Raw genomic sequence first — 57,671 nt, 5'->3', positions numbered from 1 at the left:
ATGGGCCGATCGCGTCCGGCGTTGGCGCAAGGGCGAAGACGCAGCCGATCTGCCGCATCTGGCTGCGCCATCTGCAGCCGCAGCACCGCGCGAGGTCTTCCTGTACTTCATCAGCGCCGCCAAGCACCGCAACCCGGCAGCGGCACGCGAACTGCAGCGGTTGATCGACGCAAACTGAAGCCCGCGGCGCGGCGCAAGCGTCCCGCATCGGCGACAATACCGCGATGCCTACCAACGACACCCGCAAAGCCCTGCTGCAGATCCACTTCTGCGTCCTGCTATGGGGCGTCACCGCCATCCTCGGCAAGCTGATCACCCTGCCTGCGTTGCCGTTGGTGTGGTGGCGGATGTTGCTGGTGGTGGCGATGCTGGCACTGCTGCCGCGCGTCTGGCGCGGGCTGTCGGGCTTGAACCCGCGGCTGGTGCTGGGCTATGCCGGCATCGGCGCACTGGTGGCGCTGCACTGGCTTACCTTCTATGGCGCGGTGAAGCTGGCCAATGCCTCGGTTGCGGCCACCTGCATCGCGCTGGCGCCGGTGTTCACCGCCATCATCGAGCCGTGGATTGCGCGGCGTCCGTTCCAGATGCGCGAATTGGCGCTGGGCGTGGTGGTGCTGCCCGGTGTCGCATTGGTGGTTGGCGGCGTGCCCGATGGCATGCGCCTGGGCGTGGCGGTCGGTGCCGCGTCCGCATTGCTGGTGGCGCTGTTCGGCTCGCTCAACAAGCGCATGGTCGGCCACGCCGATCCGCTGACGGTCACTGCGGTGGAGCTGGGTGCGGGCACCTTGACCCTGACCCTGCTGGCGCCCGTCATGCCGCTGTTGCTGCCGGCGCTGGCCAGTGACCTGTGGGTGCTGCCCAACCTGCACGACGGCCTGTTGCTGCTGGCCCTGTCCGGCCTGTGCACGCTGCTGCCGTTTGCCTTGGCACTGGTCGCACTAAGGCATTTGAGTGCCTACACCACGCAGTTGGTCACCAACCTGGAGCCGGTCTACGCGATCGTGCTGGCAATGCTGTTCCTTGGCGAGCAGCATGAGTTGACGCCACAGTTTTATCTGGGCGTGGCGATCATTCTCGGCGGTGTGTTCCTGCATCCGCTGTTGAACCGCCTGCGGCCGGCTACGGCAAGCACCGGCCAGGCCTGATCGCTAGTCGTCATGTAGCCCGGGTAAGCGCAGCGCACCCGGGGCTCGCCTCAGACACCTACCGAGCGCTTGGGCCAACGACGTCGTATCGACGGAATATGTTGGCCGCGCGGCCATTTGATTCCCGGGTGCGCTGCGCTTACCCGGGCTACGGCAACTCGGCTCAGCCCGCCACAACCACCCGATCGCGGCCCTCGGCCTTGGCCTGATAGAGCGCGGCATCGGCACGGCGCAGGGTTTCGCCTGGGGCGTCACCTGCGCGGTGCACGGCAAGGCCGATACTCACCGAGATCGGCGGGCCAATCGGCAGCATGCCCACCGACTCACGCAGGTATTCGCATTGCAGCTCGGCTTGTTGCAGCGGTGTATCCGGCATCAGGATGACGAACTCCTCGCCACCATAACGCGCGGCCATGCCGCGCGCGGCAAACTGTGACTTCAGCACGCTGGACAGCTCGACCAGCACCCGATCACCTTCGGTATGGCCATGGATGTCATTGACCAGCTTGAAGTGGTCGATATCAACGATGGCCACCACCGGCGCAACCTCACCTGCACGTCCGATCGCTTCCGTCAGCGCAGCGGACAGCGCGCGGCGATTGGGCAGCCCCGTCAGCGGGTCCGTACGGGTCTGCTCGGACAGCTCCACATTGAGCTGCTCCAGCTGCTGGTAGTACTCAAGCAGGTGCGCCTCGTACCAATCGTGCTCGGCCTGGTGATGATCGATCTCGATCCGCAGCAGGCGCATTTCCATCATCCGGCTGACCTGCCGCGACAGCGCGCGCAATGCCTCGGCCTGTGGGGTGCCCAGCTGCGCCGGCACCGAATCGAACACGCACAGCGAGCCCAGTGCATAGCCATCGCTACTGAGCAGCGGTGCGCCTGCGTAGAAGCGGATATGTGGATCACCCAACACCGAGGGGTTGCCACTGAAACGCTGATCCTGGCGCGCATCGGCCACCACGGTCAGTTCCTGCGGCCTGAGGATGGTGTGGGCGCAGAATGCCTCATCGCGCGGGGTCTGTTCACCGTCCAGGCCCTGCAGGGCCTTGAACCATTGCCGGTCGCGATCAATCAGGGTCACCGCGCCCATCGGCGTACCGCAGATGGTGCGGGCGATGGTCACCAGGTCATCGAACTCCTGCTCCCGTGCGGTGTCCAGCACCCGGTAACGCTGCAGCGCGGCAATACGTTCGGCTTCATGGGCAGGCAATGCGGGCTTGATCATGCACGGGTCCAAAGCGGCAGGATGGAGGCGCAGCAGAGTCTAGCGGCTCACCGCGCAAGGCGCGGTGAGCGTGTCACATTTCACCACTGCTGCTGTTGCGGCAGCAGGCCGCGCAGCTCCTGCTCGCTCAGGTTGCGCCATTGACCGGGCTTGAGCGCACCGATCTTCACGTTGTCGATGCGCACGCGGCGCAGTTGGGTGACGCGATAACCGAACTCGGCCGCCATCAGACGGATCTGCCGGTTCAAGCCCTGCTCCAGGATGATGCGGAAACCGTACTTGGCAATGCGGCTGGTGCGGCACGGCAAGGTCATCTCGTTGTGGATGCGCACACCGCGCGCCATACCGCGCAGGAACTCGTCGGTGACCGGCTTGTTGACGGCTACCAGATACTCCTTCTGGTGGCCGTTCTCGGCACGCAGGATCTGGTTGACGATGTCGCCGTTGCTGGTCATCAGGATCAGCCCTTCCGAATCCTTGTCCAGGCGACCGATCGGGAAGATGCGCTGCTCGTGGCCGACGAACTCGACGATATTGTCCTTGACTGCGCTCTCGGTGGTGCAGGTGATGCCTACCGGCTTGTTCAGCACGATATAGACATGGCGGCGGCCGGTGCTCTTCCGCACCGCACGGGCGCGCAGCGGCTGGCCGTCCACCTTGACCTCGTCGCCCTCGCCCACGACCGCGCCGGTGCCGGCGACGATGCCATTGACGGTGACGCGACGGGCGGACAGCAGGCGATCGGCCTCACGGCGCGAACAGAAGCCGGTTTCGGCAATGTGCTTGTTGATTCGGATTGTCATCGGCGAATTATCCGCCATCACCCGCGGCCGGAACAGCGCGGCCGGATTGCCTGTTCAGGGCACTTCCCGGATATCGCGCGCATCCACCACCTGGTCCCGGCCGCTGCGCTTGGCCTGGTACATGGCATTGTCGGCCCGCCGCAGCAGCCCGGCCACGTCATTGTCGCGGTACTGCAGCTCGGCAAGACCAATACTGGCAGTGACCACCAGGCCTTCATGCTTGAGCCCGCGCGCCTGTACGGTGAGTTTTTCGCGCAGCTGCTCCAGCCGCGGACGCGCCGCGTCAGCGCCGATTCCCGGCAGCAGGATCAGGAATTCCTCGCCGCCCATGCGGATCACGTCGCTGCGGCTGCGCACACCGGTCAACAAGGTATTGGCCACAGATATCAGCACCTGGTCGCCGCCATCGTGGCCATAGTTGTCGTTGATCTGCTTGAACAGATCGATGTCCAGGAAGCCAATCGACAGCGGCAGCCCGCCAGCCTTGGCCTCGCGCAGATAGTGGTCGAGCTGGCGCAGGCCAGCGCGGCGATTCGGCAGGCCGGTCAAGGTGTCGGTATCGGCAAGCTCGCGCATCTCATCGCGTTGCTGGCGCAGCTGGCTGAGGCTGCGATTGAGGGAGTAAGCCGCCATCATCAGGAACCAGGTAACCGAGACCTGGATCGCCTCGACCCGGAATTCCACCAGCAGGCGGTTGTCCATCAGGTCGGCCAGCGCCATCACCAACAGCGGGATCGCCGCCACCAGCCCATCCAGCGCCTGGAAGTTACGCCGCCGCAACGCAACGATGGCAATGCCTACCGAGGTCATGCAGATCAACGTGAAAAAATCGTCCAGCGCCACCGCGATCCACGCCAACAACGGCCAAGGCATGAACGGCGCAGCCAGCGCGACCAGCGCCAGCACGACCATCAGCCCCAGCATCCACGGCCGCGAGCCGCGCAGCACACGACGGCCACCGCACATCCGCCACAGCACCCAGCCCATCACCGCATAGCTGAGTGCGGATACCGAAACCATCCATACCGGCGCGTGACCATCCACCGGCAGCCATGGCTCGGGATAGCCACTGAGCCCACTCAACACCGCCTGCCACACCACCAACAGCCCGCAGACCAGGGTATAGATCAGGAAATCACGCCCGCGTGTGGTGGCAAACCCCATCAATGCGGACAGGGCCAAGGCCAGCGCAATCGCCACGCAGGCGGTGCGCACCACCAGCCGCAAGGTGTCCTGCTGCTGCAGCGGGCTGGGCGCGGCCAGGTGCACGGTGGGAATCCAGCGCGGCTTCAGCGGCGACTCCCAGGCCACCCGGATCGGCTCTACCGTGCCCTGCTTGGGCACCACAACAAGGCCGACGCCAGCACGGAAACGTGAGTCACGGGTGCGGGCATCCTGCATATCGCCGCAGACCTGGCGGTCGCCATGGAAAATCATCACCTCGCCGGCAAACACATTGAATACGCCAACGCCTTGCGGCGCACCCGACCAACCGCCTTCGGGCGCGGCAATTTCAATGGCAGGGCGCATCCGCGCCAAGGCTTCGGCACTGCAGGCACGCAAAGGCGCCTGCTCAGCCGTTGCGGCACCGGCAATCAGGAAGTCACGGTCCACCTGCAGCGGCTGGGCCGCGCCCAGCAACGGCCACAATGCAAAGAACGTCGACAGCAGCAGAAGCACGGCCCATCTACATCCGACCCTGCCAGCACCTGCCCCTCCCCCTACTGCCATGAGCTTCCCTCTCGCGTTCCCCGACGCGGATAAGCAGCATTATCGCAATAACCCGCCGCGAGCAGTACGTGAAGACGGTCGCGGCTTGAACTTGTCGTCCCATCCGGTCCTGGCAGGCCGACAAACGGTCAGAAACAGACAACCCCGGCATTGCCGGGGTTGTCTGGTCACGCGCGTTGGACGGGCCGGATCAGTAGTTGCGCGGGCCGCGCGGCTTGAAGCCACCCGGACGCGAACCACCAGGACCGCCCGGACGCGGGCCGCGCGGACCCGACGGACGACCGCCCGGCTTGCCGTCACCCTTGTCGAAGCGCGGCTTGAACGACGGCGCAGCGGCGCCGTGATCCTCACCCGCCTCGACCTTGCGCATCTGCAACTGCTGGCCCGACACCCACACCTTCTTCAGGTGCTGCAGCACGTCGGTCGGCATGTCAGCCGGCAGGTCCAACACCGAGTGACCGTCGTGGATATCGATGCGGCCGATGAAACGGCTTTCCAGGCCGGCTTCGTTGGCGATCGCGCCAACGATATTGGCCGGCTTCACACCATGGGTGTGACCGACTTCAATGCGGTAGGTCTCCATGCCGAACTCCGGCGCGCTGCGCGGCGGCATTTCGCGACGCGGACGCGATTCGAAATCACCTTCGCCACGCGGCGGGCGCGGTGCGCGTTCGCCATCATCATGACGCGGCGCACGCTCGAAACGCGGCTCGAAGCGGGCCGGGCGATCACCACGATCACCGCGCTCGTCACGGCGATGGAAGCCGCCGTCACGCGCCGGACGCTCGCTGCGCTCGAACGACTGCTCGCGGCGCTCACGCACCGGCGGGGTCAGCAGGAACGGCGAATCACCCTGCAACAGCTTGGCCAGCGCAGCGGCAATATCGATGGCCGGCACGTTGTGCTCGCCTTCGTAGCGCTGCAGCAGGTCGCGGTAGAAATCCATGTCGCCGGCAGCCAGGGCCTGGCTGATGCGGTCCATGAACTTGGTCACGCGGTGATCGTTGACTGCGTCCACGCTCGGCAGCTGCATTTCTTCGATCGGCTGGCGGGTAGCACGCTCGATCTGGCGCAGCATGCCCTTCTCGCGCGGGGTGACGAACAGGATCGCCTCACCGCTGCGGCCGGCACGGCCGGTACGACCGATACGGTGCACGTAGCTTTCGGTGTCGTATGGGATGTCGTAGTTCAGTACGTGACTGATGCGCTCCACGTCCAGACCACGGGCGGCCACGTCGGTGGCAACCAGGATGTCGAGCTTGCCGTCCTTCAGCATGGCGATGGTGCGCTCACGCTGGGCCTGCTGCATGTCGCCATTGATGGCGGCAGCGGCCAGGCCACGCGCCTGCAACTTGGTGGCAAGCTCCTCGGTACCCGCCTTGGTACGCGCGAAGATGATCATCGCGTCGAAGGGTTCGACTTCCAGGATGCGGGTCAACGCATCCAGCTTGTGCATGCCAGCCACCCACCAGTAACGCTGGCGGATGTTGGCCGAGGTGGTGGTCTTGGAAGCGATGGTCACTTCCACCGGCTCACGCAGGTAGGTCTGCGCGATGCGGCGGATCTGCTGCGGCATGGTGGCCGAGAACAGTGCGACCTGACGGGTTTCCGGCAGCTTCTTGAGCACGGCTTCAACGTCGTCGATGAAGCCCATGCGCAGCATTTCGTCGGCTTCGTCGAGCACCAGCGTCTTCAGCTCGGACAGGTCCAGGGTGCCGCGATCGAGGTGGTCGATCACGCGGCCCGGGGTGCCGACCACGACGTGCACGCCGCGGCGCAGGGCCGACAGCTGCTGACCGTAGGGCTGGCCGCCGTACACCGGCAGCACGCGGAAGCCCGGCATCGACGCCGAATAGGTCTGGAACGCCTCGGCGACCTGGATGGCCAGTTCGCGGGTCGGAGCCAGCACAAGCACCTGCGGCTTGGTGGCGGAAAGATTGATGTTGGACAGCACCGGCAGCGCGAAGGCGCCGGTCTTGCCGGTGCCGGTCTGCGCCTGGCCGAGCACGTCGCGGCCTTCCAGCATTGCCGGAATGGTGGCAGCCTGGATCGGCGACGGGGTCTCGTAACCGACTTCGGCCACTGCCTTCATCACAGGCTCGGATAGGCCGAGATCTGCAAACAGCAGCGGCGCGGGGGTATCTTGGGACATGGTAACTCCGGGGGCACCGCCGCGAACGGGCGGGCGAAAAGACGCATATTGTGCGCTCTAAACAGCTCAGCTGTCGCGCATGGCTAGATTTGCGTTCAGCTTACGAACACAACCGGCCGCCGCGTGGCCCCTGTTGGAGCACCCGCACGGGTCGCCGATGGCGCACAATAGCACTCGTTTTTATCCGTGAACACCATGCAGACCATCGAATTTGAACTTGACCGCGATTACGTGGAACTGAAGCAGCTGCTGAAACTGGCCGATCTGGTCACCAGCGGCGGCGAGGCAAAAATGATCATTGCCGACGGCCAGGTCACCGTGGATGGCGTGGTGGAGCTGCGCAAAGCCTGCAAAATCCGCGGCGGCCAGCAGGTGGCGCTGGGCGATGTCCTGATCAACGTCCTCGCCGATCCGGACCCGAACCGCGCCGAAGAAGACGACGAAGACGACGAAGACGAGTGATGTAGTGCCGAGCCATGCTCGGCAGGGGCCGTCCCAGCGCCACATCAGCGGCGCAGGAGCTGCTGTAGTGCCGAGCCATGCTCGGCAGGAGCCTTCCCGAGGCTCCGTCAGCACTGCCGAGCTTGTGGGCGCGGCGTAAGCCCCGCAGCAGGCGGCCTGCCAGCCCCCGGAATGCACCACCCCTGGCGTAGCGGCCGTCGGCGGGGCCCCAAGCCAGCCCCGCCGCCAAAGGCTCGCTACGCGCGCGCCTGGGTCAGATGCCCGGCAATCAACTTCCTGAACGGGACCACCCCCTGCGCGGCCCGCAATGCCGCGCCGCGCAGCAGGCGTGCCGGCAGCCGGCTGTCGTTATAGAGCCCGGCAATGGCATTGGTGGCTTCGTACAGCGGCCGCGTCGCCAGCCGGTGGCCGCGCTGGTAACTGGCCAGCAGCCCGTCCGCACCGATATCGCCACCGCCACGCACCGCCTCCAGCAACAGCTGCGCCAGTCGTTGCTGGCTGTGCAGGCCAAAATTGAAGCCGTGCGCGGTGACCGGATGCATACCGACCGCCGCATCGCCGATCAGGGCGTAGCGCTTGTCGACGAAACGGTGCGCATACACCCCCACCAGCGGATAGGCATGGCGCGTCCCCACCGGAGTCATCGCCCCCAGGCGATGTTCGAAGAAGCCGCTGACGGTGCGGCCGAAATCAGCCTCATCCAGTGCCAGCAACTGCTGCAGCTGCTGTGGCGGCATGGTGATCACCGCCGAGGCCTGGTTGCCCGGCAAGGGCAGCATCGCCAAGGTCCGCTCGTAGCCGAACCACTCCCAGGCGGCGTGCTCATGCGGTCGCTCGCACTGCATCCGGCAGACCAGCATGGACTTGCCGAAGTCACGCATCTGAGCGCCGATACCCATCATCCGCCGGGTCGCCGAGAAGCGGCTGTCAGCGGCGACCACCAGTCGAGCGCGCAGCTGACTGCCGTCACTCAAGCTGACCGTGCTGTACGCCTCGCCGGCATCGATTGCAGCGACCGAGCGCCCATCCAGCAGCTCCAGCCCCGCCTGGCCCTGCACCGCCTCCCAGGCCGCACGCCGGATCAGGTGATTGGGAATCAGCCAGCCCAGCTCATCCACGCCCTCGCCCTGCGCGGCGAAACCCAGCGCGAACGGCGAGCTGCCATTCATCACCTTGGCACTGCGCAACGGCGAGATCTCGGCAGGATCGATGCGCTGCCACAGGCCCATGCTGCGCATGATCTGCCGCGAGGCGTGGGTCAGCGCGATTTCACGGCCGTCGAAGCTCGGCTCGGCCAGCGCAGCCTGCGCTTGTTGCTCGACCAGCGCCAACGACAGGCCGCTGCCTGCCAGGCTGCGGGCCAGACTCAAGCCGGCCGGGCCGGCTCCCACCACCACCACATCCACCTTGCGCATGTGCCACTCCGTTATGCCTACCGCAGGCAGGGTAAGCAGGCCGGTGTAAGGATTCATTGATCCAGATCAGGCATGCGGCAATCAGCACGCAAACACATCGGGCGCGCTGCGGCGCCCGTGTGCTTTGCCTTGCCGGTAGTGGCGCTTAGTTGGCCGAGGCCGCGCGCACGCTATAGCCGGAGGTGCGCCACACCTTGTCCTCATCCAGGCGGAACGAGACCAGCTCGCGCACCGGCTGGGCATTGTTGGCAAAGCGGGTCGGGAAGCTGACGTTCAAGTAGATCCCTTCCGGCACCGAGGCGCCGGCCGGGTATTGCACGCGGGTGATCGATGGCTTGCCACGCGATACCAGCGCGCCCAGCTTGGCGCGGTCGGCATTGACGTTGTTGGCGAACACATCGCGGGTCACCGCCTTGCGCGCCACCGCCGAGGCACCGTCCCATACGGTGGCCGCCTGCTGGCCATCCACCAGTTGCGCCACCCGCTGCGCGGCGGCGGTCATCTCCGCATCCTGCTTGGCCACCTGCGCCTGCTGCGCAGCACTGAGCGCTGGCGCCGGCCGTGCGGCGGCTGATACCGGTGCGGGCGCGGGGGCGGCAGGGGCAGCAGCCCGCGCCGGCGCTGGGGCCGCAGCGGGTGTCTGCGCGAAAACGCCTGCAGCCGGTACGGCCAGGGACAGCACCATCAACAAACAACTGGGTCGCATAGCTCTCTCCATGACGCTTTCAGTTGAACGGAATGCCAATCCAATCACGGTTTACGAGCTTCCGCATCCTTTCATTTGTTCACTTTCGTGTACCGGGCGCACTCACCTGCGCACTGACGGCAGTCGCAGCTGCCGCAGCCGGCGTCACCACCGACTCCGCGGCACCGGTCGGGATGGCGGTCGGCATCGGCTCGAGCATGGCGGTATCGATTTCCGACAGCGGACTTTCCTCCGGGCAGACCTCATCCGGGAAGCCGAACTGCTCCTTCAAGGCCTGCCCGCAACGGTTGACCGCCTCCAGATCGGCACCTTCCACCTTGCACTCGCGGTCGAAGGCGATCAGGAAGGAATCCTTGCGGCGCACGAAGTCATCGCCGCACTTGCGCATCTGCTTGATGCGCTCCAGGTCATCCTGCACCGCATTGGTGCCGTCCAGCCCGTACTGCTTGAGCTCTTCGTTGGTCAGCACCCGCAGGCTGCGGTTGGGCACGGTCATCATCAGGTCGGCCACGCCCACCGCCACGCCGTTGCGCTGCAGGTAGTCCTTCACGTTGTCGTAGACCTCGTGCAGCTCCTTGTTCAACTCCGCGCGCGAACTGGCGCTGGAGCTGATCCGCATCATGCGGTGGATGCCAACCTTGCCGGAGATCAAGCGGTTGTCGCCCGCCGCCAGCACGAACACGCAGGCACTGTGACAGACCGAACCTTCGCGCACCCAGATGGTCCAGCCAGACTCTCCGATGCTGTCACCGGCAACGATGGCTGCTTCCACCTGGCCGCCGCTGGAATCCAGATCCAGGATGCGCCGGCTGATCTTCATCGCGTCGGCCACTACCGCCAGCCGCGTCATCATCGCCGCGAACGAAGGATTGATCTTGCCGGCGTAGCGCACCCGCACCAGGCCGCGCTCCTTGCAGGGCTCAAGCGCCGTATCCATGCTGGCGCGGTCAAATGCAGCCAGTTCGGTGCCATCGCCATTCTCGCCCGCATAGTCGGTGCCACAGCTGACCCAGGCCTTGCCGTTTTCCAGCAGCAGCTCGGGCCAGGGTTTGTCCTTGGCGGGCAACACCGGTGCCGGCGGGGCCGGCGCATCGGCGGCATTGATCGAAACCATGTGGTCGCCATCGGCAGCCAGCGTGGCAGCAGGATCAGCCACGGGCTTTTTCTCGCCGGTCTGCGGATTGCAGGCCAACAGCCCGACGCACAACAACGGCGACCACCAGAACTTGGGCAACATGGAGGGCAATCAGGTCCGCGCGACGGCGCAGCCGCGCCAGGAAGGTGGACAGTCTAGTGCGCAACACCCACCCTGCCGCAACGTCCGATGAATCAACACAGCGTCACACGCATTGATGTCCGAAAATGGCCAGTACCGACCGCCGGCCGCGCCTAGACTGGGGCCATGCAAAACCTCCTGATGCCCGCCCATGTGCAATGCGAACAAGCCCGCCTGGCGCGTGATGCGCGCTTTGACGGCCTGTTCTTCACCGCTGTGCGCAGCACCGGCATCTATTGCCGGCCGGTGTGCCCGGCTCCACCGCCCAAGCCCGAGAACGTCAGCTACTACCCCAGCGCCGCAGCCGCCAGCGCCGCCGGCTACCGGCCCTGCCTGCGCTGCCGCCCCGAACTGTCACCGGATGACGCCAATCTGCTGCAGGACCAGACCCTGCATCAGGCATTGGCCCTACTCAACGAAGGCATCCTGCAGGAGCAGCCAGCGACCGCGCTGGCCGAAGCGATGGGGATCAGCGCGCGCCAACTGCAACGGCTGTTCGTGGCCAAGCTTGGAGCTACGCCGGCGCAGTTGCACACCACCCGTCGTCTATTGCTGGCCAAACAGCTGCTGACCGAAACCGCGCTGCCGGTAACCCAGGTCGCCCTGGCCGCCGGCTTCAACAGTCTGCGACGCTTCAACAGCGCCTTCCTCGAAGGCTGCGGCATGCCGCCGAGCGCGCTGCGCAAGCAGCATGGCGCGGTGGCCGGTGGCGAGCCCGTATTGCGCCTGGCCTACCGGCCGCCGTTGGACTTCCCGTTGATGCTGGCGTTCCTGCGCCGCCGCTCGCTGCCGGGTATCGAATGCATCGACGAAAGCAGCTACCAACGCGTGGTCGTCGCCAACGGCGTTGCCAGCCTGATCCGGGTCACCGCCGACCCCAAGCGCCCGGAGCTGCGCCTGCAACTGGGCACCACCGATCCACGCGCCATCCCCGCCATCGTCGCCAAGGTGCGCCGCGTCTTTGACCTGGATGCCGACCTGCGCACCGTCCATGCCGCCCTGGGCCAGGAACCCCTGCTCGCGCGCGGCCTGGCCGAGCGGCCGGGGCTGCGCATTCCCGGCGGCTGGGACGGCTTTGAAGTCGCCGCACGCGCCGTCCTCGGCCAGCAGGTCAGCGTCGCCGCCGCCACCACGCTGGCGCGCCGCCTGGTCGATCGCTTCGGCGAGCACCTGCCCGGCATGCCCGAGGGCCTGGACCGGCAGTTCCCGGCACCGGCAACGCTGGTCGACGCGGCGCTGGAGAGCATCGGCCTGCCGCGCACCCGCGCCGCCACCCTGCGCGCAATCGCCCGCGCCTGCGCCGAACAACGGCTGGATTTCAGCCGTGCACAAACGCTGGAAAGCTTCGTGCAGAAGGCCACGGCCCTGTCAGGTATCGGCCCGTGGACCGCCCATTACATGGCACTGCGGGCGATGGGACTTCCCGATGCCTTCCCTGCCGGTGATCTGGTGCTGCAGCAGGTACTGGGCGAAGGCCAACGCCTGAGCGAGCGCGAAACCGAACGTCGCTCCCAGCTGTGGCGGCCATGGCGCGCCTATGCGGTGCTGCATCTGTGGCATCTGGCAGTGCCAACCGAACGAAAGAATTCCAAGGCAGCTACGGAGGCCAGCGCATGAACACCCTCTACTACGATCGTTTCGACAGCCCCATCGGCGCACTGACGGTCGCCGTCGACCAGGTCGGCGTACGCCACATCCTGTTCGCCGAAAACCGCCACGACGCCAAAGGCCGCGAACACTGGCAGCGTGCCCCCGATGCGGTCGCCGAGCCACGCCGGCAATTGCTGCAATACCTGCGCGGTGAACGCCAGGAATTCCAGCTGGAATTGGCGCCGGTGGGCACCGAATTCCAGTTGCAGGTCTGGCACACCCTGGCGCAGATTCCTTTTGGCGCAACCTGGAGCTACCGGCAGCTGGCCGAGCGCATTGGCCGGCCCACCGCGACGCGTGCAGTCGGCGCTGCCAATGGCCGCAATCCATTGCCGATCGTGCTGCCCTGCCATCGGGTAATCGGCAACAACGGCGCACTGACCGGTTTCGGTGGCGGGCTGCCGACCAAGGCAGCCTTGTTGAAGCTGGAGGGCGTGCCCAGCGAAGGTGAGCGTGTGGCGGACCTGTTTGCCTGAGCGCCCCCCGGATGCGCTTTGCCAACCCGGGCCGCTAGCGCCCCTCCACGGGCAACATGGCTAAGGTTGTATTTGTACGGTCACCCGCCCGGCCTATCATTGCGGCATGACTTTTCCACGCATTCCGGCCACTGCAGTGGCCTGCGCACTGCTTGCAGCCTGCGCCACCACGCCTTCCTCGCCCACCATCGCTCCGGAAGCACCGCCCACCGTATTGATGATTTCCATCGACGGCCTGCGCGCGGACAAGCTCAGCGAAGCAGACAGTCCCAACCTGATGCGTCTGGCCCGTGAAGGCGTACGCAGCGTCGGCATGCGCCCGTCCTATCCGGCCCTCACCTTCCCCAACCACTACACCCTGGTCACCGGCCTGCGCCCCGACCACCACGGCCTGGTGCACAACGCGATGAGCGCCGATGCGCTTGGCGAATTCAAGGTCAGTGACCGCACCGCCGTACAGAACGCGGCCTGGTGGGATGGCGGCGAACCGATCTGGGTCAGCGTGCGCAAGGCCGGGTTCAAGAGTGCCACCTGGTCGTGGCCAGGCAGTGAAGCACCGGTGCGCGGCCTGCATGCCAATCAATGGCGCATATACGACGAGAGCGTGCCGCTGCCCGAGCGCATGAACCAGGTCCTGGCCTGGCTGCATGGCGCGCCGGACGCGATCAAACCGCGTTTTGTTGCCACCTACATGGAGCACGTGGACAAGGCCGGGCATGCGCACGGCCCGGATTCGCCCGAGTACAAAGCAGCGTTGCAGCAGGTTGATGCCGCCGTCGGCCAGCTGGTCGACGGCATGCGCCGCGACGGCCTGCTCGACCACACCAACGTGATTGTCGTGTCCGATCACGGCATGGCAACGGTCAAGTTCGGCAATGCGGTGGCGATTGAGGACATGGTGCCGGCCGATGTCGCCAAGGTGGTGTCGGTAGGCCAGTCGGTAGGCTTCGCCCCGCTGCCGGGCAAGCAGGCCGAAGCGGAAAAGGCATTGCTCGGCGAACACGCGCATTACCAGTGCTGGAACAAGGCGCAGCTGCCGACGCGCTGGCATTACGGCAGCAACCCACGCGTGCCGGCCATCGTCTGCCAGATGCAGGAGGGCTGGGATGCAGTGACGCGTGACACCATCGCCAAGCGCCCGCCGGGCGATCGCGGTTCGCATGGCTACGACCCTGCACTGCCTTCGATGCAGGCGGTATTCGTCGCGCGGGGCCCGGCCTTCGCGCAGGGCAAACAGCTCACCGCCTTCGACAACGTCGACGTCTATCCGCTGCTTACCCGCCTGATAGGCATCCCGGCCCAGCCCAACGATGGCGACCCGCACGCACTGGACCAGGCGCTGCGCCAATCGAAGTGAGGTAGCCCGGGTAAGCGCAGCGCACCCGGGAACTATCACGAACACAAAAAAAGCGGCGCAATGCGCCGCTTTTCTGTAACCACTGCCTGGCTGGATCAGCCGGCCTTGGCGACGGTCTTCTTGGCAACAGCCTTCTTGGCGGCAGCCTTGGTGACGGTCTTCTTGGCGACCGGCGCAGCAGCGCCCACGGCCACCTTGCTCACGTGCGAGCGCGAATTGCCATAGCTGGCGTTGTAGCGCTTGCCCTTGGCGGTCTTACGGTCACCCTTACCCATGTCGTCAACTCCTTGGTTTGTAATCAGTTACCCCGTGCATGCACGGGTTTGGCGAGGCCACAACAAGCGCCCTCGCGCATGGACAGGAAGCCTACCATGCGCCCCTCAATGTGCGCAGCTGGCGTCGTGTACATGCACGTGGTTCAAGCGCAGGTTGACCACATGTGCCAAGCCCACCAGTACGCCACCCAGGGTCATCACCACCGCATGCGGAACCTGCGAATGATGCAGTTCCGAATGCAACAGGCCCGCCCACAACAACAGCAGCCCGGGCACCAGTAGCAACAAGGCCATCAGCGCGCGGTGGCGCAGATAACCCCAGATCAGGCTGAACAGACCCAGCACGGTAACGAAGACGACGATGGTGAACTCGACGCCGTCACTGAGCCAGAACGACAGCCCCAGCGCCGGCGCCACCGCCAGCAATGCCGGCAACAACGCGCAATGAACTGCACAGATCAGGGATCCGGTCGCGCCAAAGCGATCGAGGAATTTGCGTAGTCCGTTGGGTTGGGTGGGCATGACTTCCAGCAGGGGCGGCAGAACGTTATGGAATAATATAACATTATTGTCCTCCCCGCCCTAGCCGCCTGCGCCAGCCCCCTGCCGCCTCCGGTTCAGATTGCCACCCCAGTGATACACAGTAACAAAGGAACTCTCATGCCCTTCCCCCGTCACACCCGGCACCACCTGCTGTTCGTCGCCCTTGCCGCCGCCCTGCCCGCCGTCGCCAGTGCCGCCGATGATGACGCCGGGCAGAGCCATCACCTGACCGAACTGACCGCAGTAAAGGTAACCGCCTCACCACTGCAGGGCTCTGCCGAGTCGCTGGCGCGCCCGGTCGAGGTGTTGGCCGGTACCGATCTGGACGAGCACAAGTCCGGCACCTTGGGTGACACCGTGGCCAAACTGCCTGGCGTACAGAGCACCTTCTTCGGCCCCGGCGTCGGCCGCCCGATCATCCGTGGTCAGGAAGGCCCGCGCGTGGCTGTGGTGTCCAATGGCGTCGGCAACATGGACGCCTCCACCGTCAGCGCCGACCACGCCTCCGCCATCGAACCCTTCCTGGCTGACCAGATCGAGGTATTGAAAGGCCCGGCCACCCTGCTGTTCGGCAGCGGTGCCATTGGCGGCGCCGTGAACGTGGTCGATGGTCGCATCGCCAGCGAGGTTCCGGACCGCCCGCTCAGCGGTCGCGCCGAAGTCCGCGGCAACTCGGTCAACAATGAGCGTAGCGGCATGTTCCGCCTGGACGGCGTCAGTGGCGACAACCTGGTCCTGCATGTCGACGGCCTGATCCGCAATGGCGATGACTACCGCATCCCCGGCTATGCGATCGACCCGCACGCGCTGGATGCCGATGGCCATGATGATCATGACGCCCACGACGAAGACGCCGGCACCCGCGGCCGCCTCGACAACAGCTCCACGCGCACCCGCGCCGGCGGTGTCGGCGCCACCTGGTTCGGCGAAGGCGGCTTCCTGGGCGCCTCGCTGGGCACCTATCGCAGCAACTACGGCATTCCAAACGGTGCCCACGTGCACGCCGACGATGACCACGATCATGACCACGACGACCATGACCATGATCACGAAGAGGAAGGCGACGAGCATGATGTGCGCATCGACATGGTGCAGAACCGCTTCGACCTGAAGGGCGGCCTGTACAACCCGACCGCGTTCCTGAAGAGCCTGACCGTACGCGGCGGCTATACCGATTACGAGCACACCGAGCTGGAAGCCGGTACACCGTCCACCCGCTTCACCAACAAGGGCTTTGAAGGCCGCGTGGAAGCGGTACAGCAGCCGCTGGCCGGCTGGGATGGCGCCTTCGGCGTGCAGTTCGGCAGCAGCGATTTCGGCGCCACCGGCGAGGAAGCCTTCGTACCGGGCACCACCACCGACACCATTGGTGCTTTCGTGCTGCAGGAAAAGCAGTTCGGCCCGTTCAAGCTGGAACTGGGTGCACGCCATGACCGGGTCAAGCTCGACCCGAACGATGCCCAGCGCAACCGCAGCTTTGGCGCGACCAACCTGTCGGCGTCCGGCATCTGGGCCTTGAACGACACCTTCGACCTGCGCTTCGGCGTGGACGCCTCCGAGCGTGCACCGACCAACGAAGAGCTGTACGCCGCCGGCGCCCACATCGCCACCCGCTCGCTGGAAATCGGCAACGCCAACATGGATACCGAGCGCGGTCGTCGCGTCGAGCTGGGCCTGCACGCGCATAACGAACGCTTCGACCTGCAGGCAGCGATCTACCAGACCAAGTTCAAGGACTTCATCTACCTGGCCGACACCGGCGTGGTCGAAGGCGGCCTGCCGGTGCGCACCTGGACCCAGAACGACGCCACCTTCAAGGGCGCCGAGGCAGAGGCCACCTGGCACATGCTGGAGAACGTGGCCGGCGACTGGGACCTGCGCGTGTTCGGCGACTACGTGAAGGCCGAACTTGATGGCAGCGGCACCCGCAATGTCGCCATCGCCGTGCCGCACGGTGACCACGCACACAACTACAATGTCGAGTTGGCCAATGGCGGCTACCTGCCGCGCATCGCCCCGGCCCGTGTTGGTGCCGACCTGCATTGGTCGCTGGGTGGCTGGCGCGCGTCGTTGGGTGCGGTGCGCTACGGCAGCCAGAAGGATGTTGCAGTGAACGAGGAAACCAGCGCGGGCTACACGCTGGTGGATGCACACGTGGCGTACCGCTGGGATCGCAATGGCAGCAACAGCTACGAAGTGTTCCTCGATGGCAGCAACCTGACTGATCGTGAGGCACGCCCGCATACCTCGTTGCTGCGGGATTACTCGCCGCTGCCGGGTCGTGGCGTGGCGTTTGGCATCCGCGCATGGTTCTAAGGGTTTGATGCTGGCTTTGGCTTTGGTTTTGAGCTTTGGCTCTGAGCTTTGGCTTTGGCGTTGGCTTTGAGCTTTGGCTTTGAGCCTTGGCCCCTGCTCCTGTCTTTCACCTCTCCCGCTTGCTGGAGAGGGGTAGGGGTGAGGGCAAGCTTCTGCTCCTGCATTTAGTTCTGCTTCTGCTTTTTGCTCTCCTGCTTAGCAACCTAGGCAAGCCTGAAAACCACCGCAAGGTGGTTTTTATGTTTGTGCAGAACCCCCGCTTTGGTAACCCACTCAGATAGAGCCAAATCAAGAGCCCCCCCATCCGCCCTCCGGGCACCTTCCCCCGCAAGCGGGAGAAGGGAAAGCCACAGCAACCGCAACAGCAACAGCAACAGCAGCCAAGCCAAAGCCAACGCCAACGCCAACGCCAACGCCACAGCCAACGCCACCGCCACGACCACGACCACGACCACGACCACGACCAAAGCTAAGCGCACAAGGCACCAGAGTCACCAGGAGCCATCCTCGCAATTACGTGCATATGCACATAAACTCCCATCCATCGCCCTACCCGAAACGCCGATGGACGCCCCCAGCCCCTGCACCTGCTTCCAGCTGCGCCGCGCCACGCGCCGCGTTTCCCAGCTCTATGACCGCCACCTGGCCTCCGCTGATCTAAGCCTCAACGCCTATTCCATCCTGCGCCGCTCCAGCCAGCCGCGGCCACTGGGCGAGCTCGCCGATGCACTGGGCATGGACCGCACCACCCTCACCCGCAACCTCAAGCCGCTGCTCGAAGCGGGCCTGCTCAGTTCCGCCCCCGGCGCGGACTCCCGCCAGCGCCAGCTGCACATCACCGCCGCCGGCAAGCGCCGCCTGCAGAAGGCCTTTCCTCTCTGGCAGCAAGCCCAGCGGGAGATCGAAATGCTGTTCGGCGGCAAACGCATCGAAGACCTCAACCACCAGCTGGAAGCACTTACCCAGGCACTGGAACAGGAGCAAGCAGCATGACCACGCAAGCTCCTGCCCGCACTCCCTGGCTGCTGTTGCTCGCCGCCTCCAGCATCCTGATGGTGACCATGGGCGTGCGCCAGACCAGCGGTCTGTTGATCGACCCCATCCATGTTTCGACCGGACTTGGCATCGCCCAGATCAGTTTCTCGCTGGCGATCGGCCAATTCGTATGGGGTGCGGTGCAGCCATTCTTCGGTGCCATGGCCGACCAGCGCGGACCGCTGCCGGTACTGGTCGGCGGCGGCGTGCTGCTGGCGGTCGGCCTGATCGCGGCAACCTTGCTTCCCGACGCCTGGGGACTGAACCTCAGCTTCGGCCTGCTGCTGGCAGCCGGTGCCGGTGCCGGCAGTTTCTCGGTGCTGATCGGCGCAACCGCCTGGCGTATTCCCGCGCAGAAGCGCTCGATGGCCGCCGGCGTCATCAATGCCGGCGGCTCACTTGGCCAGTTCCTGTTCGCACCACTGGTGCAGCTGCTGCTCAGTGCTTTCGGCTGGATCAAGGCCTTGTATGCGTTGGCCTTCATCGTGCTGCTGTCATTGCCATTGGCCTGGCCGTTGCGCAAGCGTGCGCCACGCAACGAGGCCAGTGACGACGGCGAAGCGCTGCGTCCGCAGCTGCAGCGCGCCCTGCGTGATCGCAGTTACTGGTGCCTGCATCTGGGCTTCTTCACCTGTGGCGTGCATATCGCCTTCCTGGTCACCCACCTGCCCGGCGAAATCGCGCTTTGCGGGTTGTCGCCGAACGTGGCCTCGGTATCGATTGCCCTGATCGGCCTGTTCAATGTTGCCGGCAGCCTGATCATAGGTGCGCTTGGCGAACGCTTCCGCATGAAGTGGCTGCTGTTCTGGATGTACCTCAGCCGCGCGGTGTTGATCGCGGTCTATCTGGCATCACCGCCGACACCGATGACGTTCTATGTGTTCGCCGCCGCACTGGGCTTCACCTGGCTGGCGACGGTGCCGCCCACCGCGGGACTGGTCGGCAAGCTGTTCGGTCCGCGTCACATGGGCACCTTGTTCGGCCTGACCCTGTTTTCGCACCAGATCGGCGCGTTCTTCGGTGCCTGGCTGGGTGGCGTGGCACTGGAATATGGCGGCGACTACAGCTGGATGTGGTACGCGGACATGGCATTGGCCGCTGCTGCAGCACTGATCAACCTGCCGATCCGCGAAGCACCACTGCGCCGCCAGCTCGCCGCGAGCTGAACGAAACGGGCCGCTGCAACGGCCCGTTCCATGCCGCCCATTGAAACCGGACATTTTTGTCCGGATCATATGCGGCATGACTTCCATTCGCTCCGATGCCGCCGTGCGTCGTGCCTTGCTGTTGGATGCGGCCGACGCCGTGTTCGGCGAGCACGGCATCACCGCTCCACTTGATCTGGTGGTGGCTCGCGCCGGTGTGGGCCGGGCAACGCTGTACCGCAACTTCCCCGACCGCACCGCGCTGATCGAAGCCCTGCTGCAGCGGACCGTGGAAAAGATCGAAGCGCACCTGCAGGAACTGGGCGAGCGCGACGATGCCCTGTTCGAGCTGATCATCGGCATGGCCAGGCGAATCGTGCATTCGCCTGCGTTGGCCGATTACTGGCGCGCGGTGGACCCGGACGAGCCCACGATCAAGGCCGCACGCGAGCGCATTCTCGGCCTGTCCGAACCGGCACTGCTGCGGGCCAAGGCCGCAGGGCTGTGCCGGCTTGACCTGCAGCTGTCGGATATCTCGTTGATCTCCGGCATGCTCGGCGCCGCCCTGCGCGGCCGCACCGTCGAAGATCGCGCCACCCTCGCACGGCGTGCGATTGAATTGCTGCGTCCCGGCCTGTCCGTGCAGGCTGCAACGGAACGCACATGAAACCCCTCAAGCCCATTCCGGACTGGGAAGAGCACGAGAAGCCCAGCCTGCCCGGCTCGGCCTCGATGCCCTGGCACCCCCCGCACCGGCGTGCGGCCTACGCCGCCGTGGCGGTGCTGGTGGCGATCACCGGCGGCCTGGGCAATGCCCTGATCAGCGCCAACCTGCCGTTGATCACCGGGCAGATGGGGCTGCAGGCCAGTGAGGCCAACTGGCTGGTCGCCGCCTACCTGATGGTCAATGTCAGCGCCAACCTGCTGGTGTTCAAGTTCCGCCAGGAGTATGGCATCCGACTGTTCGCCGAGATCGGCCTGGGCACCTATGCCGCATTGGCGGTGCTGCATCTGTTTGTCGGCAACAACACGACCACCTTGCTGGTACGCGCCGGCAGCGGTTTTGCCGGTGCCGCCTGCACCACGCTGGGCACGCTGTACATGCTGCAGGCCTTGCCGCGCAAATACGTGGGCAACCTGCTGGTGATAGGCGTCGGCCTGTCGCAGCTCGCCGTGCCATTGGCGTGGCTGCTGTCACCCAGCCTGCTCGACCACGGCGAATGGCAGAACCTGTATCTGTTCGAGGCCGGGCTGGCACTGTGTTCGTTTGCTGCGGTGGTGGTGCTGAAGCTTCCGCCCGGCATCCAGATCAAGGTCTTCGAACGCACCGACTTCCTCACCTTCGCCCTGCTCGCGCCGGGTCTGGCGCTGCTGGTGGTGGTGCTGAGCCAGGGCTATCTTCATTGGTGGTTCGACTCCCCATGGCTGGGCTGGGCATTGGCTGCGGCGGTGGTGCTGATCACCACTGGCCTGTGCATCGAGCACCAGCGTCGCAATCCGCTGCTGCAGGTGCGCTGGCTGATGGGGCCGGTGATGCTGCGCTTCATCGTCGGCGCGTTCCTGATCCGCTTCCTCACCAACGAGCAGTCCTACGGGATGATCTCGATGATGCGCACACTGGGCATGGGCCCGGACCAGATGGCGCCCTTGTTCGGAGTCATCCTGATCGGCGTCCTGGTCGGCATCGCTGCCGGTGCGTTGACCTTCGGGCCGAAGGCGCTGATCCCGCAGTTGCTGGTGTCGATCATCCTGCTCGGCAGTGCCGCCTTCCTCGACCAGCACCGCACCAGCATGGACCGGCCGATGGATTTCGCCCTCAGCCAGTTCCTGGCGGCGGTGGGCAGCGGCATGTTCATGGGTCCGTTGATGCTGATCGGCATACGCCAGGCAATGGCGCGTGGACTGGACCACATCGTGTCCTTCATCGTGATCCTGTCGCTGACCCAGAGCTTCGGCAGTCTTGCCGGCTCAGCCTTCCTGAGCAGTTACCAGCTGCAGCGCGAACACCTCTATTCGACCGCACTGGTCAGCCAGCTCAATCCCGCTGATCCACAGGTGGCGCACCGCCTGCAGCTGCAGCAGCAAGCCTACGCCCGCGTCATCACCGACCCGGTACAACTCAAGGCACAGGCCAGTGCCGCCTTGGCAGCAGCGGCCAAACGCGAAGCCAATGTACGCGCCTTCAACGATGTATTCGCCTTCAGTGGCTGGGTCGCAATCTGCTTCCTGAGCTGGCTGCTGCTGGAAGTGACGCTGCGCAATCCCCGCGTGAAACAGGTGATTCGGCGTGACCGCGCCGTGGCCCAGGACAACCGAGCAGAATCATGAGCAACAAGACCGAAAAGAACACTCCCTCCCCGGCGCCCACGCCGGTATCCAAGTACAACCGCCCGAGTCGCCGTGCGGTGGTGCTGATGATCATCGTCGCCCTGGTCGGATTGACCTTGATCCTGCGCGCCTGGCAGCTGTGGCCGTTCAACAGCACGCTCATGCACACCGACGATGCCTATGTGCGCGGCCAGGTGACCGTGCTGGCACCGCAGGTCAACGGCTATGTCACCGAGGTGCTGGTCAGCGACTTCGACCATGTCAAACAGGGCCAGCCACTGCTGCGCATCGATGAGCGCATCTACCGGCAGAAGGTGGATCAAGCGCAGGCCTCCCTCGAAGATGCACGCGCGCAGCTGGCCAACTCCGATCAGAGCCAGGCGCAGAACCGCGCCCAGATCAGCTCCGCACGCGCCAACCATTCGGCGCAACAGGCCGAGCAGCAACGCAGCCGCACCGAGTTGCAGCGCTATGAAACCCTGGCCGCACAGCGACTGGTTTCCAACAGCGACCGCGACAAGCTGCGCGCCTCGGCGCAGGCGGCGACTGCTGGCGTTGCGCAATCGCAGGCGGCCATCCATATCGCAGAGGAAACCCTCACTTCCACCGAAGTGGCACGCAAGGGTCTGGAGGCGAAGGTCGCCATGGCTGAAGCCGCTCTCGAACTGGCGAAGATCGACCTCGACAACACCGTCATCAAGGCGCCGCGTGATGGCCAGGTATCAGAAGCGACCGTTCGGCTTGGGCAGTACGTTACCGCCGGCAGCCAGTTGCTGTTCCTGGTCCCGGACACGCTGTGGGTGGTAGCCAACTACAAGGAAGGCCAGACCTGGAACATGGCGATCGGCCAGCCCGCGACGTTCAGCGTCGATGCCTTCCAGGGCAAGAAGCTACGCGGCCACATCGAGCAGATCGCCCCGGCCACCGGCTCGGAGTTCTCGGTGCTCAAGCCCGACAACGCCAGCGGCAACTTCACCAAGGTGGTGCAGCGGCTGCCGATCCGCATCGCCATCGACCCCGACCAGCCACTGGCCGCGCGCCTGCGCCCCGGCATGTCGGTGGTGGTGGAAGTGGACACCGCGGCGGCGCCTGCGCAAAACCCAACCCCTCCCCAACCCTCCCCTGCTGCGCAAGGGAGGGAGCAACAGCGGTAGGGCCGAGCCATGCTCGGCAAGGGCTTACCGACCATCTTGTGGGAGCGGCGTAAGCCGCGAAGCTGACATTGCGAGAACGGCCCAGAGCCACCCCCTCCCCAACCCTCCCCTGCTGCGCAAGGGGAGGGAGCAAGGCCTTCACCCGATTGCGCTAGGCTGTAGCCCTGCCCACAGCCGGGAGAACCCTCGGTGAAACTGATTCTGGCGCTCTCCGTCCTGGCCGCACTCACGGCCACCTCCGCCAACGCAGCAGACACGCTGTATTCCGGTGGGCCCATCGTCACCGTGGACGACCACCACCCCGAAGCGGAAGCCATCGTCGTGCGCGATGGTCGCATCGCCTTTGTCGGCCCCCGCAAGGCGGCACGCCGCTTCAGCCCGCAGGCGCAGCAGATCGACTTGCAGGGCCATACGCTGACGCCGGGCTTCATCGACGCCCACGGTCACGTTTCAGGCGTCGGCCTGCAGGCGCTGTCGGCCAACCTGCTGCCCGCACCTGATGGTGAAGGCAACTCGATCCCCGCCTTGCAGAAGATCATGCGCGAGTTCCGCGCGCATCCGACCACGCCCGAGGGCTACAAGGTGCTGATCGGCTTCGGCTACGACGATTCGCAGCTGGTCGAACAGCGGCATCCGACCCGGCAGGACCTGGATGCGATCGCCACTGACATACCGATCATCCTGATGCACCAGTCCGGCCATCTCGGCGCCTACAACAGCAAGGCACTTGAACTGGCCGGCATCACCGCCGACACACCCAACCCGCCCGGCGGCGTGATCCGCCGCGAGCCAGGCAGCAATGTGCCCGATGGTGTGCTGGAGGAAAGCGCGCACAACATCGCCCTGGCCAAGCTGATGCCGGCGATGACTGTCGAGCAATCCCTGGCCATGCTCGAAGCCGGCCAGGCGCTGTATATGAAATACGGCTACACCACCGCCCAGGACGCCAAGACCGACGCAGGCACCTTGCAACTGCTGCCGATCGCGGCCAAGGCCGGCAAGCTCAAGATCGACGTGGTGTCCTATCCGGATATCGAAGTGGCCTTGCAGAACCCGGCCATGCAAGGTCCCTTCTATGGGCTGAACTACACCGACCACTTCCGCATCGCCGGCGTGAAGATCAGCCTGGATGGTTCGCCACAGGGCAAAACCGCGTGGCTGACCAAGCCTTATTACAAGGTCCCCGAGGGCGAGAAGCCGGACTATGCCGGCTATCCCGCCTTCCCCACCGCCAAGGTCGATGACCTCATCACCCAGGCGTGGGGCCATGGCTGGCAAGTACAGGCACATGCCAATGGTGATGCCGCGATTGATCAGCTGATCCACGCCGTCGCCGTCGCAGAAGCCAAGTACCCGGACAAACACCTGCTGCCGGTACTGATCCACGGCCAGACCCTGCGCAAGGACCAGGTCGGTGAGCTGCGCCGTCTTGGCATCTTCCCCTCGCTGTTCCCGATGCATACCTATTACTGGGGTGATTGGCACCGCGACTCGGTGCTGGGTCCGGAGCGCGCCGAGAACATCTCGCCCACGCAATGGGTGCTGGACGCGGGCATGGTGTTCACCTCCCACCACGATGCGCCGGTGGTGTTTCCGGATTCGATGCGGGTATTGGATGCGACGGTCAACCGCGTGACCCGTAGTGGTCGCGTGCTCGGACCGGAGCAGCGTGTATCACCGGCGATCGCGCTGAAGGCGATCACCTTGTGGGCCGCGCGCCAGTACGGCGAGGAGAGCAGCAAGGGTTCGATCGAAGTCGGCAAGCGCGCAGACCTGGTGCTGCTGTCGGACAACCCAATGACCATCGAACGCAGCCAGCTGCACACCATCAAGGTGCTGCAGACCATCAAGGATGGCGAAGTGGTCTACGAAGCAAAACCGAAGCCGTAGGAGCGATATGTGGTTGTTGTGGGAGCGGCGTAAGCCGCGAAGCTGATAGGCCCGGACCTTCCCGGCTGCTTCGGTCTGGGCAATGCGCTATCGGCTTCGGGTGTTCCAATGGCTTCGCGGCTTACGCCGCTCCCACAATGATCGGTTCCACGCGACGCCTTACCCTCACCCCTCTCCTGAGGGGGGAGGGGCTAAAGCTTCAGCCTGCGCAGTTCGCGCACAGGCCGTGTACTTCCAGCGTCTGTGCCTGCGGCTTGAAGCCCAGTTCCTTGGCGCGGGCTTCCAGCTGGCGGACGATGTCGCGGTCTTCCAGCTCCACAGCGCTATGGCAGCGGTCGCAGATCAGGAACGGCACCGAATGCTGGTTGCTGCTCGGGTGGTGGCAGGCGACGAACGAGTTGACCGACGACAGCTTGTGCACGAAACCATTGGCCATCAGGAAGTCCAGCGCGCGGTAGACCGTGGGTGGGGCATCGGCGCCTACACCCTTGCCTTCACGCACCCATTCCAGCAGTTCATAAGCCTTGACCGGCTTGCCGGCCTCGGCGATCAGCCGCAGCACGTTGGCGCGGATCGGGGTCAACCGCAATCCGCGCTCGCGGCACACCCGTTCGACCACCGCGACAAAACCGGCCGCGTCTTCGACGTGGTGGTGCGGGGCGGTGCAGGAGTGTGCGTCGGTCATGTCTACCTCGGGGTCAGGCCGTTGGGATCTTGATGAGTGCGGCGTCGATGCGTTTCAAGGCCTCGTCGCGCCCAGCCAGATACACGGTATGGGAAATGTCAGGGCTCACCTGGGTGCCGGTGATGGCCACGCGCAGCGGCTGGGCGACCTTGCCCATGCCAATTTCCAGCTGGGCGGCCACCTCGTGCAGGGCCACGGACACGCCCTCGGCGGTCCATTCAGCTGCTGCCAGCAACTCGCGGGCCTTGGCCAGCGGGACCTCGGCGCCGGCCTTGAAATGCTTGGCCACGGCTGCTTCGTCGTATTCGTTCAGCGGGGTGTACCAGACCACGGCCTTCTCGGCCATTTCCTTCAGGGTCTGCACGCGTTCACGCAGGGCGATGACCACATCGACCGGGGCCGGGCCCTTGCTGATGTCCAGACCGAGCTTTTCCAACTGGTAGACCAGGTGCGGAACGATGGACTCCGGCGTCTCGGTCTTCAGGAAGTGCTGGTTGACCCAGCCCAGCTTGGCCATGTCCAGGCGCGCGGCCTTGGAATTGCAGTTGGTGACGTCGAACAGGTCGATCAGTTCCTGGCGGGTGAAGATCTCCTGGTCACCGTGCGACCAGCCCAGACGGGCCAGGTAGCTCAACAGCGCCTCGGGCAGGTAGCCGGCGTCCTTGTACTGCATCACGTCGGCCGCGCCGGTGCGCTTGGACAGCTTGGCGCCCTGCTCGTCCAGGATCATCGGCATGTGGCCGAACTTCGGCACCGGCGCGCCGATGGCCTCGTACAGATTGATCTGGCGCGGGGTGTTGTTGATGTGGTCATCACCGCGGATGACCTCGTTGATGTTCATGTCCCAATCGTCGACCACTACCGCGAAGTTGTAGGTGGGGTAGCCGTCCGGGCGGAAGATGACCATGTCATCCAGCTCGCTGTTGGCGATTTCGATATTGCCCTTGATCAGGTCATCGAACAGCACCGTGCCTTCAAGCGGGTTCTTGAAGCGGATGACGCGGTTCGGGTCGTCCTTGTACGGCAGGTTGAGCTCGCGGGCGGCGCCGTTGTAGCGCGGCTTTTCCTGCTTGGCCATGGCGGCTTCACGCATGGCGTCCAGCTCTTCCTTGGTCTCGTAGGCGTAATAAGCCTTGCCCGACGCGATCAGCTGCTCGGCCACTTCCTGGTAGCGGGCAACGCGCGCGGTCTGGTAGATCGGGCCTTCGTCATAGCCCAGGCCCAGCCAGTCCATCGCCTCGAGGATGGCGTCGATGGCAGCCTGGGTGGAGCGCTCGCGGTCGGTATCTTCAATGCGCAGCACGAACTCACCGCCACGGTGGCGCGCCTCCAGCCAGCAATACAGCGCGGTGCGGGCGCCACCAATATGCAGGTAGCCGGTGGGACTGGGGGCAAAGCGGGTACGGACGGTCATGACGGGCGCAGAAGTGGGAATCGGGGCATTTTACCTTTTCCCCCCTGCCGGTGCTTCGAACCCGCTCCAGCCCTTCTCGCGCCCAAGCTGCGCCCCTGCTTTAGCCCCTCTCCCGCCTGCGGGAGAGGGGTTGGGGTGAGGGCAGCTCTGGCTCTGGCTTCGGCTTCTGCCGTTGCTCCAGCCTTTGATCTACCGGGCCCCTTCCGCAGCGACGGAGCTGGCAGACAAGACCCCGCATGGGGAGACGCACATGGATGTGCGTCGTTTTTCGACGAGACAGGGATGTCTCGTCGAAAAATCCTGCCGGCGGAGTGGACCCACGCCGCACAGCGGCGTGGGCGCGGAGGTAGGGTGTGCTTTCTTTGCGCCAGGTTTCTTTGCACAAGCAAAGAAAGGTGGCTCGCTCCCCGAAGGGGAGTGAAAGCTCTTGATCTTGATCTTGCTTAGAGCAACAACCGAAACCAAAGCTCCCCCCCTTCCGCCCCCCGCCTTCGCCGGGGCAGGCTCTTCGGGCACCTTCCCCCGCAAGCGGAAGAAGGGACGCACCAAGCATCTGTTCGTTCTGCGCGAAAAGCAGAAGGGCCGCAATGCGGCCCTTCCTTCAAGCAAATCCGGCTAACTCACTTCTCCAACAACGGCTTACGCGGGAACCGCTCCTCACGCATCGCAGCGTTATAGACGAACGATGCAACGATCGCCGCCGCCTGCTTCAGATCCTCCGCCTCGGCGTGATCCCAGGTATCCAGATGGCTGTGGTGCACATTGCTGAAGTAATCCAGACGGTCCTGGATGAACTGGAAGCCCGGCAGGCCCACCCGGTCATAGCTGATGTGGTCCGTGCTGCCGGTGTTGCGCGTAGCCACCGTCGTCGCACCCACATCGTTGAACGGCTTCAACCACGCCTCGAAGATCGGCATAGCCGCCATGTTCTCCTGCGCATAGATGCCACGGAACCGACCCGAACCGTTGTCCATGTTGAAGTAGACCTGGAACTTGTCGTAATCACGCAGCTTCTGCAGCGGACCGGTCGGCTCACGCAACGACGCCGGCAGCGCCTTCTGCGCCGCATCGGTCGGCTCCGGATAACGCGCGAAGTGCTGCGCCACATAGGCCTGCGAACCAATCAGGCCCTGCTCCTCACCACTCCACAGACCCACGCGGATGGTGCGCTTGGGCTTGGCGCCCACCGCCTTGAGGATGCGCATCGCCTCCATCATCACCGCCACGCCGGCGGCGTTGTCGGCCGCACCAGTGCCGGTGTGCCAGGAGTCCATGTGCGCACCCAGCATCACGATTTCGTCAGCCTTGCTGCTGCCACGGATCTCGGCCAGCGTGTTGTGGCCCGGCTGGTTGGTCTCGTCGGTGAAGCGCGCATCCACGTTGACCCGCAGCGTCACCGTCTGCTTGTCCTTGAGTGCGCGCACCAGCGGATTGAAGTGCTCGGCAATCATCGCCAGCTCGGGGATGCCCACCGACTCACCGGCCTTGCGCGAACCACCACCGGCGACACGGATGATGCCGTTGTCCCAGCCGCTGATGCTGATCGCGGCCAGCGCGCCTTCCTCGACGAAGAAAGCATTGACCGCCTTGCCCAGCTCCTGGCGCTCGTTGTATTCCTTCACCCGCTTTGCGCGGTCTTCTTCCGCGGTCTTGGGGATGGTGAAGGCCTGCAGGCCTTCCAGCGAGGTCGCGTCGTGGCGGTGCGAATCGGACTCGGTGCCGCGCTTGTACTCGCGCGCATCACCCAGCAGCAGGATCTTGCCGCGCAGCTTGCCCTTGTACTTCTCAAGGTCGGCCAGCTTCTTGATATCGACCTGGATCAGCTCACCTTCCACCGCACCATTGGTGCCCGGCGTCCAGGCCTTGGGCAGGGCGTGCAGCGGCTGTACGCGCTGGCCCAGCATCTCGACACTGGCCGAGCTGAACTCCCAGCCACGACCGAAGTCCTCGAAGGCCTCGTCGTGCACGTTGACCAGGCCCCACTCGTTGAACTTGCTGCGGCTCCAGGCGTTGGCCTGGGTCATCGCCGGCGAATTGGTCAGGCGCGGGCCGATGGTTTCGGTCAGATGGCTGAAGGTATCCATCACCTGCGAACGGTGGAACGCCTCCTGGCGGATCTTGCTGACCATGTCCAGATCCACCTGCTCGGCCGCCTGCGCCGTAGCGCTCACCGCCAAGCCCATGCACAACGCCAACACACCCCGCTTGATCATGCTTTCCCCGGCCCAAGGCCCAATGACGACAAACCACCGAGTCTAGCCAGTGAACAGCAGCTGCCGAGTCGGCCAATGGTCATGGTTTGGCAACGATGGTGCGATTCAACCCGCACGAGTCATCACCACATACGCCAGCGCAGGCTGCCGCCGACTTTGCCGATCAAGGGCATTGGCTTTCGGTACACATCCCGGCAGTTCTCAAGAGGTGCGCAACCCCGATCCGTATCAGCCCAAAGTGGTTGCGCTTATTGCCGTTGCCGTTGCCGCTGTTGCTGTTGCTGTTGCTGTTGCTGTTGCTGTTGCTGTTGCTGTTGCTGTTGCTGTTGCTGTTGCTTCCGCCATTGACTTACCGGGCCCCTTCCGCAGCGACGGAGCTGGCAGACAAGACCCCGAACGGGGCGGCGCACATGGATGTGCGGGGTTTTGCGCCGAGACAAGCATGTATCGTCGAAAAATCCTGCCAGCGGAGTGGACCCACGTCGCGCAGCGGCGTGGGCGCGGAGGCAGGGTGTGTTTCTCTTGGTTATCTTCTCTTTGCACAAGCAAAGAGAAGTAACTCGCTCCCCGCAGGGGAGTGAAAGCTCTGTTTTTGGTTGTTGCTGCCGCATTGGCCTTTCACAAAAACAGAGCAACAGCCAAACCCAAAGCTCCCCTCATCCGCCCCCGCCTTCGCGGGGGCAGGCTCTCCGGGCACCTTCTCCCGCAAGCGGGAGAAGGAAGTGTCATTCGGCCCGGTGTGCGCCTGCTGCCCGCCTTCGCGGGGCCGGCTCCTCAAGCATCCCGCCTTTGCGGCAGAAAGCCCCGCGCTCCTCCCGAACGCGAGAGAAGGGAGCACGTGCGCAACATGGCGAGAACTCGGCACCCCTCACTCCCACCACCCATAAACCACGAGACGTTCCACCGGCAACACCACAAACCACGAACGACCATCTTGAGCGACGGCGGAGTATCCAGCGCCATGCGTCGTCGGCAGCGCACCCAAGCCCTCAGCTCCACACGCAAAACCACCGGCATCCGACGAATGAGCCTCGGCAAACGCTGAATAAACCCAATCGCCCGCTTCGAAGTACCGCAGCCCCTTGCGCCGGATCGCCAACGCCGTCGACAACGACAAGCGCAGCGCCACAACCCCTTGCGCCTGCCCACCAGCAAACACACTGCCAAGCAACGCCCGCTCCACCTGCCCCGGCGCCAAGCCGAAGTGCAACAAGCCGCAGGTCTCGATACCCGCCGGCAACAAGCGCTGCGCACGGCGATGGATCAATGCTCGATTCATGTCATTCCTCCTTACGAAAGAGGCGGGATGGCCACTGCCACCCCGCCCCGTCATCGCAACTGCCAGATCAAGCCTGCTTGCTCACCGCGCGATTGCTCAGCTCGTACCAATCGACCTTGCGGGTGATCCACATGATCGCCGCGAGGATGCCGAACAGCAGCAGCGAGCCCATCAGCAGCGCGTTGTTCTCCGAGACCAGCAGCACGTACAGCACGCCATACAACATCGTCAGCATCGTTGCGAAACCGACACCGCGCTTCCAGCTGTGCAGCACCCCGCTCAGATAGAAGCCCTGCAAGCCGATACACGCCGCCGCGGCGATCAGATAGGCCTGCCAGAACGCAATCTGCTCGGACAGGCTCAGCAGCAGCAGGAAGAAGATCGCCAATGCCAGGCCAACCAGCAGGTACTGCAGCGGGTGGATCTTCAGCTGCTTGATCAGCTCGAACAATGCAAAGCCAACGAAGGTCAGCAGCACGAACAGGATGCCGTACTTGCTGGCACGGTCCACCTGCGTATAGGTGTCCACCGGGTCCACCAAGGCCACGTTCAATGCCTCCACGCTGCCACCGTCGCTGCGGATCGCCCTGACCAGCTGCGCCTGTGCCGCCGAGGCCAGCGATGACACCGCCCACTCCGCCTTGAAGCCGCTGGCATCGATGCTGCGCTCGTTGGGCAGGAAGCTGCCGCCGAACAGCGGATGCTGCCAGGTTGATGAGAGCGAGACGCGGGTGTCGTCACCCACCGGCGCAACCGCCAGCGAACGGGTGCCGCCCAGTACGAACTCCAGCTCGACCTTGCCCCCCTCGCGCAGCACGCCCTGCACCGAATCCGGCAATACCGACAGCGGCGCATGCAAGCCCTTGGAGGTCCCCTCCAGAGCGCCGGAGCCCGGTTGCAGCTGGATCGCACGGCCGTCGACGCGCAGGTTCGGCGTGCCTACCAGACCGCGCACATCGGACACGCCCATCGCCAGATAGGGACGGCCGTAGGTGCGCCCCGGCACCGCCACATAGCTGCTCTCGGCGAACTCGGCCTGCAGTTTGGCCTGCCAGTTGTAGACCGGCACCTTGAACAGGCCCACGGTGCGCTCGTCGGTGCGCATATTGCCCTGCACATTCAAGCGCGTCGGCATCTGCAGGTCGTAGCCGTTTTCAACGCGCATTTCTGTCTTGCGCGGATTGTTGCCTTCGGCCGGAATCTCGACTTCGCGCTGCTGGGTCCACGGCAGCACCCGCACCGGGCCGATCAGCGACTGCTCACCGGCCCAGCTCTGCGATACCCGTTCGACCGCCTCGTCGCGGTAACGCTCACGCTCATTGATGGTGCTGCGGATCAGCAGCAGGGGAATCAGCAGCAACAACACCAGCCCGCCGACAATGGCGAAGCGCAACAGCAGTTTCAGGGAAGTCATGTCCCGTCCTCGTGTGGAAACAGGGACAGGTTGAACGCGGCTGGTGAACAGGGTTTGTGCCGAGTTTGAAGCGAATGTGAAGTCAGCCGGCAGGCAGCAGCAGGCGCGCTTCGGCGCCACCTTCAGGATGGTTGCCCAGTTCCGCAACGCCGCCGTGCAGGCGCGCCACTTCGGCCACGAATGGCAGGCCGAGGCCGGAACTGCGCTGCCCCGTGCCCGGCCGCGCCAGCGAGTAGAAGCGCTCGAACACCCGCTCCTGCGCGTACTCCGGCACACCAGGGCCGTTGTCGCGCACGACGATGCGCCAGTTCTGCTGCTGGCGTTGCACGCTCAGCACGATGCGACCGCCCGGCGCGGAAAACGCGATCGCGTTGTCCAGCAGGTTCGAAAGCGCCTGCCGCAGCAGGAAGGCATCGCCCTGCACCGCTGCGCGCTCCGGCAGTTGCACATCCAGTTGGATCTGCCCGGCCTGCAGGCGTGGCGCCGCATCCTCGGCCAGCGCGTGGCAGACCGCGACCAGATCCACCTCGGTGCGCCGCTGCAGCCAACCGTGCTGTTCAACCTCGGCAAGCCGCAGCAACTGGTCGATGGTTTCGGTCAGGCGCCGCTCCTGCTGCACGATGTTGGCGGCGAAACGCTGCCGGTCAGCTTCCGGCAAGGGCTCCTGCAGGAGTTCGGCAGCGCCGCGTATCGCCGCCAGCGGGCTCTTCATCTCGTGGGTCAGCGACTGCACGTACTGTTCGACATAGGCCTTGCCTTCGAGCTTGCGGCGCATGATTTCCAGCGCCTGGCCGAGGTCGCCGATCTCGTCGCGGCGCCGCTTCGGCGGCGGCACCGGCTCACCGGCGCTGACGGCCTTGGCATAACGACTCAGCCCGCTGATGCCGCGCGACAACCACCACGTCATCAGCAAACCGATCAAGGCCGACAAACCGATCAACCAGGCACCGCGCGCGATGATGGCGCGCTGGCTGGCAACGATGAAGGGATCGATGGTGTCGTTAGGCTGCGACAGCGTCAGCACGCCGATCAGGGTGCGTCCGTCAGCCGGGTCGTACATCGGCGCGGCCACGTGCATTACGGTGTTGGTTTCGTCGCCCGGTATCTCCGGACTGGAACGCGCGCCGTACTCACCGCGCAGGGTTCTGTAGACATCATTCCAGCGCGAGTTGTCGCGGCCCACGTCCTGCCCGCGTGAGTCGTAGACCACGATGCCCTGCGCATTGGTCACCGTCACCCGGTAATCGATGCTCCGCTTGGGGAAACGCCACACCATCGCCTTGGGATCGCGGCGCTGGGCAGTGGCCAGGCGCGCGGCGAAGTCACCGTCGCCGATGTGGCCGGCCTTCAGATCCGGCGCAGCCATCACCGCCAGCACATTGGCCGCGTCCACCAGGGTGGACTCCATCGCCTGGCGCACCCCGGGCTTCACTTCGTTGACGAACACGCGCATCACGAAGAACGCGGCGATGCCGACAATCAGGAAGAACCCCAGGAACAGCTTCAACCCGATACGCATCAGTCAGACATCCAGGGCGTAGCCGACGCCACGGTGGGTGCGTATCGGCTCGCCCTGCGCGCCGGCCGCACGCAGCTTTGCGCGCAGGGTTTTGACGTGGGTATCCACGGTACGGTCGGTGCTGTCGCTGGCGTGGTCCCAGCCACGCTCCATCAACTGCGCCCGGCTCAGGATCGCCCCGGGCCGCTGCAGCAGTGCCGCCAGCAAGGCGTATTCGTAGCGGGTCAGGTCCAGCAGCGCCTCGTCGTAACGGATGCGGCGGCCGTCGTGGTCAATTGCGAACCGCCCCAGCTGCTTCCAGCCACCCTCCTCGGCTGCAACTGGTGCAGCAGGCGCGGTCCGGCGCAGTCGCGCGCGCACCCGGGCCACCATCTCGCGTGGCGAGAACGGCTTGGTCACATAGTCGTCGGCGCCCAGCTCCAGCCCCAATACGCGGTCGAACTCGTCGTTGCGGGCGGTCAGGAAAATCACCGGCACCTGGCTGAAAGTGCGCAGTTCACGGCAGACCTCGAAGCCGCCCAGGTCGGGCAGGCCGACGTCCAGCACCACCACATCGGCGCCATGCTGGCGCAGCAAGGCCAGCGCTTCGCGGCCCAGCGTGCAGTGACTGGCGGCATAGCCTTCGCTGCGCAGCGCATAAAGAAGGGTGTCGGCGATGGCGGCCTCGTCTTCGACGACGAGTACCCGGGCAGGTTGGCTGGACATTGCATCAGGATAGCTGGCCTTGCTGCAGACGCCAGCGGCCGGCAGCAATCGGGACGTATTGGCCCCCTTCGGATCGGCCCACAGCACCGCCGCGCACACAGGCGCCCAGCCGGCTCCCTCCAATGAAAACGCCCACACTACGCCGCAAGCCGTAAACTTCGCCGATGAATTATCGCCACGCCTTCCACGCCGGTAACCACGCCGACGTCCTCAAGCACATCGTCATGCTGGCGATGATCGACGCGCTCAAGCGCAAAGACTCGCCCTTCTTCGTGCTGGACACGCATGCCGGCCGCGGCCGTTACCTGCTGTCCGCCGAGGAAAGCCGCAAAACCGCCGAGATCGACGAAGGCGTGCTGCGACTGATGACTACCCCGTCGCTGCCCGAGGTGGTGGAGCAGTACCTGCGCGCGGTGCAGGCCGACAACCCGGTCGGTGCCTTGATCTCCTACCCCGGCTCGCCGCTGCTGGCCGCGCGCGCCCTGCGCGAACAGGACCGCATGGCCGCCTGCGAGCTGCAGAAGGACGAGGTCACCGCGCTCAAGGAGCTGTTTGCCCACGACCGCCGGGTACAGGTGCACGCCGGCAACGGCTATGAAGCCATCCGCGCCTTCCTGCCGCCCAAGAGCGGCGCGATCAAGATCGGGCGGGCGCTGGTGCTGATCGATCCGCCGTATGAGGTGCAGGACGCCGAATACCCTCTGATTATCTCAACCCTGCGTGAGATTCTTACCCGGATGCCGCAGGCGCAATGCGCGGTCTGGTACCCGATCAAGCAGCGCCGCACCCTGCAACCGTTCTTCCGCAAGGCGGCCGCGCTGCCGGCCAAGTCCATCCTGGTTGCCGAATTCATGGTGAGGGCCGACGACTCTCCGCTGCGTCTGAATGGTAGCGGGATGCTGTTGCTGAACCCGCCATGGCAGTTCGAGCAGGTATTGGCCCCGGCCTTGCCGGTCCTGAAGCAGTATCTGGGTGAAACCGGCACCTCGACCCGGCTGGAGTGGCTGAAGACGCCCGAATGACGGGCGGCGCCGGCAATCTGCAGCCGCTTTGGACCGCGTTCACAGAACGTAGCAGCCGCGGTGACAGAATCAGGCGACTTTGGAGGAAACGTAGTCATGGCCACACGCAACCGCATGCCCCCGTGGCATGAAAATTTCAAGGCTCCCAGCGGCCGTGAGCTGCTGATACGACCCATCCGCCCTGAAGACGGTGCGCCGCTGCAGGGCGCATTTGCCCTGTTCGGGCCGGAAGAAGTGCGCGACAAGTTCCTGCAGTCGGTTGAATCACTGTCGGATGAGACCGCCCAGCGCCTGACCCACCCGAACCCGAAAACCGAGATCGCACTGGTCGCAGCCGAGCCGCTGCCACCCGGCGAAGCGGTTGTCGGCGCGGTGGCGCGCGCCTCCATCATCCCGGGTACCCGCGATGCCGAGTACGCCATCCTGGTCAGCGGCTTCCTTGCCGGTCAGGGTCTGGGCCGGCAGTTGATGCGCAAACTGGTCAAATGGGCGCGCGGCAAATACCTGGATCGCCTGTACGGCGATATCGCCCAGGACAACGAGCCAATGCTGCAGCTGGCCGCTTCGCTGGGCTTCAAGCAGGTGCCGCACCCTTCCGCCGCCCCCGGGCTGGTGCGGATGGTGCTGGAACTGGCCAACTAAGCGCCGGTTCTCCATTCAGCCCACGACAGGCGCCGGCAAGGCGCCTGTCACGTTATCGGCCCTGCAACGCCCGCACCTGCAACCCGGATCAGGCCCAAACGGGCGACCGGGACGCATCTGGTAAAATTCGCGGTTCATGTCGCCTATTACCTACCCCATTCCGCCGCTGCCCCGTTCGGGCCAGCTCCGCGCCTGGTGGCGCGCTCCGGCTTCCAGCAGTGCGCTGGCCTGGCATGTCGCCTGCGCCGCGCAGGCGCACGCCAAACCGCTGCTGCTGATCACCCGCGACAACCACAGCGCGCATCAGCTGGTCGCTGATCTGCAGACCCTGCTGGGTGCGAACAGCCCGTTGCCGGTGGTACCGTTCCCGGATTGGGAAACCCTGCCCTACGACCAGTTCAGCCCGCACCCGGACATCATTTCGCAGCGCCTGGCCGCATTGCACCGCCTGCCGACACTGAAGCAAGGCATCGTCGTGGTGCCGGTGCAGACCCTGCTGCAGCGGCTGGCGCCATTGAGCTACATCGTCGGCGGCAGCTTCGACCTGAAGGTCGGCCAGCGCCTGGACATGGACGCGGAGAAGCGCCGGCTGGAAAGCGCCGGCTACCGCAATGTCGTGCAGGTGATGGACCCGGGTGATTTCGCCGTGCGCGGCGGTCTGCTCGATGTCTATCCAATGGGCGCCGACGCGCCGCTGCGCATCGAGCTGCTGGACGAGGACATCGATTCCATCCGCGAGTTCGACCCGGAATCGCAGCGTTCGCTGGACAAGGTGACGGCAGTGAAGATGCTGCCCGGCCGCGAAGTGCCGATGGATGAGGCCAGCCTCAACAAGGTGCTGGCATCGCTGCGCGAACGCTTCGACGTGGATACCCGGCGCAGTCCCCTGTACCAGGACCTGAAGGCGGGTCTGGCGCCTTCGGGCATCGAATACATGCTGCCGCTGTTCTTCAACCAGACCGCGACCCTGTTCGACTACCTGCCGGACGGTTTCATGACCGTGCTCGGCAACGGCGTCAGCGAAGCCTCCGACGCGTTCTGGCTGCAGACCAACAGCCGTTACGAGCAGCGTCGCCACGATATCGAACGGCCGCTGCTGCCGCCGGACGAGATCTACCAGTCACCGGACAAGCTGCGCGAGCAGTTCAACAAACTGCCGCGCGTGGAAGTCTGCGCGGCCGATCATCCGCGCGCCGCCGAGGCGCAGCCGCTGGGGGACCAGCCGCTGCCGCCGTTGCCGGTCGCGGCCAAGGATGCGCCGGCGGGACAGGCACTGAAGTCTTTCATCGAGCACTACCCGGGCCGGGTGCTGATCGCGGCGGATTCGCCGGGACGGCGTGAGGCCTTGTTGGAGGTGTTGCAGGCTGCTGAATTGCGGCCTGAGGTTGTTGGGAGCTTCAACGACTTTCTTCCTTCCCCCATCGGGGGAAGGTGGCCCGAAGGGTCGGATGGGGGTAAGGCTGCCGGCAAGAGCCAGACAGCTGGTGGGCTTGCGCCCCCTACCCTCTCCCCAACCCCTCTCCCGAAGGGAGAGGGGCTCAAGTTCGCCATTACTGTTGCGCCGCTGGATGACGGCTTTGCGCTCAGCGAGCCGGCCTTGGCCGTGCTTACCGAGCGCCAGCTGTTCCCGGAACGTGCTGGGCAGGCGCGGCGTACGCGGCGGGCTGGGCGTGAGCCCGAATCCATCATCCGTGACCTTGGTGAGCTGACCGAAGGCGCGCCCATCGTCCATGAAGATCATGGTGTTGGCCGCTACCGCGGATTGATCGCGATGGATGTCGGCGGCATGCCCGGCGAATTCCTCGAGATCGAATACGCCAAGGGCGACCGCCTGTACGTGCCGGTCGCGCAACTGCACCTGATCAGCCGCTACTCCGGCGCGTCGCCGGAAACCGCGCCGCTGCATTCACTCGGTGGCGAACAGTGGGCCAAGGCCAAGCGCAAGGCTGCGGAGAAAGTCCGCGACGTTGCCGCCGAGCTGCTGGAAATCCAGGCCCGTCGCCGCGCCCGTGCGGGCCTGGCACTGGATGTCGACCGTTCGATGTACGAGCCGTTCGCGGCAGGCTTCCCGTTCGAGGAAACCCCCGATCAGCAGGCGGCGATCGAGGCCACCTTGCGTGACCTGCAATCCAGCCAGCCGATGGACCGCGTGGTCTGCGGCGACGTCGGCTTCGGCAAGACCGAGGTCGCCGTACGTGCTGCGTTCGCCGCGGCAAGCGGCGGCAAGCAGGTTGCGGTACTGGTGCCGACCACGCTGCTGGCCGAACAGCACTACCGCAACTTCCGCGACCGCTTCGCCGATTACCCGCTGCGGGTGGAAGTGCTGTCGCGCTTCAAGACCAGCAAGGAAATCAAGGCCGAGCTCGACAAGGTCGCCGAAGGCACCATCGATGTGATCATCGGCACGCACCGGCTATTGCAGCCGGACGTGAAGTTCAAGGACCTGGGCCTGGTCATCGTCGACGAAGAACAGCGCTTTGGCGTGCGCCAGAAGGAAGCGCTGAAGGCGATGCGCGCCAACGTGCACCTGCTGACCCTGACCGCGACGCCGATCCCGCGTACCCTGAACATGGCCATGGCCGGCCTGCGCGACCTGTCCATCATCGCCACCCCGCCGCCGAACCGCCTGGCGGTGAAGACCTTCGTCACCGCATGGGACAACGCGCAGCTGCGTGAAGCCTTCCAGCGCGAATTGTCGCGTGGCGGCCAGCTGTACTTCCTGCACAACGATGTGGAAAGCATGGGGCGGATGCAGCGCGAGCTGTCCGAACTGGTACCCGAAGCACGCATCGGCATGGCCCACGGGCAGATGCCCGAGCGCGAGCTGGAACGGGTGATGCTGGATTTCCAGAAGCAGCGCTTCAATGTGCTGCTGGCCAGTACCATCATCGAGTCGGGCATCGACATCCCCAACGCCAACACCATCATCATCAACCGCGCCGACCGCTTTGGCCTTGCACAGTTGCATCAGCTGCGTGGCCGCGTTGGCCGCTCGCATCACCGCGCTTACGCTTACCTGCTGGTACCGGACAAACGTTCGATCACGCCAGACGCGCAGAAACGCCTGGATGCCATCGCCTCGATGGACGAATTGGGCGCCGGCTTCACCCTGGCCACCCACGATCTTGAAATCCGAGGTGCGGGTGAATTGCTCGGCGAAGACCAGAGCGGGCAGATGGCCGAGATCGGCTTCAGCCTGTACACCGAACTGCTGGAACGCGCGGTCCGCTCGATCAAGTCCGGCAAGCTGCCGGACCTGGATGCGGGCGAAGAAGCGCGCGGCGCCGACGTCGAACTGCATGTGCCGGCGTTGATTCCGGAAGACTACCTGCCCGATGTGCACACCCGCCTGACCCTGTACAAGCGCATCAGCTCAGCACGCGACAGCGAGCGTCTGCGCGAACTGCAGGTGGAGATGATCGATCGCTTCGGCCTGCTGCCGGATCCGGTCAAGCATCTGTTCGCCATCGCCGAGCTCAAGCTGCAGGCCAACGAACTGGGCATCCGCAAACTGGAGCTGGGCGAGAACGGTGGTCGCATCGTCTTCGACAGCAAGCCCAACATCGATCCGATGGTGGTGATCCAGCTGATCCAGAAGCAACCCAAGCTCTACCAGATGGACGGCCCGGACAAGCTGCGCATCAAGCATCCTCTGCCGGAAAGCGCCGACCGCTTCAACGCCGCACGCGCGTTGTTGACCACGTTGCATCCCGGCCGCGCCTGAAAAAGCCAGCTGTCAACATTGCGTGAAGGTGAAAGGGCGTTGAAAATAACGCCCCCTCTCTTACGCTCGCAGCCGTTCCCCACACGGCTCCGTCATCATGTTGACCATCACCACGCCCGTGGGCCTGTCGCATCCACCGGATGACAGCTCCTGCGCTATCGATGTATTGGCCGCCGCGCTGGACCAGCGCGACAGCTATACCGACCACCACTGCGATCGCGTCTCGCAACTTGCCCAGGCCATGGGCCGCCGCTGCGATCTGTCCGAAGAGCGTATCGGCCATCTCGTGCTGGCCGCGCGCTTCCATGATGTCGGCAAGATCGGCATCCGTGATGACGTCCTGTTGCACCCCGGCAAGCTCGACGAGGATAAGATTTCGGTGATGCGCACCCATCCGGAGCGCGGCGCGCGTCTGTTCGCCAGCACCGGCCGCAGTGACGCCAAAGCCGTTGCCACGCTGATCCGCCATCACCACGAAGCCTGGGATGGCAGCGGCTACCCGCACGGCCTGCAGGGCGAAGACATTCCGTTGGAATCACGCATCCTGACCATCGTCGATGGCTTCGACGCACTAACCTCGCAGCGCCCCTACCGTGGCCCGATGCCGATACAGCGGGCCATCGAGATCCTGGCCAACGACCGCGGGCGTTTGATCGACCGGCGCCTGTTCGGCGAGTTCATGGGCCTGCTGCGCGGTGATGGTGCACCCGCCGTCTGAGCCATCGCGTCACAACACCGGCGACATCATCGCCACGGCGTTCTGCAGCAGGCGGATTGGCAGCGGCCACGCCATCACCTGCGACAACAGCACCGGCTCGGATACCGTCAGATAGTCCTCCTGTCGCCGCACGATGCTGGCGGTGACCGCACTGTCGGCGATCAGCAGGTTGTTCTCGAAGTTCAACTCCAGACTGCGGCGGTCCATGTTGGCCGAGCCGACCAGGGCAATCTCGCCGTCGATGGTCAGCGATTTTGCATGCAGCAGGCCCAGCGGGTATTCATAGACCTCCACGCCACACTGCAGCAGATCGGCATAGGTGCTGCGACTGCTTTGCCCAACCAGCCAGGAGTCATTGTGCCTGGGCAGGATCAGCCGCGTGCGTACGCCGCGGCGCGGCGCCGCACAGATCGCACGCAGCAGCGCTTCGTCCGGCACGAAATATGGCGTACTGATCACCAGCTCGCGCTGTGCCGCATAGACACAGGCTGCAAACATATCGGTCATCACGTTGTGACGGGTAACCGGACCGGTTTCAAACGCCAGCGCCATGCACCCATCGGCAAAGGGCTGCGCCACGTCGGCCGCGTATCCGTCCAGACCCTGCTCACCGCTTTCCGGAATCCAACCGCTCAGGAACAAGCGCTGCGTCTGCGCCACCACCGGACCTTCGCAACGCAGCAGCAGGTCAATCCACGGTGCAAAACGCGGCTTGACCCGGAATTCCGGATCCGCGCAATTCTGGCTACCGCAGTAGGCAATGCGGTTGTCGATGACCACGATCTTGCGGTGATCACGCAGATCCATGCGACTGAAGGCCATGTGCTGCAGACGATTGAGATCGTCCAGGGTCCGTAGCAGCTTGACCCCGGCTTGGGTCAGCTGCGCCCAACGCGGGCTGCCGATGAAGGCGCGTGAACCCAGCGCATCCACCATCACCCTGCACGCCACGCCACGACCTGCCGCGGCGGCAACCGCGTCAGCAACACGCCCGCCAGCATCGTCATCCAGCCAGATATAGAAGGCGATGTGCACACTCTGCTGCGCCTGCGCGATATCGCGCACCAGGGCATCGATGGCAGCCCTGCAATCGTCCATGGGCGCTGTCGGATGGCTGCCGGTGGCGCCGAGCAGAATAATGCGGTTGCCGCGTTGAGGCTGGGCGCCGTTGATCGATGTCGCCAAGGCAAACAACGATGACGCTGGCACCGGCAGCGATGCCAGCGCGACGTCACTGTGGGCCGCCTCATTCAAGTCCGCGAGCATCCGCGCTGTCTGCTGCAGCCGACGCAGGCGCGCCCGGCCAACATTGGTTTCACCGAGCAGTAGATAGGCCAGCATGCCGATGACCGGTGCCAGCATGATCACCAGTACCCAGGCTGCGCGGGATGCAGGTGTCCGGTTGGCGCGGGTAAGCGCCCGCGCTGCGATCACCAGATGCAGCACGAACAGCAGCATGCTCATCAGCCAATGCAGCGTCGCATGCGGGTCACTCAGGTCCAGCATCATGCGATCTCCTGACAGCAGCCCGATCGAGTGCAGCCGATGCAACGCAAACGACATGAAATGCGCACGGTGCACAGCTGATCAAGCCACGCCAACCCGTGGCCTGCACGCACAGCTCCTTCCCGCGTTACAGCGCCAGCCAAGGCGCTTGCGCCAATGCGGCCTGCAGGTGGGCCAGCAACACGTCGGACTGCTCCAGCTGCTGCTCACCAATGGCTGCCAAGGGCCAGATGCCGGAGGCATTGAATGCCACCGCGCCACTGAACCGGGCCAACGACGGCAAGTGCACTTCAACCTGGGTCTGCGCCTGCCCAAGCGCGGCCACGCCGTCCATCAGCAGACGCTCGGTGCTGCCACGCAGCGCCGATGCCTGTGGCCAGCACACCTGCGCGCCGTCCCAGAACGCCAGGTTCCAGGTGGTGCCTTCGCTGATGCGGCCTTGCGCATCGACAAACAGGGCGTCATCGAATCCGCGCTGCAAGGCTTGCCTGCGCAGGTGGAACAGCGGGAACGTCCCCACGTGCTTGATATGCGCCAACTCGCGTTGATACGGCAGAGGCAGCACTGAACGTGCGAGCGCTGGAATCGATGCCGGCGCGGCGACGGCGATCAACACATCCACCGGCACCGTACGCAGCGGCTGGCGGAAATCGAACTGCCGCGAGAACACCGTGATCCTTACCGATGCATCCGCCGCGTCGAGCTGCTGCAATGCCTGCCGCAGCCATGCCACCAGCTGCGTGCCATCCAGCTCAACATCGAACAGCTCACGCGTGCCCTCCTGCAGCCGCTGCAGGTGCAGCGCCCAGCCCTGCACCGCGCCAGTGCGCACCTGCAACGAGGTGAAGTGCCCGTAATTGACCAGCGCCGCGCTCAACGCCCCGGCATCGGCCAATTGCCCGTTGCAGAACAGCACCGTCACGGCAGCGCCTGCGCCTGTGCCCACATCGCACGCAGTATCTGCGCCGCCGGTGCGTGCCTGGCCATCCATGCCGACTGCCCTGCCCAGGCCTGCATCGCATCGAGCTGGTTGGTGGCACTTGCCTGCTTGCGCATGCTGGCGGTCAGTCCGCGTTGCACCGGATAGGGACGTGGGGCTGGCGCGTCGGCCGCCTCGGCAGCTCGCACATAGGCGGTATCGAGGGCGCGTCCAAGTCGGCCACTGAAGGCCCGCGTCGCGCACGTGGCTTCGGGCTCGGCAACGGCCAACGCCTGCTTCCACGCCGCGGGAATATCGGATTCATCGGCGGCCAGGAATGCCGTGCCCACCTGCACCGCGCTGGCACCCAACATCAGGGCCGCCGCGACACCACGACCATCGGCAATGCCGCCAGCGGCGATCACCGGCACGCTCAGGTGATCGACCAGACGCGGCAGCAAGGCGAACAGACCGACCATCTGCCGTTCGGCAAGCGCTGGGTCAAACGCACCACGATGGCCGCCCGCCTCCATGCCCTGCGCAACCACCGCGTCGGCACCGGCGGCCTGCGCCTGCAGTGCTTCACTCAAGGTGGTCGCGCAGGCGAACCAGGCAATGCCGGCAGCCTGAAGTCGTGCCACCTGTGCGGCGGAAAACACCCCCATGATGGTGGAAGCCACCGCCGGCCGGGCGGCAACCAACGCATCGAACTGGGCGTCAAAATCGGCAGGACCTGCATCACCGGCTTCCGCCGCGACCTGCGGCCCCCATTGCGCAAGAAACTCACGCGTCGCCGTTTCGGCGGCAGGGTCCCGCCGCGGAGCCGCATCCGGCACCCACACGTTCACCTGCGCCGGCCCCTGCGACTGCTGGCCGAATGCCTGCATCCACTGGCTGATCTGTTCCGGCGTGGACAGTACCGCGCCCATCGCGCCCATGCTGCCGGCATTGGCAAGCGCTGCGGACAGCGGCACCGGGCAGGCGCCGGCCATCGGCGCCAGCAGGATCGGAAGTTCAAGACCGAAGCGCTGGCAGAACGCTTCGGTCCGGGCTGAGATGAGGGCGTTGTGCATGGCGGTGATCATACCGCCGATGCCCGCGCTGCTCAGCGCAGCGAAAGTGCGTAGGAACGCACCAGCTGGCTGTCCATCTCTTCGTTGAAAGTGAAGTTCACATACTGCGCATCATCGGCAGCGAAATCCACGTCCACCCGCGAGCGGCCGATTTCAGCGCCGGACTCGTCCAGTGCGCGCGCAAGGAATGCACCCTTGTACGGCTTGGTTGCCACCACATACACAGACGCATCCTTGGAGCCCATGCCGCGGCTCTTGCCCAAGGTCACGGTCATGCCGTTGCTGACCACTTCCGGCGCGACGTCGAGCTTGAGCGACATGCGCTTGTCGACGCCCTCACCCAGGCCGGCAACGAAATCGGTGGCGGTGCCGCTGATCGCGCTGCCCGCCTTCTGCGACAGCGAGCGGTCCTCGCCACATGCGCCCAGCGCCAGCACCGCCAACACCAGATACATCCTGTTCTTCATGCACCACTCCCTGTTCAACCGGTTGGAATCAAACGTTATCAACGGAACGGCAGGCCGCCCTTGCCACCCATGGCGCCGAGCATGCCCTTCATGTTGCGCATCATGCCCTTCATGCCGCCACCGGCCAGCTTGCCCATCATCTTTTCCATCTGCATGTACTGCTTCATCAGCTTGTTGACGTCAGCCGGCTGGGTGCCGGAGCCACGCGCGATGCGGGCACGGCGCGAGCCATTGAGCAGGCCCGGGTTGCGGCGCTCCTTCTTGGTCATCGAGCCGATGATGGCGATCATGCGCGGCACTTCCTTGCTCTGGCTGACCTGCGCCTTGAGGTGCTCGGGGATCTGGCCCAGGCCCGGCAGCTTGTCCATCAGGCCGCCGATGCCGCCCATGTTCTGCATCTGCTCCAGCTGGTCGCGCATGTCGTTCAGATCGAACTTCTTGCCCTTGGCAACCTTCTCGGCCAGCTTCTGTGCCTTGTCCTTGTCGACCTGCTGTTCGACCTGCTCCACCAGCGACAGCACGTCGCCCATGTCGAGGATGCGGCTGGCCACACGTTCCGGGTGGAACACATCCAGGCCGTCGACCTTTTCACCGGTACCGGTGAACTTGATCGGCTTGCCGGTGATGTAACGCACGCTCAGCGCGGCACCGCCGCGGGCGTCACCGTCGGTCTTGGTCAGCACCACGCCGGTCAACGGCAGCGCTTCGCCGAAGGCCTTGGCGGTGTTGGCGGCGTCCTGGCCGGTCATGGCATCGACCACGAACAGGGTTTCGGCCGGGTTGACCGCGGCGTGCAGGGCCTTGATCTCGGCCATCATCGCTTCGTCGATGGCCAGGCGGCCGGCGGTATCGACCAGCAGCACGTCGGCGAACGACTTGCGCGCGTCATCGATGGCAGCGCGGACGATGTCCACCGGCTTCTGGTCGGGCGCGGACGGGAAGAACAGCACGCCGACCTGTTCGGCCAGGGTCTTCAACTGCTCGATGGCGGCCGGACGGTAAACGTCGGCAGACACCACCATCACCTTCTTCTTGCGCTTTTCCTTCAGGTGCTTGGCCAGCTTGCCCACCGTGGTGGTCTTGCCGGCACCCTGCAGGCCCGCCATCAGGATGATGGCCGGCGCAGGCACGTTGAGGTTCAGGTCGGTGGCCTGGGCACCCATGACGGCGGTCAGCTCGTCGCGCACGACCTTGATCAGGGCCTGGCCCGGGGTAAGCGACTTGAGAACCTCCTGGCCAACCGCGCGAACCTTGATCTTCTCGATCAGGGCCTGCACCACCGGCAGGGCCACATCGGCCTCCAGCAGGGCGATGCGCACCTCGCGGGTGGCCTCGCGGATGTTTTCTTCAGTCAGGCGGCCGCGCCCACGCAGGCGCTCGATGGTGCCGGAAAGGCGCTGGGTCAGTGACTCGAACATGCGACGGAACCTGCGGAAATCGTGGAAACAGAGGCAGTCAGTATAACGGCCAGCCGCCGCCACCGCCGGTTCAGATCGCCAGCGAGGGGCCTGTATGCGAAACTGCAGCGATGACAATCGTTCTCATCGCCGCCGCACTCTATCTGGTGTCCACCGCCCTGCTGGTACGCGGGCTGGCCGGCGAACGCAGTCCGCCCCCACGCAGCTGGCTGCTGCCGACGATCGCCGCCGTGCTGCTGCACGCCGGTTACCACCTGATGGTGGCGATGAAGACCGCTGGCGGGCCGGACATGCACTTCTTCGCGGCGCTGTCGCTGGTGGGCCTGGGCATGGCGGCATTGACCGCCGTGGTTGGCGCACGCGGACGCATGTCGGCGCTGGGCGTGGTGGTGTTCCCGATGGCGGCGATCCTGCTGCTGGCCTACCACGGCTACGGCCATGAGCCGAGCAAGTTGCTGGGCTGGCGCCTGGCCACCCATGCCTGGCTCGCACTGCTGGCCTACGCCACGCTGAGCGTGGCCGCGCTGCTGGCCATCATGCTGTGGCTGCAGGAGCGGGCCCTGCGCCGCCGTGACTTCCGCCCGTGGCTGCGCGCCCTGCCGCCGCTGGCCGACCTGGAGACCCTGCTGTTCCGCACGATCACGGTCGGCTTCTGCCTGCTGACCCTGACCCTGCTGACCGGCGTGCTGTTCGTCGACAACCTGCTGGAGCAGAAGCTGGTGCACAAGACCGTGCTCAGCGTGCTGTCGTGGATCGTCTTCGGCACCTTGCTGATCGGCCGTCGCCGCTACGGCTGGCGCGGCAGCAAGGCCGTGCACTGGACCCTGACCGCGATGGCGCTTCTGCTGCTGGCGTTCTTCGGCAGCCGCTTCGTGATCGAGCTGGTGCTGGGTCGCGGCTGAGCCAACGACCTGTAGCGCCGAGCCATGCTCGGCAGGGGCTTTCGCAAAGAACCCGCTTGTGGGAGCGGCATGAGCCGCGAAGCTGATGATCGATCCGATCCAGAGGTTCCCGCAATTTCATTGCCGCCAGCGTCGCGGCTCATGCCGCTCCTACACGATGGCGGTGGGCTGATGTAATGCCGGGAAGGCCTCTGCCGAGCATGGCTCGGCACTACAGTCGTCGCTTATTCCATCGCTGCTTCCAGCGCCTGCGACAACCGCTCCACCGCAATGACTTCCATGCCCTTCACCGTGCCCGCCTTGGGTGCGTTGGCCTTGGGCACGATCGCGCGCTTGAAGCCATGCGTGGCCGCTTCGCGCAGGCGATCCTCACCGTTCGGCACCGGGCGGATCTCGCCGGACAAACCCACTTCGCCGAAGGCGATGGTCTTCTCCGCCAGTGGCCGGTCCTGCAGCGAGGACAGCACCGCCAGCAGCACCGGCAGATCGACGGCGGTTTCCTGCACGCGGATGCCACCGACCACATTCACGAATACGTCCTGGTCGCCGACCAGCACGCCGCCATGGCGATGCAGCACCGCCAGCAGCATCGCCAAACGATTCTGTTCGAGGCCCACCGCGACCCGGCGCGGATTGGACAGCGGCGAGGAGTCCACCAACGCCTGCACTTCCACCAGCAATGGGCGCGTGCCTTCGCGGGTCACCATCACGCAACTGCCAGGCTGGCGGGTGCTGCCGCCGGACAGGAAGATCGCCGATGGATTGGGCACTTCCTTCAAACCCTTTTCGCCCATCGCGAACACGCCCAGCTCATTGACCGCGCCGAAGCGGTTCTTGAACGCGCGCAGGATGCGGAAGCGGCTGCCGCTTTCACCTTCGAAATACAGCACCGCATCGACCATGTGCTCCAGCACACGCGGGCCAGCGATGCCGCCCTCCTTGGTGACATGGCCGACCAGGAACACGGCGGTACCGGTTTCCTTGGCAAAACGCACCAGCCGCGCCGCACTCTCGCGCACCTGGCTGACCGAGCCGGGCGCAGCGGTCAACGCCTCGGTCCACAGCGTCTGCACCGAGTCAGCGACAATCAGCTTGGGCCGCGCCTTCACTGCGTGCTGCAGGATGTTCTCGACACCGGTCTCGGACAGTGCGTTGATGCCCTCCAGCGGCAGGTCCAGGCGCACTGCCCGGCCGGCCACCTGCGACAGCGACTCTTCACCGGTGACGTACAGCACCGGCAAGCTGCTGGCCATCTTGGCCACCGCCTGCAGCAGCAGCGTGGACTTGCCGATACCCGGGTCGCCGCCAACCAGCACCACGGCCCCCTCCACCAGGCCGCCACCCAGCACCCGGTCGAACTCGCTGATGCCGGTGGAAACCCGCAGATGCTCGGTCTGCTGCACATCCTTCAAGGCGGTGATCTTGGGTGCCTCAACCTTGCCGGCCCAACCGCTGCGGCGTGCCGCCGGCGCCTTTGCCGCCGCGGCGGTCTCGAGCACGATCTCGCTCAGCACGTTCCATACACCGCATTCGGTGCACTGGCCCTGCCATTTGCCGTACTCGGCGCCACATTCGCTGCAGACGTATGCACTGCGGGTCTTGGCCATGGAAATTCCTATCTGCGTCAGCGCCGCAGGATAGCCCACCAAGGTCGCAAGGGCTGCGACAGCTAAAGTCCGCGCCGCCACCGCCGCTATGTAAGCGGGGCTGCGCCCCGCATCAGTGCTTCAGGAACCCCCAATGATTGGCAGTTACAACCAGAGCCTCGTTGTCGTCTCGTTACTGGTGGCGATACTCGCCTCCTATACCGCGCTGGACATGTCAGCGCGTGTCGCCAGCAGCCAAAGCCGCAGAGCCGCGCGCATCTGGCTGGTGGGCGGCGCAGTGGCCATGGGCCTGGGCATCTGGTCGATGCACTTCATCGGCATGTTGGCGTTCAAGCTGCCGATCCCGGTCGGCTATGACCTCTTCCTCACCACCTGCTCACTGGCGGCGTCCGTTGGCGCATCGATGTACGCGCTGTGGCTGGTGTCACGCCAACGCCTGCCAATCGCTCGTCTGCTGTCCGGCGCAGTACTGATGGGGCTAGGCATCGCAGCCATGCACTACATCGGCATGGCCGCGATGCAGATGCAACCGGGCATCGACTATGACCCGATCTGGTTCACCGCCTCGATCCTGATCGCCATTGGCGCGTCGGCGGCGGCATTGTGGATCGCACAACGCCTGCGTCATGAACAGCCCCGCCTGATGCCGATGCGCCTACTGGCATCCTTGGTGATGGGCATTGCCATCGTCGGCATGCATTACACCGGCATGGCCGCCGCCCGCTTCCCCGTCGATGCCATCTGCAGCGCCATCAGCGACGGCGGGCTGGATATCCACCTGCTCGCAGGGCTGGTCATCGTCACCACGATTGCCACCTTGTCGGTCGCACTGCTGGCCTCGGTGTTCGACGGGCAGATGCGGTTGCGCACCGGCGTACTCGCCCATTCACTGGCCAATGCCAATGAAAAACTGGTGCAGGCCGCATTGCACGACCCCCTGACCCAACTGCCCAACCGAGTACTCCTGCAGGACCGCATCGAGCGCGCCATCGAGAAAGCCAACCGCCGCGAGTTCGGCTTGGCCCTGATGTTCTGCGACCTCGACGGTTTCAAGAACGTCAACGATGCCTACGGCCACCAGCTTGGCGACCGCCTGCTGGTGCAATTCAGCAAGAAGGTCAGCGCACTGCTGCGCAGCCAGGACACCTTTGCCCGCCTCGGCGGGGATGAATTCGTCATCGTGATGACCATCGATTCACCCGACGACGCAGCCCTGATGGCCGAGCAGATCAGCGCCGCGATCAGCGCGCCCTTCCTCATCGACAACGCCGAGCTGCTGGTCAGCGCCAGCATCGGCATCGCGCTGTACCCGGAAGACGCCAGCACCGAACGTGAGTTGATGATGCATGCCGATGCGGCGATGTATCACGTCAAGCACAGCGGCCGGAACGGCCACGCGTTCTTCACCTCGACCATGCAGGCCGGCACCCGCCAGCGCCTGCGCCTGCTGCAGGACCTGCGCCACGCAACCGCGCGCAATGAGCTGGTGCTGCATTACCAGCCCAAGTTCCCGGCAGGCGGCAGCCGCGCCAACGGTGCTGAAGCGCTGCTGCGCTGGAATCACCCGGAGCTTGGCCTGCTGTCGCCCGATGTGTTCATTCCCGTTGCCGAGCGCAGCGGCTTGATCATCCAGATCGGCGAATGGGTGCTGGATGCGGCCTGCGCCCAGCTGCGTGCCTGGCATGACGCCGGCAACACCGATTGGTCAATGGCGGTGAACCTGTCACCGCTGCAGTTCGCCTCGCCGACGCTGGTGGAAACCGTGCGTGGCGCGCTCGAGCGCCATGCGCTGGACCCGCGCCAGCTGACCCTGGAAGTGACTGAAAGCACCGCGATGAAGGACGTGGAAGCCAGCCTGCAGATGCTGGAGGCACTGACTGCGATGGGCGTGCGTATCGCCATCGACGACTTCGGCACCGGTTATTCCAGCCTGCTCTACCTCAAGCGCATGCCGGCCACGGAGCTCAAGATCGACCGCGCTTTCGTCCGCGACCTGGAACACAACAGCGAGGATGCAGCCATCGTCTCCTCGATCATCGCACTGGGCCGCACACTGCAGCTGCAGGTAGTCGCCGAAGGCGTGGAAACCGAGGCGCAGCGCAACTTCCTCGGCGAGCTAGGTTGTGACGTATTGCAGGGCTACCACCTCGGCCGGCCCATGGCGGCCGCCGATTTCGTAAGCCGCAACAGCTGAAGCCAGCGCGCCGTTTGCAGGAGCGACGTAAGCCGCGAAGCTGGCAACGCCTGAAAAGCCCAAAGGCCAACCCCTCCCCCGGCCCTCCCCTTGGCTTCGCCAAAGGGAGGGAGCAACGGCGTAGTGCCGAGCCATGCTCGGCAGGGGCATTCCCAATAGAGCATCGGCCTGCAGATGTGGGAGTGGCGTAAGCCGCGAAGCCCGCGATTCTGCAGATCCCAGGAATGCTGATCGCTGGAGGATTGTCAGCTTCGCGGCTTACGCCGCTCCCACAACTGCGGTCGGCGGTAGCTTTATCGGGAACGCCCCTGCCGAGCATGGCTCGGCACTACAAAAAACAAAAGCAAAGGCCGCCTTGCGGCGGCCTTTGCTGTGCATCAAGCGATCAAGCCGCTCAGTGCATCATGTGGTGATTCATGTTCCACATGACCCACAGCGTGCCCAGCACGATGATGCCGATCACCACCAGGGTGAACATGCCGGCATTGACGTTCCAGCGGGCAGCCGAGGAACGATCAAGGTGCAGGAAGAACACCAGGTGCACCAGCAGCTGCAGGATGCCTGCAACCACGATCACCGCGCCGGTGGCGAAGGACGACATGCCACCGCTCATCACCACCCAGAACGGGATGATGGTGAGCACGGCTGCCAGCACGAAGCCGATCAGGTAAGACTTGACGCTGCCGTGGCTCTCACCAGCGGCACCGTGTGCATGATTGTCATGTGCGGACATTACATCGCTCCCGACAGATAAACGACAGAGAACACGCCAATCCAGACCAGATCCAGGAAGTGCCAGAACAGGCTCAGGCACGCCATGCGGGTCTTGTTGCGCGGGGTCAGGCCATCCTGCTTGAGCTGGACGAACATCACCGCCAGCCACAGCAGACCCGCGGTCACGTGCAGACCATGGGTACCCACCAGGGCGAAGAACGCCGACAGGAAGGCACTCTTGTCCGGGCCGTGGCCGTTGTGGATCAGGTGGTTGAACTCCCAGATTTCCATGCCCATGAAGCCGGCGCCCAGCAGCCAGGTGATGGCCAGCCAGAAGAACATCAGGCCCTTCTTCGACTGGTGCATGGCGATCATGCCCAGGCCGAAGGTCAGCGAGGACACCAGCAGCAGCGCGGTTTCCCACGCCACGAACGGCAGCTCGAACAGGTCCTTGGCCGACGGGCCACCATTGGTGCCGCCGGACAGAACCACATACGTCACGAACAGGGTGGCGAAGATGAGCAGATCGCTCATCAGGTACACCCAGAAACCGAAGACGGTGTTCTCGCTGGTGTCGTGATGCTCGTGATGGTCCGCAGCGTGCGCTGCGGAACCGTGGGTCATCGTGTGGGCGTTCGTGCTCATGCCTTCACCTCGGTCTTCACCAAGCCCTGAGCTTCCAGGTGCTTACGGTGTTCGTTCTCGATACGTTCCACCTCGGCAGCCGGCACCCAGTAATCCACGTCCTTGTCGAAGGTACGGTAGATGAAGGTGGCGATCATGCCGACCAGGCCGATGATGGCCAGCACCCACATGTGCCAGACCATCGCAAAGCCCAGCACCAGGCTGAACGCGCCGATGACAACACCGGTACCGGTGTTCTTCGGCATGTGGATGTCGCTGTACTTGGCCGGCTTCTGCCAGGCTTCGCCGCGCTGCTTGCGGTGCCAGAATTCGTCCAGCTCCTCACCCTTGGGCAGGGTAGCGAAGTTGTAGAACTGCACCGGGGAAGCGGTTTCCCACTCCAGGGTACGGGCATCCCACGGATCGCCAGTCAGGTCAGCATTCTTCTTGCGGTCGCGGATGGACACGGCGATCTGGATCACCTGGCACAGGATGCCGAGGGCGATGATCGCGGCGCCGACAGCGGCAACGATGAAGTACGGCTGGTAGTCCATGTTCGGGTAGCTCTGCATACGACGCGTAGCACCCATGAAGCCCAGTGCGTACAGCGGCATGAAGGCCACGTAGAAGCCGATGAACCAGCCCCAGAACGCGCGCTTGCCCCAGGTTTCATTCAAGGTGAAGCCGAACATCTTCGGCCACCAGTAAGTGATACCGGCAAACATGCCGAACACCACGCCGCCGATGATGACGTTGTGGAAGTGGGCAATCAGGAACAGCGAGTTGTGCAGCACGAAGTCGATGGCCGGGATCGCCAACATCACGCCGGTCATGCCGCCGATGGTGAAGGTGACCATGAAACCGATCGTCCACAACACCGGCGAGGTGAAGTGCACGCGGCCGCGGTACATCGTGAACAGCCAGTTGAAGATCTTCACGCCGGTCGGGATCGAGATGATCATCGTCGTGATGCCGAAGAAGGCATTGACGTTGGCACCCGAGCCCATGGTGAAGAAGTGGTGCAACCACACCAGGAACGACAGCACACCGATCGCACAGGTGGCGTAGACCATGCCCTTGTAACCGAACAGGGTCTTGCGCGAGAACGTGGCGATCACTTCAGAGAACACACCGAATGCCGGCAGCACCAGGATGTAGACCTCCGGGTGACCCCAGATCCAGATCAGGTTGATGTACAGCATGGCGTTGCCGCCACCATCGTTGGTGAAGAAGTGCGTACCCAGGTAACGGTCCAGGGTCAGCAGCACCAGGGTGATGGTCAACACCGGGAAGGCAGCAATGATCAGCAGGTTGGTGACCAGGGCGGTCCAGCTGAACACCGGCATGTGCATCAGCTTCATGCCCGGGCTACGCATCTTGAGGATGGTGATGAAGAAGTTGATACCGCTCAGCGTGGTACCCAGGCCGGAGACCTGCAGCGCCCAGATGTAGTAATCCATACCTACGCTTGGACTGTATTCCAAGCCTGACAAGGGCGGGAACGCCAACCAGCCGGTCGCAGCGAATTCACCGATCCACAGCGAGATCATCATCAGGCCGCAGCCTGCGACGAACAGCCAGAAGCTCAGCGAGTTCAGGAACGGGAAGGCAACGTCGCGGGCACCAATCTGCAGCGGCACCACCAGGTTCATCAAACCGGTGATCAGCGGCATGGCCACGAAGAAGATCATGATCACGCCGTGGGCGGTGAAGATCTGGTCGTAGTGGTGTGGCGGCAGGTAGCCTTCGGCGCCGCCAGCGGCAACCGCCTGCTGGGCACGCATCATGATCGCGTCGGAGAAGCCGCGCAGCAGCATCACGAACGCCACGATCAGGTACATCGCGCCGATCTTCTTGTGGTCCACCGAGGTGAACCACTCCTTCCACAGATAGCCCCACAGCTTGAACTTGGTGACCGCGGCTACAACAGCCAGGCCGCCCAGCATCGCGCCGATGAGGGTGGTGAGCACGATGGGATCGTGCGGCAGTGAATCAAGAGAGAGTTTTCCAAGCATCGTCATTCTCCCGAGGCGCCATGGCCGGCATGTGCGGCTTCGGCGGGCTCGTTGGCAGTGTGACCGGCGTGGCCGTCAGCCGTGGCGGCAGCAGGCGCAGCGGCGGCAGGAGCCTCGTGGCCCATGGCGGCGTGGTCCATCGCGTCATGGCCCATCGCAGCGTGGTCCATGGCTTCGGGCTGCATCGCCTCGTGGCCGGCACCTTCGTGCGACATCTTCTTGCCATCGTGCTTCATGCCGAAGTGGTGGTTCTCACCGGCGTGCTTGGCAATGATGGTGTTGAACAGGCCCTTCTCGGTGCTGCCGTAGTAGGTCACCGGGTGCCAGTCGTGGTTCTGCTCGGTGGTGAGTTCGGTAAACGCCTTCTGGTCCATGACCTTGGCATCGCCGCGCACCTTGGCCAACCAGGCCTGGTATTCCTCATTGCTCACCGCGTGCGCGGTGAAATGCATCTTGCTGAAGCCTGCACCGCTGTAATGCGAGGAGCGGCCTTCATAGCTGCCGGCCTCGTTGGCGATCAGGTGCAGTTTGGTCTCCATGCCGGCCATCGAGTAGATCATGCTACCCAGATGCGGAATGAAGAACGCATTCATCACCGTATCGGCGGTGATCTTGAAGTTCAGCGGGGCATCAACCGGGAAGGTCAGCTCGTTGACCACGGCGATGTTCTCTTCCGGGTAGACGAACAGCCACTTCCAGTCCAGCGAGATCGCTTCGATCACCACCGGCTTGGTATCGGACTCCAGCGGCTTGTACGGATCCAGCGCATGCGAAGAACGCCAGGTCAGCACGGCCAGGACCAGGATGATCATGCACGGGATCGACCAGACCACCACTTCGATGGCGGTGGAGTGAGACCAGTTGGGCTCGTAACGGGCCTTGGTGTTGGATGCGCGGTACTTCCACGCGAACACCAGCGTCAGCACGATCACCGGAATGACCACCAGCAGCATCAGCACCGTACAGGTGATCAGCAGCGTGAGTTCGTCCCGGGCGATCTGGCCCTTGGGGTCAAACAGGGCCCAGTCGCAGCCCGTCATCATGACGGCCATAGCGACAATGAGGCCCGGACGCAAAAAGCGTCCAAGAGTTTTCAACGGAATCATCGGTCGATCCAATTGCGAGGGAGAGCCGGACCTGGCAAGCCCATACATGCAAACGCAAACGAGCGCCCGGGGATTGCCCTCCGGGAGACATATAGGGGGTTGTCAGATTTCAGCCCCGCAATTTTAGGCCTTCACACACCACTTAAGAAAGGGATTGACAATGATTTCGCGCAGCAAAAGCGGGCAATCCTGTGCGACACGTTGTCGCACCTGTGCCGCGAATCGGACAGATTCGGCAAAGTCCGGCACTGATTGCGGCGGCGCTCGGCCCTACTTCACCCTACTCAGCACTGACATCGAGCGCGTTCATGTGGCCCAAGGCTGCCCATCCGGCCGCACCTGACATCAGTGAATGCGCCTGCCCGCAGATCCATGACAGCCTGGCTCGTTCAGGTTCATGGGCAAGATCACCCCCGACGCGAAGACGCGTCGTCACCTGTTCAACAGCGAACCGCAAGACCAGCCCCGCCGAGGTCGCAAGCACTTGGGTTGAGCTCGCCCATCGCAGCATTGCCGACGCCATCACCAGCAGCCGGGCAACTGCAGCAGCGACCCAGCGGCTTGTACGCAAGCCACCAGCCCAGCGCCGCCCACAGAAAAGACCCGCGCGGGGCGGGCCTGATCTGGTGCCGGAAATAGGAATCGAACCTACGACCTACGCATTACGAATGCGCCGCTCTACCAACTGAGCTATTCCGGCGAAGGCGCGAATTGTAGGCAAAGGGGATGGCATTGGTCAATCCACATCTCATTCCAACCGGGAGCCGCGCTCAACCTACTGACATCCTGCCAACGAATGAGGCTCCCTGCGCAGCTACCTGAGCCTGCGGTTCTCTCACTCGACCTGCCGCTACCGCCGCAGCTCCAGTGCGCCCAGCCCACCGTACTTCTCAATGCAGCGGCAAGGCCCAGCTTCGGAGATCGCGAACTCCTAGAGTGCCGAGCCGAGCGATGTACCGCTCACAGACTGACACAGGGCAAACGAAATCTGCTCTTCGGTGAACTTCGACTTCTTCATAGCAAAACCACCTCTCTGCTTGGGGTTAGTTTCACCGAATTTCTCTACTTTTGAATGGCTCAAAAAGCTGAGAGGGGATCAATATGTAAAAACGCACCAAAACTAACGCCAAGCAGCGACAAGCAGACAGCCGGCACTGTCCACCCTTCGGTTCCACTCACGCACATTTAAATCAGTGTGAAAACCTTGCATTTCGAATAACCCCAATACGCTCAATATCGAGGGGATCAACCTTACCATCATTTAAATAGAACGTCCCTGACACCTTGATCCTCGACCCAGAACCGGGCAACTTTAATCCACCAAAACCACCATTCTCGTTGTAAACAACGACAGAAGAAACGGACTCACCTTCTTCCATTGCATCCCGGGTAGGGAAGATCAAAACTAAATCTCCTGCAACACGCGCCCACCCAACAACCTCCACCGGAACAGCATTGAACTTCTCCGGATGGGAAATGAGGTAAATAAAGGACAACGCACACACGCGCTCGGCACTGGAATTCCCTCTATATTTACATACATCATAATTATTAGAGCCACCACACGAAGAAAGCAGAACAGACACCAAAACAACCAACACCACAATAATTGCTCTCATTAGGGAACCTCGAAGAAATAGTTCTCGGCAGAAACATATGAATCGGAAACCCCCGCCCCATCCCTTATCATCCCTCGGAAGTCGAACCCAACAACCCCTCCCCTTGGCCCTGCAACATAGGAATTAACCCCCGCAGATCGAGCTCGCTCAAGATCGCCGCGATACAATGATCCCTCCCATTTACCACTGCACCAGCAAGAGCCTTTCCAGTACGAGAATGCCGTATCGACAGGATGGGTATGAGCTATCGCTCTTCGAACACCTGGCCCCGAGTAAGATTGCCCCTGTATTACGGCGCCCGCCCCGGCTCCCCAGTTGACTTTATCGCCCAAAGTATAATTTACCACCCGGAATTGGTCAGGACCCAATCCCGTGATATCCGCACCGACCTCGATTCCTGTAACCAACGACACCGGAGATGCTGTTCCCGAAAAATAGCGCGCACCTTGAGCCTCTGAACGCTGTGTTTTATAGATTGAATTCAAAGCGTCAAGATAATCTTGTGGATCCCTCTTTACCGCAGCCATCCGCGTGGGAGACAACGGAACGGCACGACCTCCTTGCTGAGCCATACGACAGTCCCAATCTTGACCGCAAGCTCGCCGCCCATCTGGATCCGTAAACCGATACGGATTGTTGTTCCCATACCAATAACGATTAAACGCCCCGACCGGATTGCTATAAGCCGTCACTGGATCCACCGACAGGAACCTGCCGATCTGCGGATCGTAGTAGCGCTGCTGCATGTAAGTCAGACCAGTTGCGCCGTCCTGCTTATGACCTGTGTAACCGACAGCATCATAGGCGGGCTTTCCGATTACAGCGCCATAGGGCGCGTAATCATTACGTTCTATCACGGCACCCGAGCCATCCGTCACCGCTACGGGTGAGCCGAGCGCATCGGTGTGTTGGAACTTCACCACGTTGCCCACGGTTTCACGTTTGGCTATCAAACTACCGCTCAGATAGATGTATTCAAGCCCTGCGCCACTGCTTTTAGAGTAGTACATCAGCTGACCAGACTTGCTGTACTGCGAGAGCGCAGACGTTCCATCGACAGGACTCCAGGCAAGCACTCTCCGGCC

Annotated in this window: 48 protein-coding genes and 1 tRNA gene (1 of these 49 running past the window's edge); 20 read left to right on the top strand and 29 right to left on the bottom strand. The window is 64.3% G+C overall.

The window, feature by feature from the left end:
- On the top strand, positions 1–178 hold the 3' end of the coding sequence (locus AC1VWL_RS07315; RefSeq protein WP_482986252.1) for a DUF72 domain-containing protein. The gene continues 650 nt to the left of window position 1, outside the view; 178 of the gene's 828 nt are visible here — the last part of the coding sequence; its start codon lies beyond the left edge, outside the window; the stop codon is at positions 176–178.
- 46 nt (positions 179–224) lie between these two features.
- Positions 225–1,145: a DMT family transporter gene (locus AC1VWL_RS07310; RefSeq protein WP_482986251.1), complete on the top strand. Its 921-nt coding sequence runs from the start codon at positions 225–227 to the stop codon at positions 1,143–1,145.
- Positions 1,146–1,308: 163 nt separating this feature from the next.
- Here the strand turns inward: AC1VWL_RS07310 and AC1VWL_RS07305 are convergent, their stop codons facing one another.
- The 4 genes from AC1VWL_RS07305 to AC1VWL_RS07290 all read right to left on the bottom strand — a co-directional run bounded on the left by AC1VWL_RS07305 (position 1,309) and on the right by AC1VWL_RS07290 (position 7,059).
- Positions 1,309–2,373, bottom strand: coding sequence for a GGDEF domain-containing protein (locus AC1VWL_RS07305; protein ID WP_481533611.1), 1,065 nt, complete (start codon positions 2,371–2,373; stop codon positions 1,309–1,311).
- An 80-nt stretch (positions 2,374–2,453) separates the two neighbouring features.
- A complete protein-coding gene (locus AC1VWL_RS07300) occupies positions 2,454–3,176 on the bottom strand; it encodes a pseudouridine synthase (protein ID WP_482986250.1) in 723 nt (240 codons plus the stop codon).
- 54 nt (positions 3,177–3,230) lie between these two features.
- Complete coding sequence (locus AC1VWL_RS07295; RefSeq protein WP_482986249.1) at positions 3,231–4,856, bottom strand: sensor domain-containing diguanylate cyclase; 1,626 nt, start codon at positions 4,854–4,856, stop codon at positions 3,231–3,233.
- Between the two features lie 241 nt (positions 4,857–5,097).
- Positions 5,098–7,059 carry a DEAD/DEAH box helicase gene (locus tag AC1VWL_RS07290; RefSeq protein ID WP_282266714.1) on the bottom strand — a complete coding sequence of 654 codons (1,962 nt, stop codon included), beginning with the start codon at positions 7,057–7,059 and terminating at the stop codon, positions 5,098–5,100.
- Between the two features lie 195 nt (positions 7,060–7,254).
- Here AC1VWL_RS07290 and AC1VWL_RS07285 point away from each other — a divergent pair, with 195 nt between their 5' ends.
- Complete coding sequence (locus tag AC1VWL_RS07285; protein ID WP_482986248.1) at positions 7,255–7,521, top strand: RNA-binding S4 domain-containing protein; 267 nt, start codon at positions 7,255–7,257, stop codon at positions 7,519–7,521.
- 236 nt (positions 7,522–7,757) lie between these two features.
- On the opposite strand, the gene ubiM is transcribed toward AC1VWL_RS07285, so the two are convergent.
- The 3 genes from ubiM to AC1VWL_RS07270 all read right to left on the bottom strand — a co-directional run bounded on the left by ubiM (position 7,758) and on the right by AC1VWL_RS07270 (position 10,879).
- Positions 7,758–8,936 carry a 5-demethoxyubiquinol-8 5-hydroxylase UbiM gene (gene ubiM / locus AC1VWL_RS07280; protein ID WP_482986255.1) on the bottom strand — a complete coding sequence of 393 codons (1,179 nt, stop codon included), beginning with the start codon at positions 8,934–8,936 and terminating at the stop codon, positions 7,758–7,760.
- Between the two features lie 145 nt (positions 8,937–9,081).
- Positions 9,082–9,642: a DUF4019 domain-containing protein gene (locus tag AC1VWL_RS07275; protein WP_481533608.1), complete on the bottom strand. Its 561-nt coding sequence runs from the start codon at positions 9,640–9,642 to the stop codon at positions 9,082–9,084.
- 79 nt (positions 9,643–9,721) lie between these two features.
- Positions 9,722–10,879, bottom strand: a complete 1,158-nt coding sequence (locus AC1VWL_RS07270) for a COG3904 family protein (protein ID WP_482986247.1) — start codon at positions 10,877–10,879, stop codon at positions 9,722–9,724.
- A 165-nt stretch (positions 10,880–11,044) separates the two neighbouring features.
- On the opposite strand from AC1VWL_RS07270, the gene AC1VWL_RS07265 reads away from it, so the two are divergent.
- The 3 genes from AC1VWL_RS07265 to AC1VWL_RS07255 all read left to right on the top strand — a co-directional run bounded on the left by AC1VWL_RS07265 (position 11,045) and on the right by AC1VWL_RS07255 (position 14,401).
- Complete coding sequence (locus AC1VWL_RS07265) at positions 11,045–12,535, top strand: DNA-3-methyladenine glycosylase 2 family protein (RefSeq protein WP_482986246.1); 1,491 nt, start codon at positions 11,045–11,047, stop codon at positions 12,533–12,535.
- On the top strand, positions 12,532–13,044 hold the full coding sequence (locus AC1VWL_RS07260; RefSeq protein WP_482986245.1) for a methylated-DNA--[protein]-cysteine S-methyltransferase: 513 nt from the start codon (positions 12,532–12,534) through the stop codon (positions 13,042–13,044). Before AC1VWL_RS07265 ends, AC1VWL_RS07260 begins: the two co-directional genes overlap by 4 nt.
- 106 nt (positions 13,045–13,150) lie before the next feature.
- Complete coding sequence (locus tag AC1VWL_RS07255; protein WP_482986244.1) at positions 13,151–14,401, top strand: alkaline phosphatase family protein; 1,251 nt, start codon at positions 13,151–13,153, stop codon at positions 14,399–14,401.
- Positions 14,402–14,496: 95 nt separating this feature from the next.
- On the opposite strand, the gene AC1VWL_RS07250 is transcribed toward AC1VWL_RS07255, so the two are convergent.
- A complete protein-coding gene (locus tag AC1VWL_RS07250) occupies positions 14,497–14,676 on the bottom strand; it encodes a 30S ribosomal protein THX (protein WP_296251805.1) in 180 nt (59 codons plus the stop codon).
- A 105-nt stretch (positions 14,677–14,781) separates the two neighbouring features.
- Positions 14,782–15,198, bottom strand: a complete 417-nt coding sequence (locus AC1VWL_RS07245; RefSeq protein WP_282266698.1) for a MerC domain-containing protein — start codon at positions 15,196–15,198, stop codon at positions 14,782–14,784.
- A 138-nt stretch (positions 15,199–15,336) separates the two neighbouring features.
- On the opposite strand from AC1VWL_RS07245, the gene AC1VWL_RS07240 reads away from it, so the two are divergent.
- The 7 genes from AC1VWL_RS07240 to AC1VWL_RS07210 all read left to right on the top strand — a co-directional run bounded on the left by AC1VWL_RS07240 (position 15,337) and on the right by AC1VWL_RS07210 (position 25,087).
- Entirely contained in the window at positions 15,337–17,535 is a 2,199-nt protein-coding gene (locus AC1VWL_RS07240) for a TonB-dependent receptor (RefSeq protein ID WP_482986243.1), read from the top strand.
- 564 nt (positions 17,536–18,099) lie between these two features.
- Complete coding sequence (locus AC1VWL_RS07235; protein WP_482986242.1) at positions 18,100–18,528, top strand: MarR family winged helix-turn-helix transcriptional regulator; 429 nt, start codon at positions 18,100–18,102, stop codon at positions 18,526–18,528.
- Positions 18,525–19,736, top strand: a complete 1,212-nt coding sequence (locus tag AC1VWL_RS07230; RefSeq protein ID WP_481533600.1) for an MFS transporter — start codon at positions 18,525–18,527, stop codon at positions 19,734–19,736. The genes AC1VWL_RS07235 and AC1VWL_RS07230 overlap by 4 nt, the downstream gene beginning before the upstream one ends.
- A gap of 76 nt (positions 19,737–19,812) precedes the next feature.
- Positions 19,813–20,382: a TetR/AcrR family transcriptional regulator gene (locus AC1VWL_RS07225; protein ID WP_481533599.1), complete on the top strand. Its 570-nt coding sequence runs from the start codon at positions 19,813–19,815 to the stop codon at positions 20,380–20,382.
- Positions 20,379–22,043, top strand: a complete 1,665-nt coding sequence (locus AC1VWL_RS07220) for an MFS transporter (RefSeq protein ID WP_482986241.1) — start codon at positions 20,379–20,381, stop codon at positions 22,041–22,043. Before AC1VWL_RS07225 ends, AC1VWL_RS07220 begins: the two co-directional genes overlap by 4 nt.
- A complete protein-coding gene (locus AC1VWL_RS07215; protein ID WP_482986240.1) occupies positions 22,040–23,197 on the top strand; it encodes an HlyD family secretion protein in 1,158 nt (385 codons plus the stop codon). Before AC1VWL_RS07220 ends, AC1VWL_RS07215 begins: the two co-directional genes overlap by 4 nt.
- Before the next feature lie 189 nt (positions 23,198–23,386).
- Positions 23,387–25,087, top strand: a complete 1,701-nt coding sequence (locus AC1VWL_RS07210; protein WP_482986239.1) for an amidohydrolase — start codon at positions 23,387–23,389, stop codon at positions 25,085–25,087.
- 199 nt (positions 25,088–25,286) lie between these two features.
- On the opposite strand, the gene AC1VWL_RS07205 is transcribed toward AC1VWL_RS07210, so the two are convergent.
- The 3 genes from AC1VWL_RS07205 to AC1VWL_RS07195 form a co-directional block, all read right to left on the bottom strand.
- Positions 25,287–25,772, bottom strand: coding sequence for a Fur family transcriptional regulator (locus AC1VWL_RS07205; RefSeq protein ID WP_282266682.1), 486 nt, complete (start codon positions 25,770–25,772; stop codon positions 25,287–25,289).
- A 13-nt stretch (positions 25,773–25,785) separates the two neighbouring features.
- Positions 25,786–27,186, bottom strand: coding sequence for a glutamate--tRNA ligase (gene gltX / locus AC1VWL_RS07200; RefSeq protein ID WP_482986238.1), 1,401 nt, complete (start codon positions 27,184–27,186; stop codon positions 25,786–25,788).
- Between the two features lie 620 nt (positions 27,187–27,806).
- Positions 27,807–29,399, bottom strand: a complete 1,593-nt coding sequence (locus AC1VWL_RS07195; RefSeq protein ID WP_482986237.1) for a M20/M25/M40 family metallo-hydrolase — start codon at positions 29,397–29,399, stop codon at positions 27,807–27,809.
- A gap of 95 nt (positions 29,400–29,494) precedes the next feature.
- Between AC1VWL_RS07195 and AC1VWL_RS07190 the strand changes: the two genes are divergently transcribed.
- A complete protein-coding gene (locus AC1VWL_RS07190; protein ID WP_482986236.1) occupies positions 29,495–29,980 on the top strand; it encodes a hypothetical protein in 486 nt (161 codons plus the stop codon).
- 287 nt (positions 29,981–30,267) lie between these two features.
- Here AC1VWL_RS07190 and AC1VWL_RS07185 read toward each other — a convergent pair whose 3' ends face one another.
- The 4 genes from AC1VWL_RS07185 to creB form a co-directional block, all read right to left on the bottom strand.
- Positions 30,268–30,678 (bottom strand): hypothetical protein, encoded by a 411-nt coding sequence (locus AC1VWL_RS07185; protein ID WP_482986235.1) that lies wholly within the window; start codon positions 30,676–30,678, stop codon positions 30,268–30,270.
- Between the two features lie 67 nt (positions 30,679–30,745).
- Positions 30,746–32,092, bottom strand: a complete 1,347-nt coding sequence (gene creD, locus AC1VWL_RS07180) for a cell envelope integrity protein CreD (RefSeq protein WP_482986234.1) — start codon at positions 32,090–32,092, stop codon at positions 30,746–30,748.
- An 82-nt stretch (positions 32,093–32,174) separates the two neighbouring features.
- The gene (creC, locus tag AC1VWL_RS07175; RefSeq protein ID WP_482986233.1) at positions 32,175–33,611 is read right to left on the bottom strand and encodes a two-component system sensor histidine kinase CreC; all 1,437 of its coding nucleotides are present in this window, start codon (positions 33,609–33,611) and stop codon (positions 32,175–32,177) included.
- A 3-nt stretch (positions 33,612–33,614) separates the two neighbouring features.
- Positions 33,615–34,316, bottom strand: a complete 702-nt coding sequence (creB, locus tag AC1VWL_RS07170; RefSeq protein WP_282266669.1) for a two-component system response regulator CreB — start codon at positions 34,314–34,316, stop codon at positions 33,615–33,617.
- 164 nt (positions 34,317–34,480) lie between these two features.
- On the opposite strand from creB, the gene AC1VWL_RS07165 reads away from it, so the two are divergent.
- The 4 genes from AC1VWL_RS07165 to AC1VWL_RS07150 all read left to right on the top strand — a co-directional run bounded on the left by AC1VWL_RS07165 (position 34,481) and on the right by AC1VWL_RS07150 (position 40,422).
- On the top strand, positions 34,481–35,338 hold the full coding sequence (locus AC1VWL_RS07165; RefSeq protein WP_296252797.1) for a 23S rRNA (adenine(2030)-N(6))-methyltransferase RlmJ: 858 nt from the start codon (positions 34,481–34,483) through the stop codon (positions 35,336–35,338).
- A 96-nt stretch (positions 35,339–35,434) separates the two neighbouring features.
- Positions 35,435–35,980, top strand: coding sequence for a GNAT family N-acetyltransferase (locus AC1VWL_RS07160; RefSeq protein WP_282266665.1), 546 nt, complete (start codon positions 35,435–35,437; stop codon positions 35,978–35,980).
- Between the two features lie 136 nt (positions 35,981–36,116).
- Complete coding sequence (mfd, locus tag AC1VWL_RS07155; RefSeq protein ID WP_482986232.1) at positions 36,117–39,704, top strand: transcription-repair coupling factor; 3,588 nt, start codon at positions 36,117–36,119, stop codon at positions 39,702–39,704.
- 97 nt (positions 39,705–39,801) lie between these two features.
- Entirely contained in the window at positions 39,802–40,422 is a 621-nt protein-coding gene (locus AC1VWL_RS07150) for an HD-GYP domain-containing protein (RefSeq protein WP_482986231.1), read from the top strand.
- Positions 40,423–40,431: 9 nt separating this feature from the next.
- On the opposite strand, the gene cls is transcribed toward AC1VWL_RS07150, so the two are convergent.
- The 5 genes from cls to ffh all read right to left on the bottom strand — a co-directional run bounded on the left by cls (position 40,432) and on the right by ffh (position 45,805).
- On the bottom strand, positions 40,432–41,931 hold the full coding sequence (cls, locus tag AC1VWL_RS07145) for a cardiolipin synthase (protein ID WP_482986230.1): 1,500 nt from the start codon (positions 41,929–41,931) through the stop codon (positions 40,432–40,434).
- 124 nt (positions 41,932–42,055) lie between these two features.
- Positions 42,056–42,850 (bottom strand): aminotransferase class IV, encoded by a 795-nt coding sequence (locus tag AC1VWL_RS07140; RefSeq protein WP_482986229.1) that lies wholly within the window; start codon positions 42,848–42,850, stop codon positions 42,056–42,058.
- Positions 42,847–43,920 (bottom strand): NAD(P)H-dependent flavin oxidoreductase, encoded by a 1,074-nt coding sequence (locus AC1VWL_RS07135; protein ID WP_482986228.1) that lies wholly within the window; start codon positions 43,918–43,920, stop codon positions 42,847–42,849. Before AC1VWL_RS07135 ends, AC1VWL_RS07140 begins: the two co-directional genes overlap by 4 nt.
- Positions 43,921–43,952: 32 nt before the next feature.
- On the bottom strand, positions 43,953–44,387 hold the full coding sequence (locus AC1VWL_RS07130; protein WP_282266650.1) for a hypothetical protein: 435 nt from the start codon (positions 44,385–44,387) through the stop codon (positions 43,953–43,955).
- A gap of 38 nt (positions 44,388–44,425) precedes the next feature.
- Positions 44,426–45,805 (bottom strand): signal recognition particle protein, encoded by a 1,380-nt coding sequence (gene ffh / locus AC1VWL_RS07125; RefSeq protein WP_282266648.1) that lies wholly within the window; start codon positions 45,803–45,805, stop codon positions 44,426–44,428.
- A 110-nt stretch (positions 45,806–45,915) separates the two neighbouring features.
- Here ffh and AC1VWL_RS07120 point away from each other — a divergent pair, with 110 nt between their 5' ends.
- Complete coding sequence (locus AC1VWL_RS07120; protein ID WP_282266645.1) at positions 45,916–46,707, top strand: cytochrome C assembly family protein; 792 nt, start codon at positions 45,916–45,918, stop codon at positions 46,705–46,707.
- A gap of 224 nt (positions 46,708–46,931) precedes the next feature.
- Here the strand turns inward: AC1VWL_RS07120 and radA are convergent, their stop codons facing one another.
- Positions 46,932–48,314 carry a DNA repair protein RadA gene (gene radA, locus AC1VWL_RS07115; RefSeq protein ID WP_482986227.1) on the bottom strand — a complete coding sequence of 461 codons (1,383 nt, stop codon included), beginning with the start codon at positions 48,312–48,314 and terminating at the stop codon, positions 46,932–46,934.
- A 133-nt stretch (positions 48,315–48,447) separates the two neighbouring features.
- Between radA and AC1VWL_RS07110 the strand changes: the two genes are divergently transcribed.
- A complete protein-coding gene (locus AC1VWL_RS07110; protein WP_482986226.1) occupies positions 48,448–50,508 on the top strand; it encodes a putative bifunctional diguanylate cyclase/phosphodiesterase in 2,061 nt (686 codons plus the stop codon).
- A 394-nt stretch (positions 50,509–50,902) separates the two neighbouring features.
- Here the strand turns inward: AC1VWL_RS07110 and cyoD are convergent, their stop codons facing one another.
- The 7 genes from cyoD to AC1VWL_RS07075 form a co-directional block, all read right to left on the bottom strand.
- Positions 50,903–51,241: a cytochrome o ubiquinol oxidase subunit IV gene (gene cyoD, locus AC1VWL_RS07105; RefSeq protein ID WP_282271076.1), complete on the bottom strand. Its 339-nt coding sequence runs from the start codon at positions 51,239–51,241 to the stop codon at positions 50,903–50,905.
- Entirely contained in the window at positions 51,241–51,867 is a 627-nt protein-coding gene (gene cyoC, locus AC1VWL_RS07100) for a cytochrome o ubiquinol oxidase subunit III (protein ID WP_482986225.1), read from the bottom strand. Before cyoC ends, cyoD begins: the two co-directional genes overlap by 1 nt.
- Positions 51,864–53,861 (bottom strand): cytochrome o ubiquinol oxidase subunit I, encoded by a 1,998-nt coding sequence (cyoB, locus tag AC1VWL_RS07095; protein ID WP_303747026.1) that lies wholly within the window; start codon positions 53,859–53,861, stop codon positions 51,864–51,866. Before cyoB ends, cyoC begins: the two co-directional genes overlap by 4 nt.
- Positions 53,862–53,863: 2 nt before the next feature.
- On the bottom strand, positions 53,864–54,967 hold the full coding sequence (gene cyoA, locus AC1VWL_RS07090; RefSeq protein ID WP_482986224.1) for a ubiquinol oxidase subunit II: 1,104 nt from the start codon (positions 54,965–54,967) through the stop codon (positions 53,864–53,866).
- 624 nt (positions 54,968–55,591) lie between these two features.
- A tRNA-Thr gene (locus AC1VWL_RS07085) sits at positions 55,592–55,667 on the bottom strand.
- Positions 55,668–56,157: 490 nt separating this feature from the next.
- Entirely contained in the window at positions 56,158–56,586 is a 429-nt protein-coding gene (locus AC1VWL_RS07080; RefSeq protein ID WP_482986223.1) for a hypothetical protein, read from the bottom strand.
- Positions 56,586–57,671, bottom strand: a 1,086-nt coding sequence (locus tag AC1VWL_RS07075; protein WP_482986222.1) for an RHS repeat-associated core domain-containing protein, incomplete at its 5' end; no start/stop codon positions are given. The genes AC1VWL_RS07075 and AC1VWL_RS07080, both read right to left, overlap by 1 nt.

The sequence above is a fragment of the Stenotrophomonas sp. STEN063 genome, assembly GCF_056854515.1.
Note: the sequence above shows the minus strand (reverse complement) of the source record. Positions and strands in the feature narration are given on the sequence as shown.

Coding starts and splice junctions, on each gene's coding strand:
- AC1VWL_RS07135 (WP_482986228.1), bottom strand. CDS start 43,920: ATGCACAACGCCCTCATCTCAGCCCGGACCGAAGCGTTCTGCCAGCGC.
- cyoB (WP_303747026.1), bottom strand. CDS start 53,861: ATGCTTGGAAAACTCTCTCTTGATTCACTGCCGCACGATCCCATCGTG.
- AC1VWL_RS07150 (WP_482986231.1), top strand. CDS start 39,802: ATGTTGACCATCACCACGCCCGTGGGCCTGTCGCATCCACCGGATGAC.
- cyoD (WP_282271076.1), bottom strand. CDS start 51,241: ATGTCCGCACATGACAATCATGCACACGGTGCCGCTGGTGAGAGCCAC.
- cyoC (WP_482986225.1), bottom strand. CDS start 51,867: ATGAGCACGAACGCCCACACGATGACCCACGGTTCCGCAGCGCACGCT.
- AC1VWL_RS07255 (WP_482986244.1), top strand. CDS start 13,151: ATGACTTTTCCACGCATTCCGGCCACTGCAGTGGCCTGCGCACTGCTT.
- AC1VWL_RS07260 (WP_482986245.1), top strand. CDS start 12,532: ATGAACACCCTCTACTACGATCGTTTCGACAGCCCCATCGGCGCACTG.
- AC1VWL_RS07245 (WP_282266698.1), bottom strand. CDS start 15,198: ATGCCCACCCAACCCAACGGACTACGCAAATTCCTCGATCGCTTTGGC.
- AC1VWL_RS07250 (WP_296251805.1), bottom strand. CDS start 14,676: ATGGGTAAGGGTGACCGTAAGACCGCCAAGGGCAAGCGCTACAACGCC.
- AC1VWL_RS07190 (WP_482986236.1), top strand. CDS start 29,495: ATGGTGCGATTCAACCCGCACGAGTCATCACCACATACGCCAGCGCAG.
- AC1VWL_RS07120 (WP_282266645.1), top strand. CDS start 45,916: ATGACAATCGTTCTCATCGCCGCCGCACTCTATCTGGTGTCCACCGCC.
- AC1VWL_RS07290 (WP_282266714.1), bottom strand. CDS start 7,059: ATGTCCCAAGATACCCCCGCGCCGCTGCTGTTTGCAGATCTCGGCCTA.
- creC (WP_482986233.1), bottom strand. CDS start 33,611: ATGCGTATCGGGTTGAAGCTGTTCCTGGGGTTCTTCCTGATTGTCGGC.
- AC1VWL_RS07220 (WP_482986241.1), top strand. CDS start 20,379: ATGAAACCCCTCAAGCCCATTCCGGACTGGGAAGAGCACGAGAAGCCC.
- AC1VWL_RS07225 (WP_481533599.1), top strand. CDS start 19,813: ATGACTTCCATTCGCTCCGATGCCGCCGTGCGTCGTGCCTTGCTGTTG.
- AC1VWL_RS07185 (WP_482986235.1), bottom strand. CDS start 30,678: ATGAATCGAGCATTGATCCATCGCCGTGCGCAGCGCTTGTTGCCGGCG.
- mfd (WP_482986232.1), top strand. CDS start 36,117: ATGTCGCCTATTACCTACCCCATTCCGCCGCTGCCCCGTTCGGGCCAG.
- ffh (WP_282266648.1), bottom strand. CDS start 45,805: ATGTTCGAGTCACTGACCCAGCGCCTTTCCGGCACCATCGAGCGCCTG.
- AC1VWL_RS07310 (WP_482986251.1), top strand. CDS start 225: ATGCCTACCAACGACACCCGCAAAGCCCTGCTGCAGATCCACTTCTGC.
- AC1VWL_RS07215 (WP_482986240.1), top strand. CDS start 22,040: ATGAGCAACAAGACCGAAAAGAACACTCCCTCCCCGGCGCCCACGCCG.
- creB (WP_282266669.1), bottom strand. CDS start 34,316: ATGTCCAGCCAACCTGCCCGGGTACTCGTCGTCGAAGACGAGGCCGCC.
- ubiM (WP_482986255.1), bottom strand. CDS start 8,936: ATGCGCAAGGTGGATGTGGTGGTGGTGGGAGCCGGCCCGGCCGGCTTG.
- cyoA (WP_482986224.1), bottom strand. CDS start 54,967: ATGATTCCGTTGAAAACTCTTGGACGCTTTTTGCGTCCGGGCCTCATT.
- radA (WP_482986227.1), bottom strand. CDS start 48,314: ATGGCCAAGACCCGCAGTGCATACGTCTGCAGCGAATGTGGCGCCGAG.
- AC1VWL_RS07240 (WP_482986243.1), top strand. CDS start 15,337: ATGCCCTTCCCCCGTCACACCCGGCACCACCTGCTGTTCGTCGCCCTT.
- AC1VWL_RS07165 (WP_296252797.1), top strand. CDS start 34,481: ATGAATTATCGCCACGCCTTCCACGCCGGTAACCACGCCGACGTCCTC.
- AC1VWL_RS07235 (WP_482986242.1), top strand. CDS start 18,100: ATGGACGCCCCCAGCCCCTGCACCTGCTTCCAGCTGCGCCGCGCCACG.
- AC1VWL_RS07265 (WP_482986246.1), top strand. CDS start 11,045: ATGCAAAACCTCCTGATGCCCGCCCATGTGCAATGCGAACAAGCCCGC.
- AC1VWL_RS07305 (WP_481533611.1), bottom strand. CDS start 2,373: ATGATCAAGCCCGCATTGCCTGCCCATGAAGCCGAACGTATTGCCGCG.
- AC1VWL_RS07160 (WP_282266665.1), top strand. CDS start 35,435: ATGGCCACACGCAACCGCATGCCCCCGTGGCATGAAAATTTCAAGGCT.
- AC1VWL_RS07285 (WP_482986248.1), top strand. CDS start 7,255: ATGCAGACCATCGAATTTGAACTTGACCGCGATTACGTGGAACTGAAG.
- AC1VWL_RS07230 (WP_481533600.1), top strand. CDS start 18,525: ATGACCACGCAAGCTCCTGCCCGCACTCCCTGGCTGCTGTTGCTCGCC.
- AC1VWL_RS07130 (WP_282266650.1), bottom strand. CDS start 44,387: ATGAAGAACAGGATGTATCTGGTGTTGGCGGTGCTGGCGCTGGGCGCA.
- AC1VWL_RS07300 (WP_482986250.1), bottom strand. CDS start 3,176: ATGACAATCCGAATCAACAAGCACATTGCCGAAACCGGCTTCTGTTCG.
- AC1VWL_RS07205 (WP_282266682.1), bottom strand. CDS start 25,772: ATGACCGACGCACACTCCTGCACCGCCCCGCACCACCACGTCGAAGAC.
- AC1VWL_RS07080 (WP_482986223.1), bottom strand. CDS start 56,586: ATGAGAGCAATTATTGTGGTGTTGGTTGTTTTGGTGTCTGTTCTGCTT.
- AC1VWL_RS07195 (WP_482986237.1), bottom strand. CDS start 29,399: ATGATCAAGCGGGGTGTGTTGGCGTTGTGCATGGGCTTGGCGGTGAGC.
- gltX (WP_482986238.1), bottom strand. CDS start 27,186: ATGACCGTCCGTACCCGCTTTGCCCCCAGTCCCACCGGCTACCTGCAT.
- AC1VWL_RS07275 (WP_481533608.1), bottom strand. CDS start 9,642: ATGCGACCCAGTTGTTTGTTGATGGTGCTGTCCCTGGCCGTACCGGCT.
- AC1VWL_RS07110 (WP_482986226.1), top strand. CDS start 48,448: ATGATTGGCAGTTACAACCAGAGCCTCGTTGTCGTCTCGTTACTGGTG.
- AC1VWL_RS07270 (WP_482986247.1), bottom strand. CDS start 10,879: ATGTTGCCCAAGTTCTGGTGGTCGCCGTTGTTGTGCGTCGGGCTGTTG.
- cls (WP_482986230.1), bottom strand. CDS start 41,931: ATGATGCTGGACCTGAGTGACCCGCATGCGACGCTGCATTGGCTGATG.
- creD (WP_482986234.1), bottom strand. CDS start 32,092: ATGACTTCCCTGAAACTGCTGTTGCGCTTCGCCATTGTCGGCGGGCTG.